The organism is Lentibacillus salinarum, assembly GCF_042679865.1.
Taxonomy (GTDB): Bacteria; Bacillota; Bacilli; order Bacillales; family Amphibacillaceae; genus Lentibacillus; species Lentibacillus salinarum.
The window spans coordinates 1-57,671 of sequence record NZ_JBHTNH010000016.1 but is presented as its reverse complement, the minus strand read 5'-3'; the positions used below and the strand labels follow the sequence as shown (position 1 = coordinate 57,671).

The window sequence follows — 57,671 nt, the reverse complement described above, 5'->3', positions numbered from 1 at the left end:
CCTGACGCTCACCGGACACCAGTTTTTCCCGTTCTTTATCCAGGGCGACCGGCGGCAGAAAGTCGCATTCTTCAAGCATGTTGTTGATCATGCCCTGCAGCCCCATTTCCCGGCCATTGTCCGGCGAAAAAATCTGTGATACGCCATAATCCTCGAGTTCCTTGATTTCCCTCGGGATGATGACGCCACCACCACCGCCGTAAACCTTGATATGCTCAGCTCCCAATTCATTAAGCAGATCGATCATATATTTAAAATACTCGACATGCCCTCCTTGATAAGATGAGATAGCAATGCCCTGGGCGTCTTCCTGAATCGCCGCATAGACGACTTCTTCTACTGAACGATTATGTCCGAGATGAACGACTTCAGCACCGCTCGACTGCAGAATCCGCCGCATAATGTTAATCGATGCATCATGCCCGTCATATAGACTCGAGGCCGTTACAAACCGGACGGGGTTGACCGGTTTATAAACCTGAACGTGTTCCATGAGAACCCTCCTCTTTAAAATAGCTGCCTAATTCAGCTTTTCATCGGCCGCCGTGTCGATCGGTAGAGATTCGAGCAGAAAATGGATCTGCCTGTCAATATACGTTTTCAGGGTGAATTGTTTCTGCAGCATCCACCTTCTAAAGCCCCACATCTGGCCCTGAACGAAAATATTGTTGGCGATAAGGGCAGCATCCCGCTCGGCAATCGGCTCCGGCAGACAGGTGACGATGACTTTTTGTAGCATGGCGACCATGTCCCGTTCCTTCTGCATGACGTATGCTTTCGTCTCTTTTTTCAGCGACTTGACTTCCTGATACATGATGAGCACTTCTTCCTGCATGTCGTCCATCAGATGAAAGTAGGACGCCACGACTTTTTCCAGGGTGGCAACGGAAGGATTCTGCCAGTCGATGGCTGCTTCCAGACGCGCTCCCACCTGCTCATAGATCGCATCGCACACGAGAAACAGGACATCCTCTTTCGTTCGAATATATTCGTAGAGCGTTCCGATGCTGAATCCCGATTCCTTCGCGATCTCGCGTGTCGTCGTCCGGTGGAAACCTTTTTCCTTGAACAGGGTGATCGCTCCCTGGATCATCTGATTGCGCCGTTTCTCCACAAGGTCGGTGTCCTTGATAGAGGAAACGACCTGGTTATGCGTCATTTAATTGCCCCCTTTCCTTTTCCAATCGTCAAATATGTCCTGTGCACGCCGGTACGGATCATCGTCCGCTTCGATTATCACGTCTGTTTGCTCGGCGTATGCTTTGACATCACGCCAGATTTCTTCCCGGATTAATTCATAGACTTCCAGCTCCTGCTGCTGTTTCCGGCGTTTATGCCCTTCGTCTGTCGTGTATAAATAATGCTGATGGTTCCGGATTTGTTCCCAGAACTTGTCGATGCCTTTGTTTTCCGTTGTGATGGTTTTAACGATCGGGTTTCCATACGTTTCCTTGGCTGTCATCATGACCAACTCTTTCAGCAATGCCCGCAGCTTTCCCACGCCCTCGAGATCTGCTTTGTTAATGACAAACAAGTCGGCAATTTCCATGATTCCCGCCTTGAAAATCTGCAGCACATCACCACTGTTCGGTGTCAGCACAAGAGCTGTTGTGTCGACAATTTTCATAATGTCGAGCTCCGACTGGCCGACTCCGACCGTTTCCACGATCACCACATCAAATCCGTACGCATCACAAATTCGGACCGCATCTTTGGTTGCCCGAGCCAGACCTCCCAGACTACCGCGCGTGGCCATACTACGGATATAGACACCAGCATCGGTGAAATGCTCATTCATACGCACACGGTCGCCAAGCAATGCACCACCGCTGAACGGGCTCGTCGGATCGACCGCAATCACCGCAACCGTCATGCCTTCGTTGCGGATATGGGTGATCAGCCGGTTCACCAGCGAACTTTTCCCCGCCCCGGGTGACCCGGTAATGCCGACATAGCGAGCTTGGGTTTTACTGGCAAATACATCACTCAGCATGTCGAGCTTATCCGGATGATCATTTTCCACCATAGTGATCGCCCGGGCCAGCGCGCGTATGTCGTTTTGCTTCATCTGTTCAACAAGTTGGTGCATAGCTGGAACATCCTTTCTAAATTCACGCGCGAATCGTTGCGTGTGTCGCTCGAGTGGCGGCTGCGCTCGCTCGAGTTGGGCGCAATCCCGCTCGAGTGGCGGCTGTGCTCGCTCGAGTTGAGCGCGATCCCGCTCGAGTGGCGGCTGCGCTCGCTCGAGTTGAGTGCGATCCTGCTCGAGTTGATGCGCACGCCGCACGTTACTGGCTGCTGACGAGGCCGTTTACTTCGTCAGCATTCGACCAATCACCAGTCGCTGGATTTCGTTGGTGCCTTCATAAATTTGCGTGATTTTGGCATCGCGCATGTAGCGCTCAACCGGATAGTCTTTCGTGTAGCCATAGCCGCCAAATACCTGCACGGCTTCAGTCGTAATCCGCATAGCGGCATCCCCGGCAAACAGCTTCGACATAGCAGAGGCTTTTCCGTACGATTGCCCTTCTGATTCCAGCCAGGCTGCCTGATAGGTTAATAGACGGGATGCCTCTACTTCAGTTGCCATATCGGCCAACTTGAACGAAATGCCTTGGTTGGCGGCGATCGGTTTGCCGAATTGTTCGCGTTCTTTCGCGTAATCAGCAGCCGCGTCCAATGCCCCCTGTGCGATTCCGAGCGCCTGGGCGGCAATCCCGTTACGACCGCCATCCAGTGTGGACATGGCAATTTTGAAGCCTTGCCCCTCTTCACCAAGCAAATTTTCCTGCGGGATGCGACAATTTTCAAAAATAAGTTCTGTTGTCGGAGAGGACCGGATACCAAGTTTCTTTTCCTTCTTGCCGAATGTGAAGCCGTCCGTTCCTTTTTCAACAATAAATGCGCTGATGCCTTTATGACCTGCTTCGGGATCGGTCATGGCGAACACGATGTAAATATCTGCCACACCGCCGTTCGTGATCCAGACTTTATTGCCGTTTAATATGTAATCATTACCCTCTTTTTTCGCGATAGTTTTCATGCTGGCCGCATCACTACCGGACCCCGGCTCGGAAAGCGCATAGGCCCCGAGTGCTTCTCCGGTCGCGAGGCGGTGCAGAAACGTTTTCTTCTGCGTTTCGTTGCCGTATTGATAAATCGGCCAGCTGGCAAGTGATAGATGGGCTGACAATGTCACACCGGTTGATGCGCACACCCTGGATAATTCTTCGACCGCAATACAATAGCTGACGAAATCCGCCCCGATTCCACCGTATTCTTCCGGCCATGGGATCCCGGTCAGTCCGAGTTCGGCCATTTTGTCAAAAATAGCCCGGTCAAACCGTTCTTCCTCATCACGTTCTGCTGCCGTCGGTTCGACATCGTTTTCGGCAAAATCGCGAATCATTTTCCGCAGCATTTCCTGTTCTTCAGTCAGTTGAAAATTCATTGTCTGTTTCCCCCTTTGAATGTGAAAACGGCATTGATGTTGTCATGTCATTTTTTCGGATCAAGTAAATTTTTCGCAATCACTTTGTGCTGGATTTCATTGGTGCCTTCATAAATTTCGGTTACTTTGGCATCACGGAAAAAGCGTTCAAGCGGATAATCTTCCGTGTAACCGTAGCCGCCGTAAATCTGTACAGCTTCGATAGCGGTTTTCCGTGCCGTTTTCGACGCATACATTTTGGCCATCGATGCTTCCTTGCTACTCGGGGACCCTTGCTCAACCAACGCAGCAGCCTGATAGACCAATAGTTTGGCGGCTTCCACCTCTGTGGCCATATCCGCCAGCTTGAACGCGATCCCCTGATTGGCAGCGATCGGCTTGCCAAATTGTTCACGCTCTTTAGCATAAGCTGTGGCATGCTCCAGGGCCGCTTCAGCGATGCCGAGTGCCTGAGCGGCAATTCCGATGCGTCCGACGTTCAAATTAGCCATCGCAATCTTGAAACCATTGCCCTCCTCACCGAGAAGCTGACTTTTCGGGACGGTACAATTGTCAAAGTTGAGCTGAACGGTGCTTGAGCCGTGCAGCCCCATCTTCCTTTCCGACTTGCCGATGACCAGTCCGGGTGTGTCTTTTTCCACAATAAACGCGCTGACGCCCTTCGCTCCCTGTTCATCACCTGTCCGGGCAAACGTGATATAGGTATCCGCCTGCCCGCCGTTGGTAATGAAAACCTTGGAGCCATTCAATATGTAGTGGTCCTCGTCCTTCACGGCTTTTGTCCGGATGTTGGCAGCATCCGATCCAGCGCCCGGTTCCGTTAAAGCAAATGCCCCAAGATATTCGCCTGTTGCCAGCTTGGGAAGGTAGTTGGTTTTCTGGTCGTCATTGCCGAAATATAAAATCGGGTTGGTGCCGACCGATGTGTGGACCGACAGAATAACGCCCAGTGTTGCACTTACTTTGGAAAGCTCATTGATGGCAATGATATAGGCGGTATAATCCATCCCACTGCCGTTATACGTTTCCGGTATCGGAATTCCCATCAGACCGAGATCACCCATTTTTCGAATGATCTCAGTCGGGAAACGGTCTTCCTGTTCCATTCGCGCGACTTCCGGCTGCACGCCATTCGCGGCAAAATCGCGGACCATCTTGCGCATCATATTTTGTTCGTCGGTCAATTGAAGGTTCATGTTGTGCCCTCCCATCGCTAAATCGTGGTTGTCAGGTCAAACGTTTTTCGATTCGCTATGTTAATGATGAAGTTGACGGAATTGGGATAGTTTGATATTAATCAAATCGCTTAACATCGTTTTTAGATCAGCTGTACTGATAAAAGCCTCTGCCTGATTTTTTACCGAGCCATCCGGCGTTAACATACTTTTTCAGCAGCGGGCACGGGCGATATTTGCTGTCGCCAAAACCGTCATGCAGCACTTCCATAATGTAAAGGCACGTATCCAAACCGATAAAATCAGCCAGTGTCAGCGGTCCCATCGGATGGTTCATGCCCAATTTCATAACGGTGTCAATATCCTCCACTGATGCCACACCTTCGTTAAGGGCGAAAATCGCTTCATTGATCATCGGCATTAAAATCCGGTTGGCGGCAAAACCTGGATAGTCGTTCACTTCCACCGCTGTTTTGGACAGGTTTTTCGCCATATCGGCCACCGCCTGATAGGTTGCATCATTTGTCTGCAGCCCACGGATGACTTCAACGAGCTTCATAACTGGTACCGGATTCATGAAATGCATCCCGATTACCTGCTGGGGCCTGTTAGTCGCTGCAGCGATCTCCGTGATTGGAAGTGATGAAGTATTGGTCGCCAATATCGCATGTTCCGGCGCACTGGCGTCCAGGTCACGAAACACCTTTGTTTTCACGTCCATATTTTCCACAATCGCTTCGATCACTATATCGCGCTGCTTGACGTCCTGAAAATCCGTTGTTGAGCGCAGCCGTGAAAGTGTATCGTTTTTGTCCTGTTCGCTAATGCGCTCTTTTTCAACCGATTTTGCCAAATGGTTTTCGATAGTGATGATTCCCTTTTTTAAAGCTTCCTCACTGACATCGGTCAATAAAACATCGTAACCGGACTGGGCGCAGACTTGGGCGATACCTGAACCCATCTGGCCGGCACCTATGACCATGACCTTTTTGATTGCCATTGTGTACCTCCTTTTGATTGACTTGTGTAAGCTTTAGCGTTTTTGCTGTGACGCTTAGCGAATACGTTGTGATCTTTTGCGTTGGCTGTTTCTAAAAGGGTGTTGTTTTTGACATAAAACCCATAATACGACGTAACTATTACTGGGTTGTTTTCTATAAGTACGTGTCATTCCCGCCGTCCGGGATCGCTTCGGGCGGATGCTTTCCGCGGGCACGGCCTCAGCCTCCTCAGAAGCAAAGAACGCTTCTTCCGGGGTCTTCGGACACGTGCTATTCCCGCAGGAGTCACCGCCCTCCACTCACCCGGACTAGTAAGTTGCGTGATGCGATTTACGATTACAACCATAATTAACAGTTAGTAAATCCAAACACACTGAGACTCCTGTGGAGCAGAGGCCTAGATGAGACCCCGCAGTGTGACGTGCAATCTTTTCTGCGAGGAGCGTATGCCTCGCCGAAATAGCTTGCAACGCGACGAGCAATACTTCCACCGAGTAAACTTCGAATTGCGAGGAGTGCAGCTTCACCGTGTATTTCCTACGCTAGTTTTGTGGTATTCGAATCCTTGCCATTGTCACCACTAATACGCTGGTTGATTGGAGCGGAGGGCAGTCGACTCCTGCGGTCGTCGGCTAAGAGCGGTCACGTCCTGTGACCAACGCCGACACTAGAACGTCCTGTTCGTCGAAGCAACAGCTGAAGATCCCGCAGGAAGCGGTTTTCTTCCGAGGAAGCTGAAGCGTTGCCCGCGGAAAGCGACGAGCGAAACATCCGCCGAGTAGGCTGCGAGTTGCGAGGAGTGCCGCTTCACCGAAAAACTTGCAACACGACGAGCACAAAGCAAAGCTTCACCGAGTACGCTTCAACCTGCGAGGAGTGCCGCTTCACCGAAAAACTTGCAACACGACGAGCAATCTTTTCTGCGAGGAGCGTATGCCTCACCGAAATTGCTACTAACGTAACGAGCACCGAGTATTTTTCCGCAGCGACGGACTAGCAGTCAGCCCCGATAGATTTGGAAGAAAACATCCCAAAAGTTACATCGCAATTTATGTCAACTAGAAGCGTCTAAGACCAACAAAATTTACGAAAAGACCTTCGCGTTTTTTCCCACCTATAGCGGCATCGAAACAACATTACGGCTTCGGCACTTCCACCAGTATTGCGTCGCCCTGGCCACCGCCGCTACAGATTGCGGCAATGCCCAGTCCGCCACCAAGACGTTTCAGTTCATGAACCAGTGTTAAAATGATGCGCGCACCGCTTGCGCCAATTGGATGGCCTAACGCCACTGCACCGCCGTTGACATTGATTTTTTCCGGATCGATATCGGCGATTTTGCCACTGGCGAGCGATACGGCTGCAAAGGCCTCGTTGATTTCAAACAAGTCAATATCGTCTTTTGCGTAACCGGTTTTTTCCAGCAGTTTGTTGATGACCAGTCCCGGTGTTTTCGGAAAATCTTTGGACTCAACGCCTACTTCCGCATGACCATGAATCGTGGCTATTGGTTTTTTACTAAGCTGTTCAGCTGTTTCGTCTGCCATAACGACAAAAGCACCGGCCCCGTCATTAACCCCAGGGGCATTGCCAGCTGTAATCGAACCGTCACGGTCAAAGGCCGGCCGCAATTTTGCCAGGACATCCATGCTGGTATCTTTGCGGGGTGCTTCATCGGTATCGACAACGACCGGGTTGCCTTTCCGCTGCGGCACCTCAAGCGAAACGATTTCTTCGGCAAATTTTCCGTCCTCAATGGCTTTGACGGCCCGCTGATGACTCCGGTATGACCATTCATCCTGCGCTTCTCTGGTCAGCCCGTATTCTTCGGCGGTGCTGTTCCCGTAGGTCCCCATATGGACGCCAGCGAATGAGCACGTCAAGCCGTCGTGCACCATCATATCAACGACCTTTTTGTCACCCATGCGATTTCCCCAGCGAGCATCCGGCAAAATATACGGGGCGTTACTCATGCTCTCCATACCGCCGGCGACAATGATGTCCTCATCGCCAAGCCGGATGAGCTGATCGGCAAGGGTAACGCTGCGCAGTCCGGATGCACAGACTTTGTTGATCGTTTCCGTTTTAACGTCCCATGGGATACCGGCTTCACGTGCTGCTTGTCGGGAAGGAATCTGGCCCTGTCCGCCCTGCAGGACATTTCCAATAATAACCTCATCGACTTTTTCACCGTCCAGCCCTGCACGTTCCAATGCTGCCTTGATTGCTTTACCGCCCAACTGTGACGCTGAAAAAGGCTTCAAGGCACCCCCGAATTTGCCGAATGGTGTTCTGGCTCCCGAAACAATGACCGTTTTGCGCATACGTTTAACATCCTCTCTTTAAATAGGTTGGTAGATTCATATGACACTGCTTATGCATTTTTGATCGAACGCTCGCTCAATTCCATTTTTAAAAGGGAGAGGGGCATTTGTGACACCCCTCTTAGAAATGCTTATTCATCTTGCCGCGCGATGCAGTACTCTCTCGTGCGTTTACATTTGGCTCGCGCGATTAATGCAGTTGTTTGCGCGATTTTGCCGCTGTCTCGCGCGATTCCAGATCTCGCAACAACGGTGTCGCCGTTCGCGCGATTTTCGCTTTGCCACAAGTCAGAACGCCTTCGCTTTAAGCTGTTTTTTGTTCATCTTCCACGAATACGGACAGGGCCAGGATTTCCGCCACATCCATCGTGCTGACATCTTCTTCAACTTCTTTTGCTTTCGTACCGTCACTCAGCATCGTCAGGCAGAACGGGCAGGCACTGGAAATCATCGTTGATTCCGTCGCCATGGCCTGCTCGGTGCGGGCAACATTAATCCGGTTCCCGGTTGTATCTTCTGACCACATCAAACCGCCGCCGGCACCACAGCACATGCCATTCTCCCTGCTCCGGTCCATTTCAACTAAGTCAAGTCCCGGGATGGCTTTCAGAATTTCCCTCGGTGGATCATAAACGCCATTATACCTACCCAAATAACAGGAATCATGATATGTCAGCCGCTGATTGATTTCCCGCTTGGGCTGCAGCTTGCCGTTCATCACCAGATCATACAGCATTTGTGTATGGTGATAGACTTCCGCTTCAAAGCCGAAATCAGGGTATTCATTTTTGAAAATATTGTATGCGTGCGGATCGATGGTTACGATCTTCGTCACACCATTCTTTTCAAATTCTTTGATATTTTTCTCGGCGATTTCCTGGAATAAAAACTCATTCCCGATACGGCGCGCCGTGTCACCGGAGTTTTGTTCCTTATTGCCGAGGATGGCAAAGCTGATACCTGCCTGGTTCATTAATTTAGCAAACGCAAGGGCGATTTTTTGACTGCGGTTGTCAAATGAGCCCATTGAGCTTACCCAAAACAGGTATTCAAAATCTTTATCTTCTTTTTTCAGTTCTTTCACTGTGGGAATGTATGCATCGTCATCTTGATCGCGCCATTTGATGCGGTCTTTTTTGGAAAGACCCCACGGATTGCCTTGGCGTTCGATGTTCATAACCGCGCGCTGGGCATCCGGGTCCATTTTTCCTTCTGTCATAACGAGGTAACGGCGCATATCAATAATTGTGCCGACATGTTCGTTCATGACCGGGCAGGCATCTTCACAAGCACGGCATGTCGTACATCCGGACAATTCCTCTTCCGTGATGACGTCACCGATCATGCTGATGTTTTCCATCGTGGCGGCCGCTTCATTTGAGCCTGCATTCGCGAGCTGATTGCCTGTCGTGTTGGAAAACGCATAGGATGGTACCCATGCTGATTTTCCTGTCACGGCCGCACCTTTTTCTGTCAAATGATCGCGCAATTTGATCATAATATCCATCGGCGACAACATTTTGCCTGTACCTGATGCCGGACAGACATCGGTACAGCGTCCACATTCCACGCAGGCATAGAAATCGATCATCTGATGTTGTTCGAAGTCTTCCACTTTCCCGGCGCCAAAGGAAATCTCATCTTCATTTTCTTCTTCGTCAATATCAAAATCGATCGGTTTCAGTTTGCCAGGCACGCGCTTACTCAGGAACACATTGATGGGCGCGGCAATCAGGTGTGCGTGCTTGGATTGCGGTACGTAGACAAGGAATGCCAGAATCGTAACCGTATGAATCCACCAGAAAACATAGAACATGACAGCCGCTGCTGTTGGTGACAGCCAGCTGAATAAAAAGGCGATGGAACTGGCAACGGGTTCCGTCCATACCAGGGATTCACCGTGCCAGATAATGGCCATGCCATTTCCAAGCAGCACAGATAGCATCAATGTGCCGATGAATAACAAGACCAGACCTGCTTTAAAGCCACGTTTCAAGCGAACAAGTTTTTCAATATAGCGGCGGTAAAACGCCCACACAACCGCCACCAGAATCATAAGTGTCACGAGTTCCTGGAAAAATGTGAACCCGGGATAGAAAATGCCAAATGGTAAATGGCTTTCCGGCGCCAACCCTTTCACAAACATATCAATGGCCCCGAATTGGACCAGTATAAAACCATAGAACATCATCACATGGATGGTGCCTGATTTTTTATCCTTTAGTAGCTTGGACTGACCAAACACAATCTTGCCAATCCGGCGGAATCGTTCTTTAAATTCACGGTCAAACTCGGATTTCTTCCCCAGTTTAATATAGGAAACACGCGTTGCTATTACTCTGGTGAACAAGTATATTCCATAGGCAACAATAGCTATGAACGCCAGCCAGTTGATTAATAAAAGTGTGTCCATCCCTCGCTCCTCCTTATGTCCAGTATAACGAAAAATGTTAGCGATTGCATTCGTTTGAAAATAAAATGTATTCACTTCATGTTTATGCTATACCTATTACTTTATACGATGAATGATCATTCAGTCAACAGATTTATAGACAATTAAGAACGGTTTTACATATATAATCGAACTGACCAAAGAAATGGGGGCATTATTTTTTTCAAAAAAAGTCGCCCCCATTTCAGGAACTTGGTCGATTGTAGTAGCAAAGAAGCAATAAGCAGCCTGCTGTTATCAGCGGCTTCCGGCTATTTATTAGCGCTTTTTATTGCCCGTGATGCCTGAACTTCGGCCCGAGCGTGTGAACTTCAGCTCGAGAAGCACTACTTCAGCCCGAGCGGTGCGACTTCAGCCCGAGGTGCGCAATTTCAGCCCGAGGAGCAAAACCATTAAAAACTTGCAGAAGCACAATACTCCTGCAAGTCCTAAAACATTTACATTTTTACCGGGGCGCTGATGCCGATCAGGCCCAGTCCGTTGGCGAGCGTCACCCGGACGGCTTTCATTAAGGCGATACGTGCTTTAGTCAATGCCGGATTGTCCGCGTCAAGCACTTTTTCCGCATTGTAAAAGCTGTGTAGCAGGGATGCCAGGTCAAAGACGTATTGTGTCACTTTGTGCGGAGCGTGTTTCGCTGCTGCATCAGCAATTGTCTGCGGGAACTCACCCAGTTTTTTCAGCAAGTCGGTTTCTTTTTCCGATGTCAGCAGGTCAGCATCAAATTCGCCGTCACCTATCAAGCCTTTTGCCTCGGCCTGCTCCAGCATCGTACAGATCCGGGCGTGGGCATACTGAACATAATAGATCGGGTTATCATTCGATTGGGAACGGGCCAGGTCGAGATTGAAATCAAACTGGGTATCATTTGAGCGCATGACGAAGAAATAACGGGTCGCATCCACCCCGACTTCTTCCATCAGATCCCTTAATGCCACGGCATTGCCGGTCCGTTTACTCATGCGCACCTTTTCCCCGTTTTCAAACAAGTTAACAGTCTGGATAATTTCCACAGCAAATTTTTCCTTCGCATAGCCGAGTGCCTGGATGGCTGATCGCATCCGGGAAATATAGCCGTGGTGGTCGGACCCCCACACATTGATGATTTGATCGTACCCGCGTTCCAATTTATCTTTGTGGTAGGCGATATCCGGTGTCAAGTACGTATAGCTGCCGTCTTGTTTAATCAGCACCCGGTCCTTGTCATCGCCGAAATCGGTCGAGCGGAACCATGTCGCGCCGTCCTGTTCATAGACAAAGCCGCCGTCCCGCAATGTCTGGACAGCCGCTGCCACTCGATTGTCATCGTACAGCGACTGCTCGGAAAACCAGTTGTCAAAATGCACGTGGAAGTCGGCCAGATCCTGTTTCAGATTACCGAGTTCATATGTCAGCCCGTAGTCTTTGAAAAAGGCCAAACGCTCCGCTTTATCGGTGTTCACCCATTTGTCGCCATAGTCATCAGCCAATGTCTGCCCGATGCGGACAATGTCATCACCCCGGTAACCGTCTTCAGGCATTTCAGCTTCATAGCCTAGGGCCTCGAGATAGCGCGTTTCCACCGATAAGGCCAAGTTATCAATCTGGCTGCCGGCATCGTTAATGTAATACTCACGATCGACGTCATAACCGGCTGCCTCCAGTACGTTGCAAAAGACATCACCGTACGCGGCACCGCGGGCATGTCCCAGGTGCAGGTCGCCGGTCGGGTTCACGGAAACAAATTCCACCTGGACGCTTTGGCCTTTTCCGGTATCGGTCCGGCCGTATGTGTCACCAGCTTTCAGAATCGCCGGGATCAGGTCACCAAGGAAATCATTTGTCATGAAAAAATTGATGAAGCCGGGACCGGCAATTTCTACCTTGTCAACACTTGCCGCTGCTTCATCCAGTTCAGCGACAATCGCCTCAGCAATCTGTCGCGGTGCCTTTTTGGCAATCCGGGCTAGCTGCATGGCAATATTCGTCGCGAAATCACCGTGTGCTTTTTCCTTAGGCTTTTCCAGCGTGACATCCGGCAGCTCGTCCGCTCCGGCCAGGCCTGCCTTCAGGACGGCGGTTGTGATCTGTTGTTTCAGTGTCTCTTCTGTTTGTGACAATGCATTGTTCATTGGGAGCCCTCCTCCTTGTGTCGAATCGTTAAGGTCAGCTGGTGTGCGCGTTCGTCCTGCCCGTTCAATCTGACCGTATAGTCGATCGTCAGCTTGCCGTTTTGCCCGTCGGATAAACGTTGATAGCTGATCGACCGGGTAAACGTCTCCATATGTATATTGCCGTGCGGATGCTGGTAAACATTTTCGGTTGTCCCGTGTTCGCGGAATTGCTGATGCATGACTACCGGACCGTTCCGCTTCACACTCACTTTGTCCTTGTTCAATGTCAGCATATTGTTAACTATCGAGCCATCTTCCACCGTTTCGTCATAGGTCAGCACGTCCATATTGTTGGTCGGATAAAATGAGCCCGTTGCCTTCACTGTATTATATTCCTTCTCACCGTTATCATCAATGACTGTCAGCAGCGCAACAGCCACTGGTCTTTGCTTCTGTGCCATTCAATCGCTCCTGCCTTATATAATTACCTATTATAGCGATAAACCCGCTTCCATTGCAATGGAACAACCCGAAATACATTCGTTATGATACCGTTTCTTTGTCCACTCAAATTGACTATGATTGCCATAAGGATGGTGTTTATATGGGTTTGTTAAATGAAAGGCACAGCACCTATGAAGCGTTCGAAAAGTCAAGGCAAGAAACAGATAAACTATTGGCGTATAGTGATGGCGTCATTGATATGTCACCATCTCCAAGCATAACACATCAAGACATTTTCCTCTTATTTACACGGCGAGCTCTACAACGCACTCGAGGGTAGCACTATCTACGGCTTCTTTAACCATACAACACCCCCACCTTGTCACCAGTTAGTACACCTCCCGGGTTTATATTCGCCTGTTTTTTCCCATAATGAAACTAACGATTTTAATAAAAATGGAGTCAATACTATGAAAACGTTTTTTCGGTTGAACGGGAAAAAATACCGGCTGATTTATCTGCTTCCTATCGGCCTGTTCGCGCTTGGGTTGTTGCTCTTTGTCGGGGTCTATTTTGTCAGTTTCCTGTTGGGTCCGCCGCAGCTGACAAATGACCAGAACACGATTTATTACAGCATGGACGGCGACGTGATCGGTGAAGAGAGCGGTTCGGAAAATCGGTATTGGACGGAATTGGACGATATGTCCCCGCGTCTCGTTAACGCAACATTGGCGATTGAGGATCGGCATTTTTACAATCATAATGGGTTTGATCTGCAGCGGATTGCTGGGGCAGTTGTTTCCGATCTGAAAAATTTTTCACTGGATGAAGGGGCCAGCACACTAACCCAACAATATGCCCGTAATCTGTATTTATCCCATGAAAAAACGTGGATGCGGAAATTGAAGGAAGCCTTTTACACGATTCGTCTGGAAATGTACTACACAAAAGACGAGCTGCTCGAAGGTTATTTGAATACCATTTACTACGGACATGGTGCATATGGGATTGAAGCAGCCAGCAGACATTTTTTTGATAAATCAGCGGGTGAGCTGACGCTGGCAGAATCCTCGATGCTTGCTGCCATTCCAAAAGGCCCTGCTTACTATTCACCCTTTAATCACATGAAACACGCCGAAAACCGGCAGGAGCGCATTCTCGACTTAATGTTGGCAAATGATCACATCACCGAACAGGAGCACTTTCTGGCTGTCAGGGAAAAGCTGGCCTTTACGGAACCGGAAGAACGGGAAAGCGTATCAGTTGCCCCGCATTTTCAAGATGCGGCTTTAAACGAAGCGGCCGCTATACTCGAGCTTGATGCTGAACAAGTGCGCTCCGGCGGTTATCAGATTCATACGACACTGGATACCACGTTGCAACAACAACTCGAAGCCAACACAGAACGTGCCATCCGGACGGAAAGCGCTATTGAGGTTGGGGCCATGACAATGAATCCGGACACCGGAGGCATCCGTGCTTTAATGGGTGGCCGGGACTATACAAGCAGTTCATTTAACCGGGCTGTCAACGCCAAGCGGATGCCGGGCTCTGCCTTTAAACCGTTTCTCTATTATGCGGCCCTGAATAACGGCTATACACCCACAACCATGCTGATGAGCAAGCCGACTGCATTCAAGTTGGAAGATGGTGAGGTTTATCAGCCAAGCAACTATAACGGCTATTACGCCGATAGACCAATCCCACTTGCCCAGGCCCTGGCACTATCCGATAATGTGTATGCAGTTAAAACCAGTTTATATATCGGACCGGAAAAACTGGTGGATACGGCCCGTACGGTCGGCTTTGACAGCGATCTACCGGCGGTCCCTTCACTTGCCCTGGGAACCGCCGCGGTCACCGTGGACGAGATGGTGACCGGGTATGGGATATTGGCGAACGGCGGGAACGCGATTGAAAGTCATACCATAAGCAAAATTGTTGATCGGGACGGCCACACCGTTTTTGAACGGAAAAAAAATGAAGGCGATCCAGTGCTTGATCCGCAGTCAGCTTTTGTGCTGACCCAGCTGATGACCGGCATGTTCGACCGGTCGTTGGATGGCTATATGGCTGTGACCGGTTCATCGATCGCTGATGAGCTCAGCCGGACATATGCCGGGAAATCGGGCACAACCGATAGCGATAGCTGGATGGTTGGTTATAGTCCGTCGTTAGTGACCGGGATTTGGACGGGGTATGATGACAACAAACAAATCACGAAAACGGCAGAGGAAGCTTATGCCAAAGATATATGGGCAGCGTTTATGGAGGCGGCCCACGAAGACCGCGACGAACAATCATTCGATGTGCCGGATGGGGTTGTCGCTGTTGGGATTGACCCGGCAACCGGGAAGCGGGCGACACCTTATTGTGACACAAGCCGGATCATGTATTTTGAAAAAGGTACTGAGCCTGAAGAGCACTGCACCGTGCATATGCCTGATGACCGGGAAAAGGCGAAAGACAACGAAGAACAGCTGGATGAAGAAGAGGAACAGGGATTGTTCAATCGCGTGTTCAACTGGCTGTTTTGATCTGGTCAGCGGGCTGGGCGCACGGTGAGGCGACAATTTGGCGTTTTTTGTACGAAGTCTGGCGTTTCCATCCCAACATTTGGCGTTTTCCAACTATAATCCGGCGTTTTAAAAGAACAGACAAAAAGGGCTGACTCCCATATGTGAAGTCAGCCCTTTTTGTGTCCTAGTAATACATGTGTTAGCCCATGTACACATATTTTACAAATTCACCGGTAAAAGTACAAGCTGTGACGCAATTGTTCATAAATAAGTCACAAAGTGTTCACGTTTACACCTATGTCGATGGGAACTCGGGTTATTCCGGCAACGCCTCTTTCAGTTCGTCAGGTGAATTCTCCCACATTTCGCCGCCTTCAAAATCAGCGAGGAAATCCTTCAATAATTGCTTGGCGTGATCATCCATATGGTCCACGATAATCTGCCCTTTTAGTGATTTTTCCATATGTGTCACATGTTCCGGCATGGACTTGTAAGCACGTTTAATCGACCGGTCGACAATGATTTCACTGCCGGCTACACCGGTGAAATACGGGCCATTTTCGCCTTTTTCTGTTGTGACCCAGACGATCCAGTATTGTTTGCCGTTTTTGACAACGTCCCGGTCATTCTGAAATTTCACGCGACGCTCGACTGCACTGCGCGCATGCATGGCTTCCATATCAACGTAGGCACGGTCCTCATTCGGATCGATAATGACGGATGACATATTTTCAAGACTGATCGATCCGATACCGTAACCACCATGGCCGTCATTCGGATCGTCTTTAATAATGGTAAATTGGTTCTGCTTCTTCTGGTTGGAAGATTGATCTGACATTGCAAGACCCCTCCTGAATAAATGTTGGTTCATATTGTAGCATATCACTCAACCGCATTTCACCCAAAGTTTATTGCACAGGCCTGATCTGGTTGATGAATTGGAATGCCTCATCTAATTCCTCATCGGTGTATTTTTGCTTCGGTTTGACGGTATGGACTTTTTCCACCACCTCGTCTGCCGGCAGTCCCTCAAAATAAAGGATCGTGGAAACGAGTTCGAGAAAGCGCGAACTTTTGCATTTCAATAAGGCAATCTGTTCCGTCATATCCGGCATGTCCATCTGAAACTGCTGTAAAAAGGCGTTCCCGTCCGGGGTAATCGCATAATGATATTGCTCATAATGACGCTTCGTTTCCTTTTCCTCGGCAATGAATCCGAGATTGCATAATTCCTCAATCCGGAGGGAAAGCTCCTCTGAATAAGGCCCGTAAAAATGGAATTGGTATTTTTCCTCAAATGGGACATCACATTTTTGCAAAATATAGATCATCTTTTGCAGCTTTTTCCGGCCAGAAACATCGTTTGCCGCCGCAAAAAACTGCATTAATTTGGCGTGATTAGTCAGCATGGTTTTCCGCTCCTTTCCAATGCTGCTCAAGGTGCAAAAGCTGCATGATGCGCTGTTTGGCTGCGCTGTCGTCAAGTTTCCGCAGCACGTCTTTCGGAAAATACAACTTGTGATCGGTCCGTTTTTTCCCGGATATCGATTCAACGATGTCCGACTGCCGGGACAGTTCCTTCAGATTCCCGTCCGGCATCAGCAGATGGATCGGCAACCGTTCTTCCTCTTCACCCGGACGGTAAAAGTCATACGGCAGATCTGATGAAGAGTCAACGACAAGATAATAGTCCGGATCGATGCCTGTCTCCCGAAACAGTCTGTATAATTCCACCCATTCATTCATCTGCTTGTTTGGGTTAAATTCGATGTATTTAAACAGCCGACGGTTCATGAAACGCTCGCACAAATCGCTCAGGATCACGTCGTCCTCTTCCTGCCACAGCTGGAAATAATAGAAGACAATCGATTCATCGAGCTTCAAATAGTCTGAGAGACCGACATTTTCGTTAAAAAACGAGATGAAGTGAAACGGCTCCAATTTAAAGGTGTAATCATGCTCGTACAGATACTTCGCCCGGTGTAGGATTTTCGACAAAATCACTTCGGCGCTGCGGGTTACCGGGTGAAAATAAACTTGCCAGTACATCTGGTAGCGGCTCATAATGTAATCTTCAACCGCATGCATGCCGCTTGATTTAACGACAACCTGATCCTCAATCGGGCGCATCACTCTGAGAATCCGCTCCATATCGAAGTGGCCGTAGCTCACACCGGTAAAGTAGGCATCCCGCTGCAGATAATCCATCCGGTCCGCATCGATCTGGCTGGAGATGAGACTAACAACAAGCTTATCTTCATACGTCTTGTCAATCACATCAGCGACTTTTTGCGAAAAGCCCGGTCCCACCTGTTCGAGGATGGTATGGATATGCGTATCACCAAGAATAATCTGCTGTGTGAAATGTTCATGATCCAACTTGAAAACTTTTTCAAATGAATGTGAAAACGGCCCATGCCCCAAATCATGCAATAGGGCCGCACACAGACAAAGCAGGCGCTCGTCGTTATTCCAGCGGTCACGGTTTTCAAAATTCCCGATAATGCGTCGGACAATTTCATAAACACCAAGTGAATGATTAAACCGGCTGTGCTCGGCACCGTGAAACGTCAAGTAGGATGTACCAAGCTGCTTGATACGTCGCAGTCGTTGGAATTCCGGGGTGGCGATCAGATCCCAGATGACCCGGTCCTGCACATGGACATAGCGGTGCACCGGGTCTTTAAACACTTTTTCTTCATGTAATTGGTCGTCTTTATATGGCATTTTTTCAACCCGTTCCTATTCGACAATGTTATGATTTATTATATAATAGTTACCCTGAGGATGAAAGGTTTAAGCAAAGGTGACAACAGATGAAAAATTGGAGAGATGTGGTCGCACATAGGCAATTTCGCTATCTTGACCATTCCGAAAAAAATTATTTTCATGGTAAACCCTATACGGCTTTGACATCGTTTGCTGTCGATGATGTCTTGGCCCTGTTTGCCAGGAGCGGAGAAGCTATCCCAGCGCTCCGTCTCTGGGTGCACCCGGACACGGTTGTGCTCGGCATTCCTGATACAAGGCTGCCCTATTTAGCGGAAGGTGTCGAGCTGCTCGCTGATCGCGACTATCAGGCGGTCGTCCGAAATTCTGGCGGGCTAGCCGTTGCGCTTGATGCCGGCGTTTTGAATATTTCGCTTGTCCTGCCTGATGTCAGAGGGGTCTCCATCCATGACTGTTATGAAGCGATGGTCAGCTTTGTTCAGTATATTTTGTGGGATTTAACCGATGCGATTGAGGCGTATGAAATTGTCGGCTCGTATTGTCCCGGCGACTACGACCTGAGCATTGGCGGTCGGAAATTTGCCGGCATCTCACAAAGGCGGGTGCGGGACGGTGCCGCGATTCAAATTTATTTGGATGTGAAAGGAAAAGGCCGTGAGCGTGCGCGGTTAATTCAGGATTTTTATGACGTCGCCCGGAAAGGTGAGGAAACCAAATTTGCTTATCCGGATGTCGACCCTGACGTGATGGCTTCGTTATCGGAGTTACTCGGCATAGAATTGACCGTTGACGGCATGAAGGCACGGGTGCTGCAAGGAATTCAGGATGTGAGCGAGCGGATCGTAACGGACGATTTCTCCGACGATGAGCTGGTGCAGTTTGCGAAACGTTATGAGCAGATGGTGAAGCGGAATAAGGAGGTCGACAGGATGCAGTGAAATAGCCTCACCTGTATGTCGCACGCCTCCGGTTGATGTGCGCCGCTCTCCGGTCGATGTGCGCCGCTCTCCGGTCGATGCTGCGCTCGCTCCGGTTGATGCGCCGCGCGCTCCGGTTGATGTGCGCGCGCCTCCGATTGATGTTGCGCTCGCTCCGGTCGATGTTGCGCTCGCTCCGGTCGATGTTGCGCCCGCTCCGGTTGATGTGCGCGCGCCTCCGATTGATGTTGCGCTCGCTCCGGTTGATGTTGCGCTCGCTCCGGTTGATGTGCGCCGCTCTCCGGTCGATGCTGCGCTCGCTCCGGTTGATGTTGCGCCCGCTCCAGTTGATGTTGCGCTCGCTCCGGTCGATGTTGCGCTCGCTCCGGTTGATGTGCGCCGCTCCGGTCGATGTTGCGCTCGCTCCGGTCGATGTTGCGCTCGCTCCGGTTGATGTTGCGCTCGCTCCGGTCGATGTTGCGCTCGCTCCGGTTGATGTTGCGCTCGTTCCGGTCGATGTGCGCCGCTCTCCGGTCGATGCTGCGCTCGCTCCGGTCGATGTTGCGCTCGCTCCGGTTGATGTTTTCATTTTCACGTCATGTTTCCGCTGCCCGTCCCCACGTTTTGATTTTCCCGCATGTCCAGCCACTCACACCCATGTTCCCGCCGCTTGTGAGCATGTTTTCGCAGTTGGTTTATTATCAGAAGAAAAAAGCAACCCTTTCATAAACGTCAGCTTGAAAGGGTTGCTGCTATCTCTTATGTCAGCGCAAAACGCTGCCGCCTGATATCTTCACTGACTCGCCGATTATGTTTTCGGCCGCATCCGTTAATAAAAAAGCGATCGTATTGGCGACTTCCCGCGGTTTGGTCATACGTCCCGATGGAATCGATTCCTTAACCACTTCTGAATGGGAACGGCCTTGGCGATCTGCTTTTTTCTGTGCAGAGGCTCTTCCCATTTCTGTATCAACAAATCCCGGACTGACAGCATTAACTCGGACACCATGCTCAATCGCTTCTAAAGCAAGCGAGTGGGTAAAACCGGTCATAGCAAACTTGGATCCGGCATAAGCCGTCCCGCCGTATGTACCACGCAAACCGGACAGTGACGTGACATTAACAATGGCGCCCTTTTTCCGTTGTTTCATCGATTGGTAAACCAATTGGGTTAACAAGACGGTTGCTGTGTAATTCAGATGCATCACCCGCTCCATGTCTTCCTGTTCAAGCTGTTCAACAGGGCCACCGCCGGATATCCCCGCATTATTGACAAGCAAGGAAATCGGGCCGCATTCTTTTTCGGCACTGGTCACAAGTTCGTTACGTTCTGTTTCATTCCCGAGATCAGCCTTGTATGTGAATACTTGAGGATCCGGCGTCACTTCATGGATTTCAGCAGCCAGCTGCTCCAGTCTATTCGTGCGTCTCCCTGTTAGTGTAATCGATGCCCCCATTCCAGCGAGTACTTTTGCCGTTTCAGAGCCAATGCCGCCTGTTGCTCCGGTGATCAGGACGTGCTCTTTTTGCAAAGCATCATATGCAAATATAGCCATATACCTCATCTCCCCATTTTTATAACATCATAACATATGGTTCCTGAAAATCACTCAGCCTAAAAACGGTCCATCCACCAGCGCAGTTCGCCGCTCTATCATCGAATTGCGCGTTCTGTCAGCGTGTCTTATCGGTTTATCAGTGAATTCGCAGCAACTATCAGGGCACCACTCTATCTCCCAGAAAGAAAAAAGCGCACAGCACGTGCTGTACGCTCTCATCATCATGCCTGTGCCGCCGTAATCAGGGCAAGGTTGTAGACATCCTCGGTGCTGCAGCCGCGCGACAAGTCATTAACCGGTTTGTTCAGTCCTTGCAAAATCGGGCCGACAGCTTCAAATTCGCCTAAACGCTGGGCGATTTTATAACCAATATTGCCTGCTTCCAGATTCGGGAAAATAAAGACGTTTGCATCGCCTTTGATTTCGGAGTCTGGCGCTTTTTTGGTGGCGACACTCGGGACGAACGCCGCGTCAAACTGGAATTCACCATCGATTACGAGTGATGGATTCTTTTCTTTTGCCAGTTTCAGCGCTTCGACCACTTTCTCTGTCTCCTCTGATTGGGCGGATCCTTTCGTGGAAAAACTGAGCATGGCAATCCGCGGATCAACGCCGAACAATTGGCCGGTATTGGCACTTTCCACAGCTATCTCGGCTAAATCCTGGCTGTCAGGGTTCATATTGATTGCGCAGTCGGCAAATACATATTTTTCCTCGTCACGGACCATGATAAAGGCACCGGATGTTTTCTTGATGCCGTCTTTCGTTTTAATGATCTGGAGTGCCGGCCGTACTGTATCGGCTGTTGAATGAGCTGCCCCGCTGACAAGGCCGTCCGCTTGACCCAAATAGACGAGCATCGTGCCGAAATAGTTTTCATCCTGCAAAATCTGCCGGGCATCATCGGGCGATACCTTCCCTTTCCGGCGCTCGACAAACGCATCGACCATCTGATCAAACGCCGGATAGTGATACGGATCGATCAAGTGACTTACAGACACATCCACCCGTAAGGCTTCCGCTTTTTGTCTGATTTCCTGTTCATCACCGAGCAGGATCGGCGTCACGATGCCGGCCGCACCAAGCTGGCTGGCAGCAGTCAAAATCCGTTCATCCCGTCCTTCGGGAAATACAATTGTTTTATCTGTATGGCTTAACTGGTCTTTGATTTGATCAAAAAGATGACTCATACAAACGCACCTCCTACACTATAATCATAGCCGAATTGGTGACATCTGAAAACTAATGTCACTTGAATGTCAAGCGCCATTTGACAGAACAATGACAAGCGATTGAATGGCATGCTTATCGTACCCCAAATGTGATATAGTTAACATATATGAAGATATTCTCGGTTACGCTAGCCTTTTCGGAATCACGTGCCGAGTGACAAGCATGAGAGAAATCGGTGAATCCCCGATTTCCAGAATATAGACGATGATAGGAATAAAGGAGCGATATTCTTATGGCAGCTGAAGCAGTTAAAACGGTGGATGGGTGGTACTGTCTGCATGACATGCGTACGATCGACTGGACGTCATGGAAAATGGCATCAGCAGACGAACGGAACGAAGCGATTCAAGAATTCAAAAACCTACTGACCAAATGGGAAGACGTCGAAGCAGCGGAAAACGGCAGTCACGTTCTCTACCAAGTTGTCGGCCAGAAAGCGGATTTGATGTTCATGTTTTTGCGTCCGACGATGAACGAATTAACCGGTATTGAAACAGAATTCAATAAATCGAGGTTTGCCGAATTTCTGCGCCCTGCCCACTCCTATGTCTCCGTTGTGGAAATTTCGCAATACGGTGGTAATGTTTCAGCGGATGATCCAAAAATCCGAGAGCGCCTTTACCCAATTTTGCCGAAGTGGGAGCATATGTGCTTTTACCCGATGGATAAGCGGCGTACGGGAGATGAAAACTGGTACGCGCTTGGTTTCAAAGAACGGGCGCGACTGCTGTATGAACACTCGAAAACCGGCCGCCAATATGCCGGTGAGGTAAAGCAAATCATCACCGGCTCATTCGGCTTTGATGACTGGGAATGGGGCGTCACCCTGTTTGCCCACGACGTTCTCCAGCTGAAAAAGATTGTCTATGAAATGCGTTTTGATGAAGTAAGTGCCCTCTACGGCGAGTTCGGTGAGTTTTTCGTCGGCAACCACCTGGCGAAAGACGACATTGATGCTTACTTGCAGGTTTAAAGTGAAACTTCATTCAGCAGAGTGCTTTTTCTCGCTGATATTAAGGAACAAAGGCTAAGTTCGCAACGTCCTCGAAAAAGAAAAGCACTTTTTCTTCGTGCGATGTATCACTGTCGATGTTTTCCTTGTCCTGTTGCAACGCCTTTGTGACCTGCATCCTGCAGGCCCGAGCCGAATCAGACATTTAGGGACAGTAAGCCGCCGTTTTTCGGCGGGTTACTGTCCCTTACATACGGGATGAAAGGATTAGGAAGGGACCGATGACATAGTCGGTTCCTTTTTTTAAAAGATAAGAAAATATAAAATATTGGACGACGTTTTCAATACTGAAATCGGCTAACTCGCCGCTTTTTTTCCAATCCGACTTCTGACCTCTGGCATCAGAAAAGACGCGTCAGCGTTTTTTCATCTTCTATTCGACGGCTCAGCGGACTCCCAAGGCCATTCGGGCGTTTAGAAGCGCTCTATTCGACGGTTTGGCGGTCTCACGAAGCCATTCGGGCGTTTTGAAGTGCTCTATTCGACGGCTCAGCGGACTCCCAAGGCCATTCGGGCATTTAGAAGTGCTCTATTCGACGGTTTGGCGGACTCACGAAGCCATTCGGGCGTTTAGAAGTGCTCTCTATTCGACGGTTCGGCGGACTCCCAAGGCCATTCGGGCGTTTTGAAGTGCTCTATTCGACGGTTTGGCGGACTCACGAGGCCATTCGGGCGTTTAGAAGTGCTCTATTCAACGGTTTGGCGGACTCACGAGGCCATTCGGGCGTTTAGAAGCGCTCTATTCGACGGCTCAGCGGACTCCCAAGACCATTCGGGCGTTTAGAAGTGCTCTATTCGACGGTTTGGCGGTCTCACGAAGCCATTCGGGCGTTTTGAAGTGCTCTATTCGACGGCTCAGCGGACTCCCAAGGCCATTCGGGCATTTAGAAGCGCTCTATTCGACGGTTTGGCGGACTCACGAGGCCATTCGGTCGTTTAGAAGCGCTCTATTCGACGGCTCAGCGGACTCCCAAGGCCATTCGGGCATTTAGAAGCTTTGACGCGACACCTGCCCGGCAGGACGTTGCACGCCGGATCCTCACCCTTTAAAAATCTTTACACTTTTTTCTCCGCACCTGTCATCATTTCCGCGAGCCGTACATACATATATCCAGTAGAACAACGTACCAAGCATTCACACACGTCGTACATGTGTATGACTTCGTCCGAATGTCAAAAACCATAAGGAGGTTTTTTCATGAGTGAACAGGACAACAACGTCTACTATCCGTACGCCAGCCCTTACCAGGCATACCCATACTACTATTATCCACAGTCATCACCGGCCTATTACCCTGTTTATGACCCGCGGCAAACGCCACAAAACCAGCAGCAACAGCAGCAAGCCCAAAACGGTCAGGGAATGCTGCCAATGGAACAGTCGTACATTGAAAATATTTTACGGTTAAATGAAGGGAAGCAGGCAACGGTTTACATGACATTTGAAAACAATGAGGAGTGGAATGCCAAAGTTTTCCGAGGCGTGATTGAGGCAGCCGGTAGAGATCATATTATTTTACGTGACCCGCAAACCGGTAGACGCTATCTGCTCTTAATGATTTACTTGGATTATGTCACATTTGATGAAGAACTGAATTACGAATATCCATACGGTACAGACGCGCAAATGGCACAATATCCGCCAAGGTAAGAAGTAGGTGGTTAGCGGCCGGGTGTGCGACTGTCCGCATGTCGCCTTAAAACGCAAAAGGGATCCGCTTCTTTTCCGGGCCAACAGGCAAGGAGATAGACCTTTCTGAATGGAGCCAGCGCCCGCTGTTTAACGGGCGCTTATGTTTTACCCGTAAAGGGGCTAGAGCGATGCGAAATCCGTATGAACGTTACAAACGCATGGAGCTTATAAGTCTTGCACTCGCTGTCGTCATTGGTCTGATTGCTATTGTACAGGGTTATACCATCTTCATGCTGTTCTCTTTTTATTTGCTTGCATTCAGCATACTGAGTGAAGGTATCTTTTATCTCAATACCAACAAGGCCCCGGATGGCATCAAGCAATGTGTAAAAGCGGGCGTGCTGGTGCTACTGGCGACGATGCTTTTTTTCCGGTTATAAGGAGTTTCAAAACGTCCAGTTTGGCGTCTATTTGAAGCGATAGGAACGTATAACATTTTAGACGGCGTTTCAAACCGAAATCGGCTAACTCGCCGATTTTTTCCAATCCGACTTCCGGCCTCTGACCTCTGAAAAGACGAGGCGGCAGCCGAGTTTTTCTTAACATGGCTTACAAATATTTAACCACAGCATACCCGAGTAGTACCCAGCCGATCAAAAAAGCGACACCACCAAACGGGGTAATCATTGCAAACGTTTTAACGCCGCTGGTTGAATAGATATAAAGACTACCGGAAAACAGGATGATCCCGATCAGAAACATCCAGCCGGCCCACATCATACCGGCGCTTTGTACCTTGGCGAGCAACAGCCCGGTCACGAGCAAAGCCATCGTGTGAAACATTTGATAGTTGACCGCTTTTTCATATGTCGCCAATGCTTTTTCCGACAGGCGCCCTTCCAGCCCGTGGGCACCGAATGCGCCCAAAGCCACGGCCAGAAAGCCGTTAATCGCGCCAATTACGAGGAATAATTTCATTCCGATTCTCCTTTCAGATGTTGTTCAAAAAGTCCGGTAAAAATGACACGTCGAATAGAGGACCTTCGACCAAATCCTACCAGTCCTTTTCGAACACGCACTTTCACGTTCTCCCTATCATTAAAAATCAAAAATGGAGCTGCCATTTGCTCCGTCATGATCATCTGTAAGGCTTGTGGGTTTTGCCGTCCGCTCAGGCGACTTTTCCCCCATCATCGCTTTCACCTCGGCTGCTGTTACATCGCGGCCCGAATCCGATGGCGATGGTGAAGTAGACGGCTCTTCCAGCAATAATTCACAGAGGAGCCGGATATTGGCAACATGGTGCTTCATCGCGGGTTCATCGGCGTCAGTTTGCTGTGCATGCGCCAATTCCCGCTTCATTTTATGCAAAATCGTTCCTGTCTCCACTGCCATCATGACCTCTCCTTTTCATTGATTATGGTTCATTATCAGGCATCTGCATCCCTTTTCCCAAACCAGTATAACACGGGCAGATTTGTGACCATACAAAAAGCCTTGGTTTACGCCAAGACTTTTCCGATTCCCCTATTTATCAATCACTACACTTTTACCCGGGTATGTTTTTCCTCGGTATGACGCTTGTAAACCCATCGCAGAAAAGCTGCTTCCTTTCCATCAAGCTTTCTGCCCAGCTGTTCTTCTGTACTTCTCGTCAACTGCAAAAAGCTCTCCATAACCCTGCAATCCCCCTATAGTGATCTCATCATGACACAATCCCTTTTTTTCATTATACGGTTAATTCTAAATAGAATCAATAAAAATATTAGAATTTACAAAATTTACTGATTTTCGACACCGCTGGTAAACAGTCATGATTAAAGCTGTTCCTGCTCGTTTAGCCGGCTTTCCACATCTGATAAACGGGCACGCAATTCGTTGATATCTTCTTTGGTCGCCAGCCCGAGATCTTTAGCCACTTGTTGTGTCTGTTCATATTGCTTCGTGTTCCATTCATCCGTTTTCATTTCGCCTTTATCAATGAAATTGCGCATGACAGTTCTCGCCTGTTCCTGGGTTAGCTCGTTCTTTTCCACCATCTCCTGCAGTTTCGTATCCAATTTTTCTTTACCGGAGATAGCAGCTCCAAGCCCCAGCAGAAATCCTTTTTTCAAAATATCACTCATCATCAACACTCCTTTTTTCGTATTTTCCAGGCACAAATGATCAAATAGCCATGCAAACGCCGGAAAAAGCCGGCGATCGATCTGTTCAATACGGACCACTGCGCCCAGCATCGTGACGGTCGGTGATAGGATTATTTCTATTATAAAGGGTTTACCCGGTCCCAATCGCTTTTAAACATAAAAACCAGTAACTTTTGTATAGAATCCATTTATATGCATCAGTGTGGGTGACTATGACTGTTCTCACTGACGAACCACCTCATTTTTTATCTGGTCATCGCATATATCTTCCTATATAATGAGGAAAAGACCATTTTAGAGGGGGGATACGATGGAAGAGAAACCATTTGCTGTTAGTGATCACCTAAGGTTTATTATCCCGTCATTGCTTGGTGTATTCCTGTTTATGACACCGGTCAGTACCGGGGACGGCATGACCATCCCAATTGCGGTTCTGGCGGATTGGGTACAGGAGAAAATGGCCGGACAGCTTTCGTTGATTATGATGATCATCATTGTTTTGACTGCTGTTCTGACGGTTACTGCTAGGTTGATCGGACCCAATGCGTTTGCGAAGACACCCTTTTTTCAAAAACTGTTTTACGAAAGCCCATTTTGGACGATCACTCGCGTCTTGGCAGCGATTTTTGCAGTGATGGTGTTTTTCCGGCTGGGGCCTGAGGCCGTACACAGTCCCGACACCGGGCAAATGCTTCTGGGTGACTTGCTGCATGTGCTGTTTGCTGTCTTTTTATTTGCTGGATTGTTTTTGCCTTTATTGATGAATTACGGTTTACTGGACTTGTTCGGTACCTTAATGACAAAAATTATGCGTCCTCTGTTTAGACTGCCCGGTCGTTCGTCGATTGATTCACTCGCTTCATGGATTGGAGACGGAACGATCGGGGTTCTGATGACAAGTAAACAATATGAGGAGAGCTATTATACCAAACGTGAGGCAGCTGTCATCGGGACGACGTTTTCGGTTGTGTCGATTACGTTTACGCTTGTCATCATCAAAGAAGTTGACCTCGGCCATCTATTTGTGCCGTTTTATTTGACGGTGCTTACTGCGGGCGTTGTCGCTGCCCTGATCATGCCGCGGATTCCGCCATTGTCACGAAAAGCAGACACATATGTTACCGAATCGACCGGGGGTATTGACGAGGCAATTCCAAAGGGTTACAACACGTTTACCTTTGGCTATAAAAAGGCGCTGGACAGAGCTCGCCAGGAAACGAGCATCTATCACTTTTTTAAACAGGGCGGGCAAAATATTCTTGATATGTGGATGGGTGTTGCGCCGATTGTCATGGCTTTCGGGTTGATTGCCCTGATCATTGCTGAATATACGCCGGTGTTCAGCTGGCTGGGCCTCCCGTTCATCCCGCTTTTGGAACTCATGCAGGTACCATTTGCTCAGGAAGCATCTGAAACAATGTTGATCGGGTTTGCGGATATGTTCCTGCCAGCTATTATCGGGGCTTCCATCGAAGCGGAAATGACCCGGTTTATTATTGGTGCGTTGTCCGTCACCCAGTTGATTTACATGTCCGAAGTCGGCGGGCTGTTGCTCGGTTCCAAAGTCCCGGTTTCGTTAAAAGATCTATTTGTCATATTTCTGTTGCGGACGATCATTACATTACCGGTTATTACACTGATAGCGCATATCATTTTTTAGCAAATGGCTCTAGAATCGTAAAACACCCCGCTGCGATGGTCGCGCGGGGTGTTTTATTATCAGATGAGTGATTAAATGGGTCAGCCCTTCATGGATGCGTTCATCTTCACGCGGTCCGCTCATGACCGACCAGACGACCACACCGGGATTTGTCTGCATATAGAACTCGGAAAATGATTCGGGTTTATTGACATCCAGTTTATATAAATCGCTTAACATGGCCGGGTTTGACGACGTCCGTATCTGTTTTCTCTTTTAGTATTTGATAAATGGATGCACCAACATAGCCGCTTGCACCGAATACACATACCTTTATGCTTTCACCCTTCCTTGCTGGATTTCGTTCGTCAAGCGCTGGCGTCTCCACTGTGTGGCGGTTTTCTGTGACGGTTGAATCGATCCTTCAAAATGGACATCTTTCCTTCAATTAGCGGCTGCCAGATACCCTGGACCGGTCTGCTCGACAGGACAAGCACGATCAAGGCTGACATGGCGGCAAGCCCAAGCAAATCGATGACACTGTTAACGGCAAATAAGTTTGTTTCCCGGAAGAATTGCACGAAAAAGCCGTGTAATAAATAGACGTAAAGGGTTCGTGTTCCCAGAGCGGTTAATCTGTTGCGCTTTTGCGGCATCCAGGCCAGGAAACTGGCGGCCATCAAAAACGACGTGACATATACAAGTAATCTGGCTATCATCCCGTATTCCGGGAGGCCCAGACTGCTATAGGATTTCGATGCCAAAAGCCAGCCCGTGTTAAATTCTGGCGCATAATAAATCCCGACCGCTACGGCCAACATAACCAGAACGGCAGCGATCCGCAGCTGAATCCGCTTCAGCCACATCACCTGATTTTGCGTTATCTGGTAACCCACCAGGAAGAACGGGAAAAAGACAAAGGTGCGCGACAAGCTGAATGTATGGCCGACTTCACCAAAGTAGCCAACAATCAGCCCAATGCCGATCGAAATGGCCACCCCCATGGCAGCGGGCATTTTTTTGAACCAAATCAAAAGCATGTGCCAACTGAATAAACTGAATAAAAACCAAAGCGACCAGTGTGGGTAAAACATCTCCAGCTGCCAGCCATCTTTACCGATCAGAAAATAATAACCGGTATAAATGATCTGGAAAACCATATAGGGAACTAATAATTTTTTGGCTAATGACGTGATATAAGTGACATTCCCGGCACCTTTCGCAAAAAAACCTGCCAGAAAGATAAAAGCCGGCATATGAAATGTATAAATCCAGAGATAAAGGGTGTTGACGCCTGATGATCCGTCTATGTATGGCTGAATCACGTGGCCAAACACGACAAGGAAAATCAGCATCAGTCTGGCGTTGTCAAAATAAGCATTTCTCTTCATCTTTTCATCCCTTTACATGTAAGGTTCCATTCATTTTAATTCCACTATACCTCTTTTGAAAGCGTCATACGACACCCTTACCGTCATTTTCATCAAGATGTTAGAATTTCGTAAATGAAATGAAAAGATTGCTTTAATTTTGCCACCAGTTACTCCGAACGTGCGAAAGAGAGCTGCCTGACAGACCGGTGAGGCACGGCAGCCGGCTGTGACGGTTATTTCGCCACTTTTTTCTTCTCCTTTGGTGCTGTTTTGGCTGGTTTTTGTTTCGTTTTCGGTTTTTTGTCTTTTTGGGCGCGGTCAAGCGACTTTTCCAGTGCATCCATTAGATTGGTGACGTTGTCCGGCTTCGGCTTTTCCGCTGCTGTGGTGACCTCGTCGCCTTCTTTCTTCTGTTCAATCAGGTCCATTAAAGCTGTCCGATATTCATCATGATATTTTTCTGGATCGAATTCGGCCGATAATTGGTCGATTAACATTTTGGCTGTCTCCAGTTCTTTCTCTTCAGCATTGTTTTCCGCCGGGACGTTCGGAACGTCTTTGACATCGCGTACCTCGTCCGGATAGTGGATCGTTTCCACAACAAGCGTATTCTCATAAATCCGGATGACTGCCAGCTGTTCTTTGGAGCGGATCATCATTTTGGCAATCCCAATCTTTCCGCTCTCTTCCAAGGCCGAACGCAGCAGCCCGTATGATTTAGCGCCGCCTTCGTTTGGTGACAGGTAATAGCTTTTCTCGAAATAAATCGGATCAATCTCCTCTAAATCAACAAAATCCATGATTTCGACAGCTTTATCGCCTTGTTCTTTCTTTAAATTTTCCAGTTCTTCGTCGTCGAGCACGACAAATTTATTTTTAGCATATTCATATGCTTTGACGATTTCGTCATTTTCCACTTCACGGTCACAGTTCGGGCATACTTTCTGATATTTAACCGGTGTCTGACATTCCTTATGGAGATTCCTGAGTTTCACATCTTTGTTTTCCGTTGCCGCATGCATTTTCACCGGAATATTGACAAGCCCGAAACTGATCGTTCCCTTCCACATCGTATGCATGAAAAAAAGCCTCCTTTTTGCGTATAGTTTGGCTTTTGGCAGATGAATTTATCCGGTGATGATGCGGCATTTTATATAGAAAGAGGTGGTTTGATGTGAGATTAATGAAGCCGATTGCCAGTGAGCACGTTCCTACGGGTGATGATTGGGTTTACGAGGTGAAGTATGATGGTTTCCGCTGTGTGCTGGATTGGGAGAAGGATTCGGTCCGGTTATTCAGCCGCAACGGGACTGACTTAAGCGCTAATTTTCCGGAGATTGTGGAGATGTGTAAGGCGAATGTGCAGCGAGTAGAGGCTTATTTACCGCTTAAAATGGACGGTGAACTGGCCGTCTTGAATAACGCTTATCAAGCGAATTTTGGGCTGATTCAGAAACGTGGCCGCTCGAAAAAGCGCGACGTGATTCAGGAGCAGGCGGCGGCTCGTCCCGCCAGCTTTATGGCGTTTGATCTGCTTTCGTGTGAGGGGGCTTCGCTCATTGAACAAACTTTTGACCAGCGGAAAACGAAACTGGCGGCTATCTTCGGTGACAGGCATAACCTGGGTGAACGCATGCATTATGTGGACTTTTCGGAAGATGCGGATGCATTGTGGGCGACCATTTTTGACCATAAGGGAGAAGGGATGGTTGCCAAACGCAAAGACAGCCGGTATCAGTCGGAAAAACAACATCATGACTGGTTTAAAATCAAAAACTGGCGGACGATTCAGGGATTCCTGACATGTTACGATCCGAAAAATGATTATTTTACGGTGTCGATTTACCGGGACAGCGAGGTTTGGGAGCTTGGCAGATGTAAGAACAGGCTTGACGAGGCGTCGTTTACTGCGTTACGAGATTTGTTTTTAGCTAAGGGAACGAAGGAAAAGGATGTGTATCACCTCCCACCGGCCATTTGCGCTGAGATACATACGTTGGATTTGTTGAGCGGTGAGCTGCGTGAACCGGAATTCAGCCAGCTCGTCCCGGAAAAGGCGGCTGATGCGTGTACATGGCGCCAATTGCAGCTGGACTTGGCCATGCTGCCGGAATCCATTGGCGTTACGAATACTGATAAAATGTTCTGGCCGTCGAGGGAACTGACAAAAGGCAATCTGCTCGCTTATATGCGGGAAATGGCGCCCTATATGCTCCCGTTTTTAAACGAGCGGCTGCTTACCATTATCCGCTGTCCGGACGGAGCCCGTGGGGAATCCTTTTTTCAGAAGCATCTGCCGGATTATGCGCCGGATTTCATAAAAGGTGTTGAGCGCGACGGGGAGATGCATTTTGTCTGTCATGATTTGGATTCGCTCATCTGGTTCGCCAATCATGGGACGCTAGAATACCATATTCCGTTCCAGACGATTGACAGCTCAAAACCGTGCGAAATCGTTTTCGATCTGGATCCGCCTGACCGCGAGCGTTTTTCGCTTGCAGTAGAGGCAGCGGGATTGCTGAAACAAATACTGGATGATCTCCAGCTTACATCTTTTGTTAAAACGTCCGGGGGAAAAGGGCTGCAAGTGCATATTCCCCTGCCGGCTAACAGCATGACCTATGAGGAGACAGGTGTGTTCACACAAGCCATTGCCTGGACACTGGAAAAAAGCAATCCGGACTTGTTTACGACAGAGCGGTTTAAAAATAAACGCGGCGATCGGCTTTATGTCGATTATTTGCAGCACGGAGAAGGTAAAACGCTTGTCGCACCCTATTCTCCACGGAAGCGGAAGGACGCCACCGTTGCTGCACCGTTGTTCTGGGATGAAGTTAGGAACGATTTGCGGCCCGATCTGTTCCGGATTGAAAATGTGGTTGAACGAGTGCAAACGGTTGGGTGTCCATTTGCCGGATATTTTGTAGCGGGTGAACAACAGGTGCTGGATAATGTATTGAAGATGATTCGGGGTTGAGATTTTTCGGCTTCGGTGTCCGTTTGAGTTGGGGCGCGCTCGCTCCGGTCGATGTGCGCGCTTCTCCGGTCGATGCGCGCTCGCTCCGGTCGATGCGCGCGCTTCTCCGGTCGATGTTGCGCCCGCTCCGGTCGATGCACCGCCCGCTCCGGTCGATGTTGCGCTCGCTCCGGTCGATGTGCGCGCTTCTCCGGTCGATGTTGCGCTCACTCCGGTCGATCCGCCGCTCGCTCCGGTCGATCCGCCGCCCGCTCCGGTCGATGTTGCGCTCGATCTGGTGCACGCGCCAGTCGATCATCGGCGCAAAACATCCATATAAGTACAGCCGCCCCATACCGGAGCGGCTGCCAACCTTCCATTAAACAGCTGTTTCCTGTTCAATGGCTGTTTTATCATTATAATTTGTCAGGTTCAGCTTCTTCATAATGCGGGCTGTCAAGGTTCCTGTCAGCATCGCATCGTTAACGTTCAATGCGGTGCGCCCCATGTCAATCAGGGCTTCAATTGATATCAACAGACCCGCCAGAGCAACCGGCAGCCCCATCGAAGACAGCACGATCAATGCGGCAAAGGTTGCGCCACCGCCGACACCTGCGACACCGAATGAGCTGATGCCGATGATAAGAACCAGTTGAATAATGAATTCAGGTGTGAGCGGGTTGATGCCAACGGACGGTGCGATCATTACAGCGAGCATTGCCGGATAAATGCCGGCACAGCCATTTTGCCCGATCGTTGCCCCGAATGAGGCGGACATATTGGCAATCCCCTGATCAACACCAAGCGAATTTTTCTGCGCTTGAATATTTAACGGAATTGTTCCGGCACTGGAGCGTGACGTGAACGCGAAAGTCAAGACCGGAAGCACTTTTTTCAAATAGGTCATCGGATTCAGGCCAAACACGCCAACCAGGACAAGATGAATAATAAACATGACGAACAGCGCTGCATAGGAGGCAATCACAAATTTGCCAAGTTCAAGAATACCCACCACATTCGTATTGGCGACGGTGGTTGCCATCAGGGCCAGTATGCCAAATGGTGTCAGACGCAGAATCAACGTCACAATCCGCATCACCACGGCGAACACGGCGTTGACACCTTTTGTAAACAGCGCGGCTTCATCCGGCTTTTTCCGGCGCAGTCCCAAAACAGCAATTCCGACGATCATCGAGAAAATGACGATCGCAATGACCGATGTCGGCCGGTCCTGAGTCATATCCTGAAAAATATTCGATGGAATGAAACTCAGAACCTGCTCAGGCACTGTCATCCCCTCGACATCGCCAAGCTGTGATTCCATCGCTGTTCCCCGTTCCTGTTCTTCCTGCCCGGCTTCAATGTCACTGGCATCCAAATTAAACACCGCCGCACTACCGATGCCGACAAGTGCTGCTATCATCGCAGTCGATACCAAGAGGCCAATAATCCAGCCGGCCATTTTCCCCAGATCGGATGATTTCTCCAAATTAATGATCGACTGGATGATGGACACCATAACGAGTGGTATGACAATCATCATCAATAACTGGATATAACCGCTTCCTATAATGTCATACCATGCAGTTGTCTGAGTCATCACGTCCGACTCCGTCCCATATATTGCCTGCAGAATCGCACCGAGTACGATGCCAAGGCCAAGTCCGGTAAACACCCGCTTGGTAAATGAATAGTGCTTTTGCTGCATGCGGATTAATAGACCGATCAGTACAACAAGAACGGCCACATTCAAAACGATGTAGAATGTATCCAAAATGCTCTCCCCCTCTATTGATTGTTCAGGTTATGCAGCAGGTATTCGTCTGCCACACACCGCATTTTATCTCCGGAAAAACTAAAATGTATAATTCCGATGAAATTAGTTTGCTTTAATACTATACAAGGACAACCGTAAATGTGTCAACGATGTTTTTCCATAATTCTTTGTGACCTTAACCCCAAATGGTACAATAGAGGAAAGCATACGATGAAAGGAAATGGACTGAGATGAAAGACGTCTATTATGTGCAGGACCTGGAGCAATTAAAAGTGCTAAGCGATCCACTGAGAGTCAACATCTTATGGGAACTTGATCACGGGGCCCAAACCGGGAAAATGCTGTCCGTCAAGCTTAACCTGCCCGCATCCAAAATGCGTTACCACTTGACGGCTCTGGAAAAGGCTGGTCTGGTTGAAATCGAGCGGACAGACGTGATCAATGGAATTGTGCAGAAGTTTTACAGGCCAATTGCCAAAGAAATTTCACTTGAGAAAGTGTCACCACTGATTAATAAACATGACCATCCCTTCAATGGCAATACACTGACGGAGAATGCCCTTGAAAGTTTAAAGCGAACGCAAAATATATTGCAAAATCAGGACGCGGACAGCCTCAACACAGAAGAGCTGATTCAGCAATTTATATCGGTCTCGTTAAGTGAAGCTGATTTTAAAGTTGCCAGAGAAAAATTGCTTGATGCCGTCCGGTTCATGAAAGCACACGACCAACAAACGGCTGTGGCTAAAACCTATCACGTGAATATAACCGGGTTCCCGGCTGAAGAATGGTAAAGGGGAAATTTCAGTCAGCGGGCGGGGGTCCCTCCTCCCAGAAGCGGGAACCCCCCGCTGAATGTCTCTAACCATTTGCATGCTGAGGCGTTTCCAGATAATACGTTTTTCTTGAAGGGGCCATGACCATCACCAATAGAACCAGACTCAAGATAAACGTGACGGCTGAAGCACTGACGATTGTGTACCTGAGCGGGATGATTTCACCTGTAAATCCGATCAACAGGACAAAAACAATCTGAAACGCACTTTGTAATGTACCAAAAACACTATATATCCGACCGATCATCTCTCCCGGCACATTATTTTGGAAGAACGTCATAAACCCTGAATTGGAAAATGAATTAAAAAATCCAATGATCATGAGACCGACAGCGACCGACCAGAAGGAGAAGGAAAAAGCATAGATAAGATATCCGACAGTGGTTAACAAAAACCCTATGCCAATCAGAAATCGCAGGGAAAGCTTTTTGGCCAGCATCGATAAAATAAAGGCGCCTGCAATCGAACCGATCCCCGTGATACTTACTAATAGTCCATAATCACTTTCCGACAGCCCCAGTGTCTGCTGAATGAACACAACCTCCTGGGAATCCATCCCAATGGAAATGACCATAAGTAAATAAGTCAATCCAACGATCATAATGATGTAAGGAACGTTTTTGCTGAAGTGAAAAACAGCCTTCCAATCATGTTTAAAGACATCCCAATTAAATGCCGTTGTCCCTTCTGACGTATAATGCGGCAGAAACAGCATGATCCCCGCCGATACAAGAAATGATACGGCCGTCAGCCAGATCGTAGCACCCGCGGAAATAACTACAAGCAGTGCACCGGCTATCGCAGGCCCGACAATAAAGGCACTCGCCATGACGAGACTGGCATATGAATTATAGGCCTTCCGATCCGCCTTAGGAATCAGTTTGGTAATATACGTGACCGAGGCTGGATCAAAAAAAGCTTTTGCCACTGACAAGAGGAATAAACAGCCGTAAATTATCGGAACAGATGAAACAAGCGGGATGATGGCCATGATACAGGCCCTAATCAAAACGGTAGCCATCATGATTTTCTTCTGATCCAGACGGTCAATCAATGTCCCAGCCCAAAACTTGGTCATAAGTGAAGCCAGCGGCCCCATGATCCACAGCCCGGCAACCGCTGCCGGTGACTGTGTCAGCTGCAGTATCAGGACATTAATCGCCACCAGGTAGATAAAGTCCCCCAGATGTGAAATCCCAACCCCTGATAAAAGAAGCATCCCCATTTTCCATTTTGCGATAAATGCTTTCAAAAACGTTGGCAAACCAAGCACCTCTCCCTCACGAAAATATCATACTCATCATTTTTTTATATCGTATTAAAATATTAATATGATTATACCACCTGATGACGGGAGAGGTAACAGTCAGAATACCAGCCATTCATAACAGGGTTCTTCTTCCATCGAAATAACGTAAAAAAAAGCCCAGGGGGACCACTACGCCCCGGACTCACTGAATAACTGCCTGCAATTCGATCGCCACATTGCCTTTCAGCCCGGGAGATCATGCAGCTTGACTCGGCTTTTTCGACAAGTTTGTGCAACATTCGATAGTCCTTGTCGTCCGCCCCATCCTTTAACGCCACGTATGGTTTGTGAATGATTTTTTCATACGTGATGACGCCATTGGTAACATCGACCACACCTTCTGAATCAAGTGCCATTTCCTTCAGTGGAAGTTCGGCGCGTTCAATCATGGCTGCCAGCGTGATCAGATAGCACGTTGCGGCCGCTCCCAATAACATTTCGTCCGGATTTGTCCCCACGCCAGGCCCATCCATTTCCGGCGGGATCGAAACCTTCGTCTTTAGATTGCCGGCGTCGATAGAGCCCGTGCTGTTCCTGCCGCCCGGCCAATCGGCCTGCAAATGAAAATGATGCTGTGCCATTCAATCACTCCTGTCAAAAAATAATACGCATGCCTGTACCAAGGATAACACCAGTGATCACAACGAGCCATGCCGGCATTTTCCAGAAATGCAGCAGCCCGAACAAAACAGCTGCCAACGCAAAGTCAGCACCGTCCGCAACAGAACTTGTAAAGACCGGATCATACAACGCAGCCAATAAAATACCAACCACACTTGCATTTACCCCCGTCAGGATTCCCTGAAAACTGGAACGCTGCCGCAATTCGCTCAGGAAAGGCAATGCCCCGACGATCAGAAGAAACGACGGGAGGAAGATGGCGATGGTTGCGACGATCGCGCCGGTCACACCGCTGATCATCGTCCCAAGATAACTGGAAAACGTGAACAATGGCCCTGGAACCGCCTGTGCCATCCCGTATCCGGCCAGAAATTCGCTGCTGTCTACCATCCCGTTTGGCACGACTTCCTGTTCCAGCAGAGGCAAGACAACATGCCCGCCACCGAAAACAATCGAGCCGACACGGAAAAAGGTATCAAATATAGTGACGTATGTGTTGGAAACCGCCTGTGAAACAATCGGCAGACCAATCAGCAGAACAGCTAAAATCACCAGCGAGATCATCCCCTGCTTTTTGGTGATGGATACCGAAAATGGCTGGACATTTGAGTTCGTCTGATCGGAAAAAGCGAAGTACCCCAGAATCGCAGCACCGACAATCACACCGATTTGCACCATAGCTGACGGAAACAGAAGTATAATCGCAGCCGCCAACAGCGCCACCGCAATCCGCGGCTTATCCGATGTCAGTTTTTTGCCGAGCCCGATGACCGCATGGGCCACAACAGCAACGGCCACAATTTTCAGGCTGGCAATCCAGGCCGCATCACCCAGGGCAAATGACTGATACAACAGGGCAAATAACACAAGAACAACAACAGACGGCACTGTAAAACCGAACCAGGAAATAAGTCCGCCCAATAATCCGCCCCGGAGCATGCCGATGGAAATGCCAACCTGGCTACTCGCTGGCCCTGGCAGGAATTGACAGAGTGCGATAATATCCGCGTAAGTCTTGTCGTCAAGCCATTTCCGCTTATCGATGTATTCATCCTTAAAATAGCCGAGATGGGCTACCGGCCCGCCAAATGAGGTCAGCCCCAGCTTAAGCGATGTTCCGAATATTTCGGTCAGTGAATGTTTTTTGTGCATACTACCTCTCCTATTGCTTTTTTCTGAACATACCATATTTTGAGGCAGGAAACGATAGCATTTACAAAAATTTAACATGCGACATGCTGACGTTCACATTGTTTCGCTGACGTTCACAAGTAGGATGACTACGTTCACCGTACATCCGCTAACGTTCACAATTCATACCTCCACATAGACACAAAAAATCCCCGCCAAATGCGACGGAGATCCTCGCTACTGCCTGTCCACGATTTCTTTCAGCACGCTGGCCTGATTATGTTCCTCATCTTTGGCCGCGAACAACAATGTCAACTGCTTATCATGTTCTTTGGTCAGATCTTTCAGTTTTTGTAGTTCTTCTTGCTGGCGACCATTCTGCAGCTCTTCTTTATACTTCCTCTTGAACGCATCATATTTCTCCGGGTCATGGCCGAACCATTGCCGCAATTCTTTGGACGGACCAATTTCTTTGAGCCAATGATCCAATTGCGCGTTGGCTTTGGATATGCCTCTTGGCCATACCCGGTCAACTAAAACTCGTAAGCCATCTTCCTGTTCGATCTGCTCATAAATCCGTTTCAGCTTGACAGGCATATACCTCACCACCTTGTTTTACGAATTGTGATGCTGCGGCGTTTTTTCCGCCATCTTACCGGATGCAGACCAGCCAATGACGGCAATCGCCACCAACACGGTGTAAAAGATGATTTTCCAGGTTGTGGAATGTGGGAACGCGTGCGGAATCAACCCAATATCATCATGGGCCAGCACAATCATGGACAGTTTGACGCCGACCCAGCCGACGATGGCAAATGCTGCGACTTCAAGGCCAGGCCGCTTATTTAACAGTTCCACAAATATATTCGCCGCAAACCGCATAATAATCAGACCAATCATCCCGCCGGCAAAGACAACGGCAAATTGTGCGCCATCAAGGCTGCCAATGTGCAGCAGACCGGTTTCCGGCAATGCTACGGCAAGGGCCACGGCGGCCAGAATGGAATCAACCGCAAACGCCAGATCCGCAAATTCCACTTTGACCACCGTCATCCAGAAACCGCTGCCGTTTCGGGCTTTTTCCTGCTCCGCCTGGGCTGCTTCGTCTGCTTTGTTGCTTGAAAACCTATCATATAAATTTTTACCTGAGATACCTAACAGATAGATGGCACCCAAGGCTTGTACCTGCCAAACATCCACCAGGAACGAAATGATGAACAAGGAACCGAACCTTAGGATAAACGCCCCTGCCAGCCCATAAAACAGAGCCCTCTTTCGTTGCTTTGGCGGAAGGTGCTTGACCATAATCGCCAGAACCAGTGCGTTATCGGCGGCCAGCAATCCTTCCAGACCGATCAAGACAATCAGTACCCATAAATATTCAACGATTAATTGAGCTTCCACGATGATCTCTCCCTCTTGACGTAACGATATGGGGTGGGGCCCAAACATTGTTGCCAATCAACGAAAAAATGGCCCCCGCCAGCAGGCAAGGACCAATAAAAAAGACCCTTACCACTGTGGTAAAGGTCTCGCTAACAACATGTGTTGCCAATTAAGCCGGGGATAGGCCATCCCGAAATGACGACTTGAATTGTCCAGCTACTCCCCTTCAGGAATGAAACGCTTATTGCTGATTTCTATTAAACCGTTTATGTCGCAAAAAGTCAACAATTATGTCCGGACACGTTTGAAAGGCCATCGCCACATATGCCTAAAACCGGCTGATAAGGGTTTCCATAGCGGTTTTTAAATCCGTCAGCCGGTTTTGGCCAGCTTTCTCACTTGCTTCACAGACACCGACATAACATTTGATTTTTGGCTCGGTACCGGACGGACGCAGGCAAACCCAGCTGCCGTTATCTAATAGATATTTCACGACATTTTCCTGTGGCAGGTCAATCGGTTCTGTTTCATTCGTGCTGATGGCTGTCCGTTCACCGGCGAGATAATCTTCGGCATACGTAACCTCCAGTCCCCCGATTGATGTCAATGGTTCTTTCCGAATACCAGCCATAATGGCAGCAATTTTTTCCGAGCCTTCTTTCCCTTTTAGCGTGATGGACAGCATATCTTCCATAAAATAGCCGTGTTGCTCGTAAAGCAGGTGGAGGGCATCGAACAGCGTTTTACCCTGCTTTTTCCAGTAATGGGCCATTTCAGTGGCGATGACAGCTGCCTGAACAGCATCCTTATCCCGGGCGAAGTCACTGACCAGGTACCCGTAGCTTTCCTCATAGCCGAAGATGAATGTTTCACCTGTCGCGTCAAATTGGCGGATTTTTTCACCGATAAATTTAAATCCGGTTAACGTATCAATCGTCCGGACACCGTAAGCATCCGCAATTTTCCGTCCCAATTCGGAGGTAACGATGGTCTTCAGCATACGCGCGTTCCCCAGTAAAGCCGGGTCACTGTGTCTGAGAATGTAATCCAGCATGAGTGCGCCCAGCTGGTTACCGGTAAGCACCGTGTATGCACCGGCATCATCCCGAGCAGCGATGCCGAGACGGTCCGCATCAGGGTCGGTTCCGATTAAAATATCGGCACCTGTCTGCGTCCCGAGTTCGATGGCCATCGTGAAGGCCTGGTGCTCTTCCGGATTCGGGGATGTCACCGTGGAAAATTCTGGGTCCGCGACAGCCTGTTCTTCCACCACGTCAACGTGTTGAAAATTCAGCTGATCCAAGCCTTTCAGCACCAGGTCATGGGCTGTTCCATGTAATGGTGTAAAGACAATCTGCAACTCTTTCGCCAGCTGCTGTTCATCTGCGCTCAACTTGGAAATCCCGGCCAATTGCTCCAAATAGGCATGATCAATTTCCTGGCCGACCCAGGTCAGCAAACCCTGCGCTTCCAGCTCTTCTTGTTCGAGGTACGGAACGGTTAACTCATCTTCCGTTTTCTTAATCGCTTGTGTGATATCATCGGCTTCATTCGGTGTGATTTGCCCGCCGTCTTCATTATATACTTTGAACCCGTTGTATTCCGGCGGGTTGTGACTGGCGGTGATCATGACACCAGCTACTGTCCCCAAATATCTTACGGCGTATGACAGCAATGGCGTCGGGTGCATCCTGTCAAATATGTAGCTTTTAATCCCGTGTGCGCCAAGCACTTTCGCTGTTTCAACTGCAAACTGCTGCGATTGATACCGGGAATCATATGCGATGACGACACCTCGGTCATTCACATTCACACACTGCACCTTTAAATAGTCGGCAAGGCCATTCACCGCTTTTCGCACCGTATAGATGTTCATCCGATTAATCCCCGGGCCGAGCACCCCGCGCATCCCCCCGGTCCCGAAGGCTAACTCGGTATAAAAGGCATCTTCCAGCACATCTTGCTGACCGTCCATCCTATTTAATTCCTGCTTTAAGGCAGGATCAAGCGCCGTATATGAACGCCATTTTTCATAAACTGTTTCCCACTGACTCATGACGACCTCACCCTTCTGCATAACCATTTTAGTTGGCATTCTACCATACTTTTGACCCATATTCTATATTTCTATGTTTAGACAGCCGGCCTACAGGTAAACATAGCAAAAAATACTTTCTATTAAGCGCTGCAGCCGTTAAAATAGATTCAAAGCGAATTAAACTGGAAAGTTGTGATCACAGTGATGCAAAAACGCTGGTTTCAAACATTAATTGTCCTGATTCTTGTTTTCCTGTTGATATTACTGATGTCAGCAGCTGATTTTATTTTCGATCCGCTCTTCAAATATGTCGGGGCCGTCGCCTTTCCGTTTATCGGCGCCGGCGTCTTGTTTTATTTGACACGGCCATTGATGCACCTGTTGGAAAAACTGAAGCTGAACCGTATCATGGCCATCCTTGTCGTTTTTATCGTGTTAATTTTTGCGCTGTATATCGTCGGCCGGTATATTGTGCCGATTCTGGAAAATCAATTCGCCAACCTGATTAACAATATACCAACCATGGTGTCGACAGCGCAGGACATTATCGCATACTGGCAGGCCAATCAAAATGTAATCCCGGCTGAAGTAAATGAAACCATTGATCGGCTAACGTCCAATCTGCAAACTTATATCGAGTCCGTCATGTCGTTCATTTTCGGCTTTATCGGCGAATTCATCAGTCTCCTGTTCATGCTAGTGCTAATTCCCTTTTTCCTGTTTTTCATGTTAAAGGACGGGGAAAAACTTGTACCGTTTATGACGCAGTTTTTCGAAAATAAGAAAGCGGCCAATATCCGTTCCCTGATGTCCAAAATCGATGATACCTTAACGTCCTATATTCAGGGACAGCTGATTGTCAGCTTTTGTATCGGCATTCTGCTGTACATCGGCTATTTGTTGATCGGCCTCAACTATGCGCTGACGCTTGCCATATTCGGGATGATCATTTGTGTCATTCCGTTCATCGGGCCTTATCTCGCGGTCACGCCGGCCATGGTCGTTGGCTTGTTCCAGGATCCGCTCATGCCAGTTTGGGTGGCTATTGTCATGATTGTCGCCCAGCAGATTGAAGGGAATCTCGTTTCACCGAATGTGATGGGGAAAGCCCTGCACCTCCATCCATTGACAGTGATCACGCTCGTTCTTGCGGCGGGAAGTATTGCAGGGCTTCTTGGCATGCTGTTTGCTATTCCAATTTATGCCGTTATCAAAACGATCATCAGCCATTTGTACGAAACCTATCAGGATGCACAAAAAGATGAGAACGATGCCTTGATCTGATGTCATGGCAGGCCGGTGTCAAAACAACATTGATCGTTGTCCAGCGTTTCGTTTTCCTTGATTGACCATCGAAACAGGTTGGTTAGCCATTTTCCAAAGAAATAATGCTGACGCGTCTTTTCAGATGCCAGAGGTCAGAAGTTGGATTGGAGGAATTCGGTGTGTGTAAGCCGATCTCGGTATTGAAAACGTCATCCAAAGTTTTACTGTTTCTTATTGTCCAAAGAAAAACTGACCGGTTATTTATCTTATCATAACGCATATCCTTGTTTTGTAAAGGTGACTTCAGCTAAACTGGTAGCAGGGAGCGTGATTTTTATGACAAAAGAACAAATCGAAGCGGAACTCGCCGAATTGAAATCAGATTATGTGCGGATACAGGGTGACGTGGAAAAGGCCACCTCATTCGGGGTCAACACGTCAACCGGGGAAAGAAAGATGATTGAGATTGAAGAGCGTGTCGCCGAGCTGAATAAACAACTGGATGCATTGGACTGACTAAACCGGGGAGCCTCGTAACAGGCGCCCTGGTTTTTTGGCGGGGTGGCTTGACGTTCTCAGGGGGATGTTTCCGTTCTCCGGTTGATATTCTTGCTATTCTGTCGATTCTTCCAGCTCTTCTGTTGATTCTTCCAGCTCTTCTGTTGATTCTTCCGGCTCTTCTGTTGATATTCTCGCTCTTCTGTCGATTCTTCCAGCTCTTCTGTTGATTCTTCCAGCTCTTCTGTTGATATTCTCGCTCTTCTGTTGATTCTTCCGGCTCTTCTGTCGATTCTCCCGCTCTTCTGTTGATATTCCCGCTCTTCTGTTGATTCTCCTGCTCTTCTGTTGATATTCTCGCTCTTCTGTTGATTCTCCTGCTCTTCTGTTGATATTCCCGCTCTTCTGTTGATTCTTCCGCTCTTCCGTTGATTCTTCCCACTCTTCTGTCGATATTTCCGCTCTTCTGTTGATATTCTCGCTCTTCTGTTGATTCTTCCGGCTCTTCTGTTGATTCTTCCAGCTCTTCTGTTGATATTCTCGCTCTTCTGTCGATTCTTCCGGCTCTTCTGTTGATTCTTCCGGCTCTTCTGTTGATAGTCCTGAACCGCCCTGACAGGAAAATTCGACATCCAGCCAATTCTATAGTCTCCTAAACCATAAATAAAGACTGCCCGTCGAGGACAGCCCTTCTACCTGGTATTACTAGCTGTTATGGCTGCTGCCATTGGTATTGCCGTTTCCGTTGTTGCTGCGCTGGTTTTCCAGGCGTTTCTTTATTTTCTTAATTTCTTTTACCGGCGGGGTCAGGCTGACAACAATATCACCGGTTTCCGGGGTGATCCGTAATTCCTCTGAGAAATATTTCAGCCTGCCTGACGGTTTCATGACATACAGTAGTACCGTGTCATCATCTTTATCCTGCAGATACTGTTTATAACTGTACTGATTCGTAAGGGTCGTTTGCCGGAAAATATAGTTTTCTTTTGTTTTCTGGTTTAAGTCGTCAAGCGACAATTCCTGTTTGAACAAAATCCGGCCGCCGACTTTGTTGACGATGTCCCCCATGCCATTCAAATCATGACGGTACGGGCTCACCTTGAAAACATTGGTCCGGCCATACTCCGGCATAAACGTGGTACAGATAAGCGCATTGTATGAATTATACTCAGTAGCAGCAATCAAATACTCATAAGGAATCGTATCCAGATTGTATTCGGTCTGCTCCGATAACATTTGGCCATGATAGAACGGAACCCCCGCCTCACGGGCTCTGCGCAGTCTTTCCCACGATGAATCGACAACAATGACCGGGGCTCTTGCCTTTTGTAGCGATTTAGCCAGATTCACCGTAAAATTGTTGCTGCCGACAATCAGTGTGCCGGGTCTGCCTTCCTTGGACAAATGAAGCTTTTTGGCAAGCCAGCCGATCGAAAAACCGTGGGCCACAACGGTTGAAAATACCAGCGCAAATGTGATCGTCGTAATTAGCGTGGCATCCGCATAGCCCGCTTGGCTCAGGATCGACGCAAAATAGCTGGAAACCGTTAATGCGACAATCCCCCGGGGCGCAATCCACCCGAGTAATAATTTTTCATTCAGCGATAAGTCTGTTCCGATCGTTGACAGAAAAATAGACAAAGGCCGCACGATAAACATCATCAACAGGACATAGCCCATAATGGTCGGATCGAATACTTTCAGCAATGTCTCCAGCTGTAGTGAGGCTGTCAGCATGATAAAAATGGCCGAAATAAGCAGTATCGAGATGTTCTCTTTAAAGTGGCGCATGTCTTGAATGGAACTGATCCCCATATTGGCAAGCGTCATGCCCATGGCGGTGACAGCAAGCAGCCCCGTTTCATGGACAATCTCATCGGCAAAGGTGAAACAGGCAATCACCACGATGAACACGGCGGGCGATTTCAAAAACTCTGGCATATAGCCGGTTTCAAACATCCAGCCGATACCACGGCCACATGCCCAACCTAAGATACCGGCAAAAACAGAAGCCGCAAAGAATATAAGGAGTGCCGAGCCATCCGGGTTATTAGCTGTGAAAAACGTAATAATTTCAAACGCGAAAACAGCCAACAGCGCACCGAGCGGGTCAACAATGATCCCTTCCCACTTCAGAACCTTGGCGGGGCGAGGCTTTAATTTGGACTGGCGCAACAGCGGCATGATGACGGTCGGTCCTGTCACAATAAACAAGCCGCCGATGACGAATGCAGCAGCCCAATTCAGCCCTGCCACATAGTGTGCCGCCAGTGATCCGAGAATCCATGCCAGAAAGGCGCCGATCGTGGAAATCCGGAAAACCGGACGGCCGAGGCCGCGAATTTCCTTAAAACTTAAATTCAAACTGCCTTCAAACAGAATGATCGCAACGGCTACAGATATAATCGGATTATATAGATCACCAAAGTCTTCTTCAGGGTTCATAAGTCCCAGGATCGGACCTGCAAGCAATCCTGTTATGGACATAATAACAATGGCCGGCATCCTGTAGCGCCAGGACACCCACTGGGAACCTATCCCCAAGAGACCGATTAACATCACTTCAAATAAAAGAGATGGCACCATACGCGTCCCCCTTTACATCTTATATTTTCCATGAACAGTGATAATATTAATTGTCACTATAGCGAATTCGATTTTTCGTGTTTAATGAGATAAGGTTATTTTAAATGGGTCAAAAAGGAATGTAAACATATTCGTTTGAAAAAAAATCACCAATCAACAAAATATCATCACAAAAACGTCACATACAACCCTCCAAAACAGATTGACAAATTTCGACGTAACTTGTTAAACTATTTCTGCTTTGCGGCATTTCAAAATATTTTTAAACCATTTTTTCAGACTATTTAATTTTTTATTGGGAAATATATTGAAAGGAACACGTCTATGAAAAAAGATACCGTTATCATCGGGTTTATGTTATTTGCATTATTTTTCGGAGCTGGTAACCTGATTTATCCACCGACGTTGGGAATTGAATCCGGGTCATCCTATTGGGCGGCCATTGCCGGCTTTATTCTAACGGGTGTCGGATTACCAATCCTCGCTGTTGCCGCTGTATCCTTTGTTAAAAACGACGCCAGAGAACTGGCAGATCAGGTACATCCGCTATTCGGCCTGATTTTCACCTCATTGGTCTACCTGGCGATCGGCCCGTTTTTCGGGATTCCACGCACGGCCACTGTAGCGTTTGAAATGACAATTGAACCATTCACCAGTGCGACGGCTGTTTTGCTGTTCCTGTTTACGACGATTTTTTTCGTGTTGGTCTATCTCGTCAGCCTGAACCCGTCCAAACTTGTCGATCGGATCGGCCAATTTTTAACACCCGTTTTACTGATGGCCATTGTTGTGCTTTGTATCGGCGGTTTCCTGCTGCTGGGTCATGCCTCAGGAAAACCCGGGGAAAAGTATATGGCGGCTCCCTTTTTCACCGGTTTTGTGGAAGGTTATTTGACGATGGATGCGATTGCCGCACTCGCTTTTGGGATTATTGTCGTCGGCGCGTTTAAAGACCGTGGCATTGCGACCCGGAAAGGGCTTGTGACGGCGACATTGAAAGCCGGCTTGGTCGCAGGTATCGGGCTAACCGCCGTGTACACGTCCATCGGCTGGATCGGTACGAAAATGGCCGGTGAAGGCAATTTTTCCAATGGCGGGGCGATTTTGTCGAGTGCTGCCGATACCATATTCGGCAGTTTCGGTGCGCTTATACTCGGTGTTATTGTGGCACTCGCTTGTTTCAGCACGTCAGTTGGACTGGTCGTGGCATGCGGACAGTTTTTCCATAAAATAACCGGGATGCCGTACCATTTGATCATTGCGCTGGTCACCGCTGCCAGTTATCTGATCGCCAACCAGGGATTGAATACGATTATCGGTGTATCCGTCCCGGTACTAACGTTCATTTATCCGATTGCCATCGTGCTGATTATGCTGACCTTTCTGCACAAATTGTTTGGCGGGTCGCCGGCTGTCTACCAAGGCGCTATTCTGATGACGGCGATTGTGTCCCTGTATGACGGGCTGGCGGAATTCGGGGTCGATATGCCGGCTGTTACCTCCGTTATGGCCCATTTACCGTTTTTCTCCATCGGGCTCGGCTGGCTTGTACCGGCCATCATTGGCGGGCTGGCTGGCTATTTGTTCAAAGGTCGGGGGGCAGCGTCTTATTCGCATTAAAGGGCTGAGATACTCAGCTCTTTTTTACAAGATGAGAAACTATAAAATTTTGGGCGACGTTTTCAATACCGAAATCGGCTACTTCGCCGATTTCTTCCAATCCGACTTCTGACCTCTTGCATCTGAAAAGACGCGTCAGCGTTTTTTCTTAGTGGTTGGAACCGAAATTCATATGTTAAGATAAGGAAGACTTACGCAGTACGCGTTTGAAAATGGGGGTAAACAGGGATTTGGAACAAGGGGAATCGGAATTATGATAAAACAACCTGAACAGATTCTGCAGACCTATTTCGGCTATGACACCTTCCGCGCCGGCCAGAAGCAGACGATCAACAACATTATGAGCCTGAATAACACGCTGGCAGTGATGCCGACGGGTGGGGGAAAATCCCTGTGCTATCAGATTCCCGGCATGGCATTGGACGGCACCGCAATTATCATTTCACCGCTCATTTCCCTGATGAAGGATCAGGTCGATGCATTACAGACACTGGGCATCCCGGCAACTTACATCAATAGCTCACTGACAACTAGCGAACAGCAGACACGCCTTTCGGATATTGAAGCCGGCAAATACAAATTCGTTTATGCCGCACCGGAACGATTTGAGTCCGGTCGATTTATGGACGCCATGAATCGCATCCGGATTGCCCTGGTTGCGTTTGATGAAGCACACTGCATTTCCCAATGGGGGCATGACTTCAGGCCGAGTTACCGGTCCATCATTCCGAATTTACAGCGACTGCCGAACATCCCTGTCACCGTCGCATTAACTGCAACAGCAACGGTAGACGTGATGGCCGATATTCAGACATTATTGCAGATTGCCAGCAAGCACGTTGTCAAAACCGGGTTTGAACGGGAAAACCTCTCCTTTCATATTGCCAAAGGAAAAGATAAACCGACGTACATCCGCTCATTTATGCAGGAACATAAACATGAATCCGGCATTATTTACACAGCCACACGAAAACAAGCGGATACCCTGTACGATCAGTTGAGCCGGCGTGGCTTGCCGGCTGCCAAATACCATGCCGGACTGACAGAAGATGAACGAAAACAGGCCCAGACGGCGTTTATCCACGATGAAAAAACCGTTATGATTGCCACCAACGCATTTGGGATGGGAATCGATAAATCCGATGTACGATTTATTATCCATTACGCCATGCCGATGACAATTGAGGCGTATTATCAAGAAGCAGGTAGAGCCGGACGCGACGGCGAACACAGTGACTGTATCCTACTGTTTTCACCACAGGATGTGCAGCTACAGAAATTTTTGATTGAACAATCCCTCATGGACGACCATGCCAAGCAGCATGAATACCGGAAGCTGCAGGCGATGATCAACTATTGCCATACGCATGGCTGCCTGACAGCCTATATGCTTGATTATTTTAATGACGAGACGGCTGCCGGGGACACATGCGGCCGCTGCAGCAACTGCCACCACCTGCAGGAGCGTGTCGACATAACCGAAGAGGCGCAAATGATCTTGTCGTGTGTCAAACGGATGGGGGAACGGTTTGGCGTAAGCATGACTGCCAAAGTCCTGAAAGGGTCCAAAGACAGTCGGATCCGCCAATTCGGCCTGCATAAGCTGTCCACCTATGGTATCCTGTCTGCTTATACGGAAAAAGCCATTAATGAGCGGGTTCAATTTTTGGTGGCTGAACAATTGCTGGCAACACAAGACGGCAAGTTCCCGACATTGCAGTTAAACCATCATTCAGTCGATGTACTGAAAGGGAAACGGCCGGTCTGGATGTACACAGCACCCATCCCTGAAGCTGAACAGGCTGATTATCAGGAAGACCTGTTTGCGTCATTACGAGAACTGCGAAAGAAAATGGCGGATGAACAAGGCGTTCCACCATATGTCCTGTTCTCCGATGCGACGCTGAAAGAAATGAGCCGCTATTTTCCAGAAACGAAAGAAGATATGCTGGCCATCAAAGGCGTCGGTGAAAAGAAATATGAGCAGTATGGCGAGGCGTTTCTTGCTGTTGTTCAGGCGTGGCGCCGAGAGCACCCCGACTCCACCAGACCCGTCAAAATAGTGGGCGGCAGTACGGGATCTCAACCTAAAAATGACAAACAGGCTGACGACCGCCCAAGCCACGTGATCAGTTATACAATGTTCCAGTCCGGCAAATCAATCAAAGATATTGCGGCGATAAGGGAGCTGACACCCCAGACGATAGAGGGACATTTGTTTAAAGCATTCAAGGATGGGCACCCGATTGCCTGGGAGATATTTCTCAACGCAGATGTCGAAACAGCTGTTTTAGCTGCCCGGGAGAAACTCAGCGAACCGAAGCTGAAACCGCTAAAAGAGGCACTGCCAGAAGATTATAGTTATACGATGATTAAGGCTGTTTTGGTGAAGAATGGGTTGATGTGAAGCGTTCGCATGAATCGGCTGTTTGTTTCATTAATATTGCGTGTTCATAAGAGATCCGGCCACCTAAGTTCACGACGTCCTCGAAAAGGGAAAGCATTTTTTGTTCTGTCGGTGCTTTATCGTGCGACGACCCCTCGAATTCGCGCAGCAGTCCCAGAATTTCGCGCGACTACCCCGCGTTTTCGCGCGACTACCCCGCAATTTCGCGCAACGGTCCCAGGATTTCGCGCAGCAGCCCCACGAATTCGCGCGACGGCCCCAGAATTTCGCGCAGCAGCCCCAGAATTCGCACGACCTTTTCCTGCGCGTCGGAAGCTTGAGGTGGCGCGAGCTCCTGGGCAACGGGATACATAAATAGCGGGCCTCCAGGTGTTGTTTAATAAAATTAGCGGTCCAACAACCTGCGTCTAGTTCAGAAATGTCTTGCCGTTTTTATCTTTGTTATACAGGACCAGCACTTCTTCTTTGTCGCCATCTGCATCATCATCGTTCCAGTTGACAACCACGTAGATTTCATTTACTTCGGACAGTTCTGTCAAAGCTTCCTCTTCGCCCTCGATTGTCCCGATGATCTGTTCGGCGATATCAGTCTGCCCGGATATTGAGCGTCCATGGAATCTATTTTTCTCTCCGTCTACGACTGCATAGGTATCAAAACTGAAAAAGTCAGCCATATGTTCGTCTTCATTCTTCATAGTCAGTGTCCCATTCCCTGCTTTAGAGCCTTCGGGCGTTATCACGATTTCATAGCTATTCAATTTCCAGTGGTCGCTTTCTCCTGACAGGGACAAATAATAATTGGTTTCCATCTCCTTATTATTGCACGCTGATAGCACAACCAGCAAAAAGACCAAGCTGAAAAGAATTTGCTTCATGTCATCACGCCTTTACAATTTATAATATATAGGTGGTCAATAATGGGGACTTTCTTTCGCAATTGTTAGCAATTGGCTGGTATAACGGTACAAACCACAAGGGCAATTATTTAACCCATTGAAGAAATTCAAGGCGATTCCCAAACGGATCGTCAACATAAAACCGCTTTGCGCTTTCTAGTGGTTCATCTTCTTTAACCTTAACTCCCTGATTGATGAGCTGTTCACGCAGTCCTTCTAAATTCTCGACATGAAAAGCTGGATGAGCTTTTTTAGCAGGGATAAAGTCCTCTTGAATTCCTATATGAAGCTGGTGGGTTCCGCATTTAAACCAAACGCCACCACGTTTCGCCATGTTTTCTGGTTTAGGGATTTCTTCCATGCCAAGAATACTGCTAAAGAAATTCCGCGCTTCATCTTCGCTATCTTTTGGTGCAGCTAGTTGAACGTGATCAATTCCAGTGAAAGAATACGACATAATCAAACACACCATCCCAACATCTTTTTAAACTGGCATTAGACGTAATTGTCTTTTAAATGAATATTTAACCATTACGTGTTAGAAGAAGCTTCCTTATTCGATTACGGCGTCCGATTACGGAACAATGATATTTGAAATTATTCCAAAAATTACTGAACATAGAATTATAAATATTGTTTGTATGCAAATAAGTGATTTTACCACGTCATAACCCGTTGTATTTGCCATATTTTTTGCAGCTTTTAAATTGATTGGCACAAAGTATAAAGAAAACAGAAGTCCTCCCGAAAGTGAAATACTTATATAAACCAACAATGGGTTAGTAGTTATATTTTCCACTGCTCCCCCAATGATAAAGAAAGGAACGCCAGCCCATATAAAAAAGGTTGGAACTAACAAAACCAATGCCATTATTACTAACATAAAGTTCTTTTTGAGCGACTTTAAATAACTGTGATAGTAAACATTCATCGTTGAGACCCCCTGATATTTAATTCTTCTAAGGGCACCTTTTTATTCAAGGAAAGCGCCCGTTTGGTTTTAGGTTGGCCCTTTGTTCGGTATAGCGTATTTCAGAGGGCGCATTTTTACTCTACACCACTCACGTCATCGTTGGATGACACATAAGTTTCCTATGTTCAAACTCTAGACCCGTACATTCGGAAGTTTGTCAGTTCCCTTTCGTGAGAACATTCTCACCATATCCAGTTTTTCAGCCGCGCGGCATATCCGTCGGCATACCTTCTCATTGAGAGTGGCTCCAGCCTTCGTTCTGCCGAATCACCTGTGCTTCATACCCCAAAGCCTGTCAGCCTTGACGCATGCAGGATTTGTTGACGGGATGGTTTCAGGAAACATGGTTCCGTCATTCCCATCCTCCGTTGTAACGTTGGAATTCATTAAAATTCCCCGCATGTTCACGCTTCTAAGCGTTTATAGCGGAACTTGTCGCGCGCGCCCGTTAGTTTAAGACTAAACCTAATACAAAGGGTGAGATAATAAGTAATATAGAACTCGAAATTAGGGTATAGGAAACAGACTTTGGAAGCTTAACTTTGCCTTTTCCTTTATACCATCCTGAGAATTGTAACTTATTCCTGTACAACACAAACAGCAGTAATAAAATAGCTATTGCACCTAACCAAGAATAAGCTTCAGTTGCTTCATTGACCGTATAAATATTTTCTATGAGCATCCACCCTAATCCACCAAGCAGTGCAAAAATAATTATAATACGTAACAGTTCTAATAACGTCCTCATTTTTATCCATCACCTCCATATACGATATTAGGGCTTATTCTTACTAAGGACCCGTTAACGGAACAAACTTGTCAAACAATATATCAAACTGCTGCTTCTTTGTGTTTATTTTTTTCATTTCCAAATATCGACTCAAAAAAGGTTAATATCAGTGAAACGACCAACTTTGCTCCAGGTGAAAGATTAATACCGCTCATAAATGCATCCACTATAAAAATAACTACCCAGTTTGTGACAAATCCAAAAAGAAATTGGATAACAAATGCTGTTATCTTTCCTCGTATTTTTTAACAGATAAATCAGCCATAGCACCTAAAACCAAATCAACTGGCAATCCCAAAATAAAGATACTTATTACAAAGATGATTAATGACCAGATTGATTGATACTGAACACCAAGTATTTCAAAAACCCCCGCTATTCCAAGGAAATAAATCCCTATTAAAATTCCCATTATATATATAGCGAAAAGTGTCATTCCGATTATATTCTTTATCTTTTCTTTCATAGATTGATTAATCTCCTTACTCCCGCAATCTGGCTCAATATAAGCATAAACCTTGTGCGACAACTGCACCCTTTTATGGAATAGTCGTTTTCTACAATTAGTGGTATAGTTGAATTTGGCTTTAACTATTTTCAGTTTTCTTCCACATATTGAAATTATAAATTAGCTGAACAAGAATAGCTATAAGTAGTAATAGTCCCAAAAATACGTTTACTAGCATACTCCAGTCTGTATAAGCGTAAATAAAAATGAGTAGCAGAATATTTATAGGAATAAATATGATGGTCCTAATCATTTTTCTTCTATAAGATAGTTTGAAGTAATTTATTTTAAATCCTCTATCCACTTTATCCTTTCCTTTAAAAATGATGGATAAAATAATAACAACAAATAATGTAATAAGCACGGGAAGAACGAAATCTGACATTCTCAACCCCCTTCGCCCAACAAAAGATCCAATTTATAGAAAAGCATAATACTCAATTACACGCCCGATCGCAGTAGACTTTTTAAGTATTATTTTCATTATCCTTAATATCAAACACTTCATAAAGCAAAACATCAGAAACAGCTAAAACCCCCATAACGATATACAGTTTCTTCGGTAGATCAAAAATTAAGATAAAAACAGCAAAAACTGCAAAAAATAGGATAGCCGTGAGGTACTCTCTTTTTCTTCCTCCTTTACTTTTATGAGGGAATACTTCATGAAGAAATATAACAACGGGAATAACTATTGCGAGAGTAATGAGGGGTGTTTTAGGCAAATCAAAAATAACTATTAACAATATAATGATCAGGACCATTATACCGCCATGTAAATATTCTCTTGTTTTATTATTAATCTTCTTTTTCTTAGACATACTATCACTCCATTAATTAAGCAATGTGCCATATTGGCGCCATTCCTTATTAGTGAATNACAGGTGGTGAATGCAGAGCGAAGCAATCGAATCCATTCCCTTGTCCGGTTTTTGGTTTTAACCGGTAAATAATAGATTGGATGTAGCTCTATTATACTGTTTTTTCCATATTAAATAGCGGAGAGCCGAAAAATTCGGGTCTTTGCTTGCATCTCTCGCATCTTTGATGGATGAAAAATATAGTTTTTCACCGGACTTTTAGAATCTCTATAATTACGTCCTCATTCTCTGAACAAAAATCCTTAAATAAAGGAAAAGAGTCTTTTTTATTCTTAGGTGGGTTAGTTATACTTGGATAATAATATTTCAAATCATGATTTAATCCTTGTAATAATAAATGATGAACAGCCCCAAATAACATGTTCGGTCTGGGCTGTCCTTCTCTTACATAAGTAGATAACTCAAGTAGTTGCTCATCAGAAGCTACTTGTAAGGATAGAAATTCATATAATTCACTTGTACCTTTGCATTCTTCCTCAGCAAATTTTTTAAAACTATGAGACAGAGCTTGTTTATCCATACAAAACCTCCTTTACTCTGTTTGCATTGTTCCGGATAGGCGGCCGATTGTTTAATAGATTATTTTAATCTTAGCATTAGCAATTTATCTTTCGAGTAATGTTCTAGCAAAACATTACTTCGAAAACACATCAAAGCAACCTCTAATTCTTTATGCTATGTATTTTATAGCGAACGTCTTAATACTTCTTCAGTTAAATTTGTTAATACTTCTTCTTTAGTCAAATTTTCACTAGGTTTTGTTTTTGGTATGAGTGCATCTTTCGCAATGTATTCGTTTAATACAAACTCGTCTTCATATTGTTTTTTCCCTACTGAGTATTTTATTTTTGCTGTTATTTTTTTATAATCATCTGATTTACCCAAATCTTTTATTGTTGTAAAAGATTGATTTGGCGCTATAAACGTATCTTTTATATTTTTAAATACTTCTTGTTGTAACGGTTTACTATAATATTCTGGAAAAAAAGTTAATGAGTTAATTATAGCCCCCGTCTTTCCGAAATTTTTGATAATGATAAATTTATTTCTAGTACTTAAAAGTTGAAGAATATCCATATAAACTACTACGTATGGTCTATTAGCTCTTTCAACAGACTTTTGATTTTGTATTAGAGATGCAACGGAAATTCCTACTGCTACTATAGCTACAACAACACCAACGATACTGGTTATCTCATTCATTTCCATTTTAGTTTCCTCTCTTTATTTAGAATGTCTAGTTATGCAACAAGCGCCACCGTTTGTGGCATAGTGAAATCAAGGTTTTTAAGCTCAAGCGCCCGTTGATGGAGCCGTATGTTAGCTAATTAAAATCCACTCTCGGATAAGTTTTTAGATGTTCATAATTGATTAACTTACCTTCTGAACTTACTACAATCTTATCTTTGCCATAGGTAATATGAGCCCGATAATAAGGTTTTACTTTTAAAGTAATCTTATATGCCCCGCCTACACCATATAATTGTTTTATTTTTAATATTTCCGTATCATATGAAGCCCAAGTAAGACCTTCTGGTGCTTTATCATCGTCTTTATAAATTTCAGCTATTGCTTTATCAACTGGCTCTCTCAGGCTATTGATTAGTGCATATTTTAATGAATCACATAATTCCGTATCAGCTTCATTTATCGTTTGTGCGTATGCTGGGACGCTATAACTCACTAAAAAAATAATTAAGATAAGACTAACAGCTAGCCTTTTCATACTCATCACCTCAGTTTAGTTTTTGAAACTAAACTGTTTCTATTCAAGAAAATGGTCCTACTGGCAACTTGGATATTACCATTTATCTCGCAAGTGTGTCCTATTGAGGAATTATTATGAATCCAATGGTTTCTTAAACACATAACTCACCTTTCCATAATCCATTCTTTCTTCATAAAAACGATGAGCATCTGTACGTTTTAGTCCAGATGACAAGGCCACGCTTTCATAGCCATTTTCTTTAGCCCATTTATGTACATAAGAAAGAAGTCTCTCTCCATATCCGTTCGACCGTTTACTGCTATCAGTAACTAAATCACACACCCAAACAAAACGCCCATAATATAGAGTTATCATAGGTTTAAACCCAGTAACTGCAACAATTTCTTCTTGATCATACAAAGCAAATAACCTGTACATATCCTTTTCTTTAGCTTCTGTCACCAAATCAAGATAAGTAGCTTCATCAAGATGAGTGCGTAATTGATTCATTACCGGAAACGCTTCAAGAATTTCCTCCTGGGATTGAAGTTCATTAATAGTTAGAGTGTCCATTGCTAGCCTCCTTTTTTTATTTTATACAGCTCATTGTCCTATTCAGATTTACCATATAAAATCCCTGCGTCTGTTCCACATAATAGCCCGATTGTTCAGTATTGCCGCTATTTCTTATTCCAGATAAGCGCCCGTTTGCGGTATACTGAAAAACAGTACATTACTATACTACTTTTATTTTATACATACGCGTGGATTGTAGATCACCTTCATATATCAAATGACCAGAATGAATAAGTGAACGAATGCGATATTCAACCCAAGCATCAGATAATAATTGTTCTGAATGCCCAATCACTTCTCCAATAACTCTTGTTGCATTTATAAATTCAAAATCGCACATTTCATAATGCAGCCTTTTGGCACACTTTATAATAAACGAATCATACCTTGCTTCTAGCTCATGAATTATTTCTCTTTGTTCCCAAGAACGAATAATACTCTTACTTTGAGTTAATCCTTCTCCCTCTTGCTCTAAACTTCGCCTCATTTCCTCTGAAATTGGATAAAGTGAATATTCATAAAAATGAGCGAGCTGCTTTGCGTTACATTCACCCGTATGGCGAATAGCAATTCGAACTTCCTTATGTCTTGTAAAGTCATGCATTGCTTTAAATGTATTTACAAAGTTTAGTTTAACTTTCTTATCTTTTAATAAATAGCAACTGATTCGAAGGCCAATTTGCTCTGTAGCATTTTCGCAAGTCCAAATAGTTACTTCTTCATCATTCTTTATTTCCAACAACTGTTGTAATGCCTGCTGGTAGGCTGTTTGATCATCTTCAGGATTGCTCCACATCGGATGGAAGGAAGACTTCAACCAAGTAAAATGATCTTTGATGCCTCCTTTTTTATGAATATTGGTGATAGGTCCCACAGAAAAGTCAATTGGTAATCCAATAATCTTATGACCTTCCTCACGTAAAGTAAGTTTCAAACTACCTTTCGCAGCTCTTCCAAATACTATATGAACCACGCTACACCTCCAGGATCATATTATAGGCAATATATCATATTTCCAATGGCGAAATACTCACCAATATTGCCTAATACAGAAGGACGCGCTTATTCGATTACTGCGCCCTTTTGCCGAATGGTTTCTTCTAATATTTGCTGATATTAAATCTTAAGTATTACACAGGTCCTCACTTTGTAAATTCAGCTTTAAATAAATATACAACATCGTATTTTTTTAATTCATTGGGATCT

Annotated in this window: 57 protein-coding genes and 1 pseudogene (1 of these 58 running past the window's edge); 13 read left to right on the top strand and 45 right to left on the bottom strand. The window is 47.1% G+C overall.

Annotated elements, in window-relative coordinates:
• The 3 genes in view from icmF to meaB are tightly spaced (at most 27 nt apart) and all read right to left on the bottom strand, a layout consistent with a single transcriptional unit that may run on beyond the window.
• Positions 1-493, bottom strand: the 5' end (the start) of a protein-coding gene (gene icmF / locus ACFQ4A_RS08030; protein ID WP_382399352.1) for a fused isobutyryl-CoA mutase/GTPase IcmF. The gene continues 2,744 nt to the left of window position 1, outside the view; only the first 493 of its 3,237 coding nucleotides appear in the window; it begins with the start codon at positions 491-493; the stop codon falls past the left edge of the window.
• A 27-nt stretch (positions 494-520) separates the two neighbouring features.
• Entirely contained in the window at positions 521-1,159 is a 639-nt protein-coding gene (locus tag ACFQ4A_RS08025; protein WP_382399350.1) for a TetR/AcrR family transcriptional regulator, read from the bottom strand.
• Positions 1,160-2,089, bottom strand: a complete 930-nt coding sequence (gene meaB / locus ACFQ4A_RS08020) for a methylmalonyl Co-A mutase-associated GTPase MeaB (RefSeq protein ID WP_382399348.1) — start codon at positions 2,087-2,089, stop codon at positions 1,160-1,162.
• Between meaB and ACFQ4A_RS08015 the strand changes: the two genes are divergently transcribed.
• Positions 2,081-2,302 carry a hypothetical protein gene (locus ACFQ4A_RS08015; protein ID WP_382399346.1) on the top strand — a complete coding sequence of 74 codons (222 nt, stop codon included), beginning with the start codon at positions 2,081-2,083 and terminating at the stop codon, positions 2,300-2,302. The genes meaB and ACFQ4A_RS08015 overlap by 9 nt on opposite strands.
• 9 nt (positions 2,303-2,311) lie before the next feature.
• Here ACFQ4A_RS08015 and ACFQ4A_RS08010 read toward each other — a convergent pair whose 3' ends face one another.
• From ACFQ4A_RS08010 to ACFQ4A_RS07980, 7 genes are all read right to left on the bottom strand, one after another.
• Positions 2,312-3,451, bottom strand: coding sequence for an acyl-CoA dehydrogenase (locus ACFQ4A_RS08010; RefSeq protein WP_382399344.1), 1,140 nt, complete (start codon positions 3,449-3,451; stop codon positions 2,312-2,314).
• 47 nt (positions 3,452-3,498) lie between these two features.
• Positions 3,499-4,647, bottom strand: coding sequence for an acyl-CoA dehydrogenase (locus tag ACFQ4A_RS08005; protein ID WP_382399342.1), 1,149 nt, complete (start codon positions 4,645-4,647; stop codon positions 3,499-3,501).
• Positions 4,648-4,774: 127 nt separating this feature from the next.
• Positions 4,775-5,626, bottom strand: a complete 852-nt coding sequence (locus ACFQ4A_RS08000) for a 3-hydroxybutyryl-CoA dehydrogenase (protein WP_382399340.1) — start codon at positions 5,624-5,626, stop codon at positions 4,775-4,777.
• 1,137 nt (positions 5,627-6,763) lie between these two features.
• Positions 6,764-7,951, bottom strand: a complete 1,188-nt coding sequence (locus tag ACFQ4A_RS07995; protein ID WP_382399338.1) for an acetyl-CoA C-acetyltransferase — start codon at positions 7,949-7,951, stop codon at positions 6,764-6,766.
• A 304-nt stretch (positions 7,952-8,255) separates the two neighbouring features.
• A complete protein-coding gene (locus tag ACFQ4A_RS07990; protein WP_382399336.1) occupies positions 8,256-10,364 on the bottom strand; it encodes a heterodisulfide reductase-related iron-sulfur binding cluster in 2,109 nt (702 codons plus the stop codon).
• Between the two features lie 476 nt (positions 10,365-10,840).
• Positions 10,841-12,514: an arginine--tRNA ligase gene (argS, locus tag ACFQ4A_RS07985; protein WP_382399334.1), complete on the bottom strand. Its 1,674-nt coding sequence runs from the start codon at positions 12,512-12,514 to the stop codon at positions 10,841-10,843.
• A complete protein-coding gene (locus tag ACFQ4A_RS07980) occupies positions 12,511-12,957 on the bottom strand; it encodes a DUF1934 domain-containing protein (protein WP_382399332.1) in 447 nt (148 codons plus the stop codon). The genes argS and ACFQ4A_RS07980 overlap by 4 nt, the downstream gene beginning before the upstream one ends.
• Before the next feature lie 453 nt (positions 12,958-13,410).
• On the opposite strand from ACFQ4A_RS07980, the gene ACFQ4A_RS07975 reads away from it, so the two are divergent.
• Complete coding sequence (locus ACFQ4A_RS07975) at positions 13,411-15,477, top strand: transglycosylase domain-containing protein (RefSeq protein ID WP_382399330.1); 2,067 nt, start codon at positions 13,411-13,413, stop codon at positions 15,475-15,477.
• A 298-nt stretch (positions 15,478-15,775) separates the two neighbouring features.
• Here ACFQ4A_RS07975 and ACFQ4A_RS07970 read toward each other — a convergent pair whose 3' ends face one another.
• The 3 genes from ACFQ4A_RS07970 to ACFQ4A_RS07960 form a co-directional block, all read right to left on the bottom strand.
• Positions 15,776-16,297: a YwhD family protein gene (locus ACFQ4A_RS07970; protein WP_382399328.1), complete on the bottom strand. Its 522-nt coding sequence runs from the start codon at positions 16,295-16,297 to the stop codon at positions 15,776-15,778.
• 70 nt (positions 16,298-16,367) lie between these two features.
• Complete coding sequence (locus ACFQ4A_RS07965) at positions 16,368-16,868, bottom strand: YwgA family protein (RefSeq protein ID WP_382399326.1); 501 nt, start codon at positions 16,866-16,868, stop codon at positions 16,368-16,370.
• A complete protein-coding gene (locus ACFQ4A_RS07960; protein WP_382399324.1) occupies positions 16,858-18,186 on the bottom strand; it encodes an HD domain-containing protein in 1,329 nt (442 codons plus the stop codon). Before ACFQ4A_RS07960 ends, ACFQ4A_RS07965 begins: the two co-directional genes overlap by 11 nt.
• 89 nt (positions 18,187-18,275) lie before the next feature.
• Between ACFQ4A_RS07960 and ACFQ4A_RS07955 the strand changes: the two genes are divergently transcribed.
• Positions 18,276-19,127 carry a lipoate--protein ligase family protein gene (locus tag ACFQ4A_RS07955; protein ID WP_382399322.1) on the top strand — a complete coding sequence of 284 codons (852 nt, stop codon included), beginning with the start codon at positions 18,276-18,278 and terminating at the stop codon, positions 19,125-19,127.
• A gap of 7 nt (positions 19,128-19,134) precedes the next feature.
• Here ACFQ4A_RS07955 and ACFQ4A_RS07950 read toward each other — a convergent pair whose 3' ends face one another.
• The 3 genes from ACFQ4A_RS07950 to pta form a co-directional block, all read right to left on the bottom strand.
• Complete coding sequence (locus tag ACFQ4A_RS07950) at positions 19,135-19,701, bottom strand: hypothetical protein (RefSeq protein WP_382399320.1); 567 nt, start codon at positions 19,699-19,701, stop codon at positions 19,135-19,137.
• A gap of 169 nt (positions 19,702-19,870) precedes the next feature.
• Positions 19,871-20,662 carry an SDR family NAD(P)-dependent oxidoreductase gene (locus ACFQ4A_RS07945; protein ID WP_382399318.1) on the bottom strand — a complete coding sequence of 264 codons (792 nt, stop codon included), beginning with the start codon at positions 20,660-20,662 and terminating at the stop codon, positions 19,871-19,873.
• 224 nt (positions 20,663-20,886) lie between these two features.
• Positions 20,887-21,855, bottom strand: coding sequence for a phosphate acetyltransferase (gene pta / locus ACFQ4A_RS07940; RefSeq protein WP_382399316.1), 969 nt, complete (start codon positions 21,853-21,855; stop codon positions 20,887-20,889).
• A gap of 275 nt (positions 21,856-22,130) precedes the next feature.
• Between pta and hemQ the strand changes: the two genes are divergently transcribed.
• The 3 genes from hemQ to ACFQ4A_RS07925 all read left to right on the top strand — a co-directional run bounded on the left by hemQ (position 22,131) and on the right by ACFQ4A_RS07925 (position 24,983).
• The gene (gene hemQ, locus ACFQ4A_RS07935) at positions 22,131-22,871 is read left to right on the top strand and encodes a hydrogen peroxide-dependent heme synthase (RefSeq protein WP_382399314.1); all 741 of its coding nucleotides are present in this window, start codon (positions 22,131-22,133) and stop codon (positions 22,869-22,871) included.
• 1,237 nt (positions 22,872-24,108) lie between these two features.
• Positions 24,109-24,561 carry a spore coat protein GerQ gene (gerQ, locus tag ACFQ4A_RS07930; RefSeq protein WP_382399312.1) on the top strand — a complete coding sequence of 151 codons (453 nt, stop codon included), beginning with the start codon at positions 24,109-24,111 and terminating at the stop codon, positions 24,559-24,561.
• A 170-nt stretch (positions 24,562-24,731) separates the two neighbouring features.
• The gene (locus ACFQ4A_RS07925; RefSeq protein WP_382399310.1) at positions 24,732-24,983 is read left to right on the top strand and encodes a hypothetical protein; all 252 of its coding nucleotides are present in this window, start codon (positions 24,732-24,734) and stop codon (positions 24,981-24,983) included.
• A gap of 169 nt (positions 24,984-25,152) precedes the next feature.
• Here the strand turns inward: ACFQ4A_RS07925 and ACFQ4A_RS07920 are convergent, their stop codons facing one another.
• The 4 genes from ACFQ4A_RS07920 to ACFQ4A_RS07905 all read right to left on the bottom strand — a co-directional run bounded on the left by ACFQ4A_RS07920 (position 25,153) and on the right by ACFQ4A_RS07905 (position 26,669).
• The gene (locus tag ACFQ4A_RS07920) at positions 25,153-25,521 is read right to left on the bottom strand and encodes a DUF423 domain-containing protein (RefSeq protein ID WP_382399308.1); all 369 of its coding nucleotides are present in this window, start codon (positions 25,519-25,521) and stop codon (positions 25,153-25,155) included.
• A gap of 120 nt (positions 25,522-25,641) precedes the next feature.
• Entirely contained in the window at positions 25,642-25,938 is a 297-nt protein-coding gene (locus tag ACFQ4A_RS07915; protein WP_382399306.1) for a DUF5327 family protein, read from the bottom strand.
• 146 nt (positions 25,939-26,084) lie between these two features.
• Complete coding sequence (locus ACFQ4A_RS07910) at positions 26,085-26,219, bottom strand: hypothetical protein (RefSeq protein ID WP_382399304.1); 135 nt, start codon at positions 26,217-26,219, stop codon at positions 26,085-26,087.
• Positions 26,220-26,360: 141 nt separating this feature from the next.
• A complete protein-coding gene (locus ACFQ4A_RS07905; RefSeq protein ID WP_382399302.1) occupies positions 26,361-26,669 on the bottom strand; it encodes a phasin family protein in 309 nt (102 codons plus the stop codon).
• A gap of 331 nt (positions 26,670-27,000) precedes the next feature.
• On the opposite strand from ACFQ4A_RS07905, the gene ACFQ4A_RS07900 reads away from it, so the two are divergent.
• A complete protein-coding gene (locus ACFQ4A_RS07900; protein WP_382399300.1) occupies positions 27,001-28,350 on the top strand; it encodes a YjiH family protein in 1,350 nt (449 codons plus the stop codon).
• 347 nt (positions 28,351-28,697) lie between these two features.
• Here the strand turns inward: ACFQ4A_RS07900 and ACFQ4A_RS07895 are convergent, their stop codons facing one another.
• Entirely contained in the window at positions 28,698-29,720 is a 1,023-nt protein-coding gene (locus ACFQ4A_RS07895; RefSeq protein WP_382399298.1) for an acyltransferase family protein, read from the bottom strand.
• Between the two features lie 215 nt (positions 29,721-29,935).
• Entirely contained in the window at positions 29,936-30,781 is an 846-nt protein-coding gene (gene ku, locus ACFQ4A_RS07890) for a non-homologous end joining protein Ku (protein ID WP_382399296.1), read from the bottom strand.
• A gap of 104 nt (positions 30,782-30,885) precedes the next feature.
• Between ku and ACFQ4A_RS07885 the strand changes: the two genes are divergently transcribed.
• Positions 30,886-32,679 carry a DNA ligase D gene (locus ACFQ4A_RS07885; RefSeq protein ID WP_382399379.1) on the top strand — a complete coding sequence of 598 codons (1,794 nt, stop codon included), beginning with the start codon at positions 30,886-30,888 and terminating at the stop codon, positions 32,677-32,679.
• A gap of 358 nt (positions 32,680-33,037) precedes the next feature.
• Here ACFQ4A_RS07885 and ACFQ4A_RS07880 read toward each other — a convergent pair whose 3' ends face one another.
• The gene (locus tag ACFQ4A_RS07880) at positions 33,038-34,432 is read right to left on the bottom strand and encodes an L-cystine transporter (RefSeq protein WP_382399294.1); all 1,395 of its coding nucleotides are present in this window, start codon (positions 34,430-34,432) and stop codon (positions 33,038-33,040) included.
• A 233-nt stretch (positions 34,433-34,665) separates the two neighbouring features.
• Here ACFQ4A_RS07880 and ACFQ4A_RS07875 point away from each other — a divergent pair, with 233 nt between their 5' ends.
• A complete protein-coding gene (locus ACFQ4A_RS07875) occupies positions 34,666-35,229 on the top strand; it encodes a helix-turn-helix domain-containing protein (protein ID WP_382399292.1) in 564 nt (187 codons plus the stop codon).
• Positions 35,230-35,296: 67 nt separating this feature from the next.
• On the opposite strand, the gene ACFQ4A_RS07870 is transcribed toward ACFQ4A_RS07875, so the two are convergent.
• The 6 genes and pseudogenes from ACFQ4A_RS07870 to ACFQ4A_RS07845 all read right to left on the bottom strand — a co-directional run bounded on the left by ACFQ4A_RS07870 (position 35,297) and on the right by ACFQ4A_RS07845 (position 41,774).
• On the bottom strand, positions 35,297-36,535 hold the full coding sequence (locus tag ACFQ4A_RS07870; RefSeq protein ID WP_382399290.1) for an MFS transporter: 1,239 nt from the start codon (positions 36,533-36,535) through the stop codon (positions 35,297-35,299).
• A gap of 187 nt (positions 36,536-36,722) precedes the next feature.
• Positions 36,723-37,161 (bottom strand): annotated as a pseudogene (locus ACFQ4A_RS07865) (OsmC family protein).
• A gap of 13 nt (positions 37,162-37,174) precedes the next feature.
• Positions 37,175-38,353 carry a chromate efflux transporter gene (gene chrA / locus ACFQ4A_RS07860; RefSeq protein WP_382399288.1) on the bottom strand — a complete coding sequence of 393 codons (1,179 nt, stop codon included), beginning with the start codon at positions 38,351-38,353 and terminating at the stop codon, positions 37,175-37,177.
• A gap of 216 nt (positions 38,354-38,569) precedes the next feature.
• Positions 38,570-38,929: a DUF488 domain-containing protein gene (locus ACFQ4A_RS07855; RefSeq protein ID WP_382399286.1), complete on the bottom strand. Its 360-nt coding sequence runs from the start codon at positions 38,927-38,929 to the stop codon at positions 38,570-38,572.
• A gap of 18 nt (positions 38,930-38,947) precedes the next feature.
• Complete coding sequence (locus ACFQ4A_RS07850) at positions 38,948-39,784, bottom strand: TerC family protein (RefSeq protein ID WP_382399377.1); 837 nt, start codon at positions 39,782-39,784, stop codon at positions 38,948-38,950.
• A gap of 262 nt (positions 39,785-40,046) precedes the next feature.
• Positions 40,047-41,774, bottom strand: coding sequence for a phospho-sugar mutase (locus tag ACFQ4A_RS07845; protein WP_382399284.1), 1,728 nt, complete (start codon positions 41,772-41,774; stop codon positions 40,047-40,049).
• A 186-nt stretch (positions 41,775-41,960) separates the two neighbouring features.
• Between ACFQ4A_RS07845 and ACFQ4A_RS07840 the strand changes: the two genes are divergently transcribed.
• Together ACFQ4A_RS07840 and ACFQ4A_RS07835 are read left to right on the top strand one after the other, a co-directional pair.
• The gene (locus ACFQ4A_RS07840) at positions 41,961-43,040 is read left to right on the top strand and encodes an AI-2E family transporter (RefSeq protein WP_382399282.1); all 1,080 of its coding nucleotides are present in this window, start codon (positions 41,961-41,963) and stop codon (positions 43,038-43,040) included.
• Between the two features lie 318 nt (positions 43,041-43,358).
• Positions 43,359-43,538, top strand: a complete 180-nt coding sequence (locus ACFQ4A_RS07835; protein ID WP_382399280.1) for an SE1832 family protein — start codon at positions 43,359-43,361, stop codon at positions 43,536-43,538.
• Positions 43,539-43,597: 59 nt separating this feature from the next.
• Here the strand turns inward: ACFQ4A_RS07835 and ACFQ4A_RS07830 are convergent, their stop codons facing one another.
• Entirely contained in the window at positions 43,598-44,152 is a 555-nt protein-coding gene (locus ACFQ4A_RS07830; RefSeq protein ID WP_382399278.1) for a hypothetical protein, read from the bottom strand.
• 73 nt (positions 44,153-44,225) lie between these two features.
• Positions 44,226-46,106: a cation:proton antiporter gene (locus tag ACFQ4A_RS07825; protein WP_382399276.1), complete on the bottom strand. Its 1,881-nt coding sequence runs from the start codon at positions 46,104-46,106 to the stop codon at positions 44,226-44,228.
• 324 nt (positions 46,107-46,430) lie between these two features.
• Here ACFQ4A_RS07825 and brnQ point away from each other — a divergent pair, with 324 nt between their 5' ends.
• Together brnQ and recQ are read left to right on the top strand one after the other, a co-directional pair.
• Positions 46,431-47,726, top strand: coding sequence for a branched-chain amino acid transport system II carrier protein (gene brnQ / locus ACFQ4A_RS07820; RefSeq protein ID WP_382399274.1), 1,296 nt, complete (start codon positions 46,431-46,433; stop codon positions 47,724-47,726).
• Positions 47,727-47,979: 253 nt separating this feature from the next.
• Entirely contained in the window at positions 47,980-50,133 is a 2,154-nt protein-coding gene (gene recQ / locus ACFQ4A_RS07815; protein WP_382399272.1) for a DNA helicase RecQ, read from the top strand.
• Positions 50,134-50,323: 190 nt separating this feature from the next.
• Here recQ and ACFQ4A_RS07810 read toward each other — a convergent pair whose 3' ends face one another.
• The 14 genes from ACFQ4A_RS07810 to ACFQ4A_RS07745 form a co-directional block, all read right to left on the bottom strand.
• Positions 50,324-50,485: a hypothetical protein gene (locus ACFQ4A_RS07810; protein ID WP_382399270.1), complete on the bottom strand. Its 162-nt coding sequence runs from the start codon at positions 50,483-50,485 to the stop codon at positions 50,324-50,326.
• Between the two features lie 55 nt (positions 50,486-50,540).
• Positions 50,541-51,008: a hypothetical protein gene (locus ACFQ4A_RS07805; RefSeq protein WP_382399268.1), complete on the bottom strand. Its 468-nt coding sequence runs from the start codon at positions 51,006-51,008 to the stop codon at positions 50,541-50,543.
• Positions 51,009-51,114: 106 nt separating this feature from the next.
• Positions 51,115-51,486: a VOC family protein gene (locus ACFQ4A_RS07800; RefSeq protein WP_382399375.1), complete on the bottom strand. Its 372-nt coding sequence runs from the start codon at positions 51,484-51,486 to the stop codon at positions 51,115-51,117.
• A gap of 117 nt (positions 51,487-51,603) precedes the next feature.
• Entirely contained in the window at positions 51,604-51,960 is a 357-nt protein-coding gene (locus ACFQ4A_RS07795) for a hypothetical protein (RefSeq protein ID WP_382399266.1), read from the bottom strand.
• A 490-nt stretch (positions 51,961-52,450) separates the two neighbouring features.
• The gene (locus ACFQ4A_RS07790) at positions 52,451-52,750 is read right to left on the bottom strand and encodes a hypothetical protein (protein WP_382399264.1); all 300 of its coding nucleotides are present in this window, start codon (positions 52,748-52,750) and stop codon (positions 52,451-52,453) included.
• A gap of 83 nt (positions 52,751-52,833) precedes the next feature.
• Entirely contained in the window at positions 52,834-52,962 is a 129-nt protein-coding gene (locus ACFQ4A_RS07785; protein WP_382399373.1) for a hypothetical protein, read from the bottom strand.
• Positions 52,963-53,018: 56 nt separating this feature from the next.
• Positions 53,019-53,258: a YrvL family regulatory protein gene (locus tag ACFQ4A_RS07780; protein WP_382399262.1), complete on the bottom strand. Its 240-nt coding sequence runs from the start codon at positions 53,256-53,258 to the stop codon at positions 53,019-53,021.
• A 121-nt stretch (positions 53,259-53,379) separates the two neighbouring features.
• Entirely contained in the window at positions 53,380-53,685 is a 306-nt protein-coding gene (locus ACFQ4A_RS07775; protein ID WP_382399260.1) for an ATPase, read from the bottom strand.
• A gap of 82 nt (positions 53,686-53,767) precedes the next feature.
• Positions 53,768-54,121 (bottom strand): hypothetical protein, encoded by a 354-nt coding sequence (locus ACFQ4A_RS07770; RefSeq protein ID WP_382399258.1) that lies wholly within the window; start codon positions 54,119-54,121, stop codon positions 53,768-53,770.
• 247 nt (positions 54,122-54,368) lie between these two features.
• Entirely contained in the window at positions 54,369-54,701 is a 333-nt protein-coding gene (locus ACFQ4A_RS07765; protein WP_382399256.1) for a DUF2332 family protein, read from the bottom strand.
• 164 nt (positions 54,702-54,865) lie between these two features.
• Positions 54,866-55,390 carry a hypothetical protein gene (locus ACFQ4A_RS07760; protein WP_382399254.1) on the bottom strand — a complete coding sequence of 175 codons (525 nt, stop codon included), beginning with the start codon at positions 55,388-55,390 and terminating at the stop codon, positions 54,866-54,868.
• A gap of 115 nt (positions 55,391-55,505) precedes the next feature.
• Positions 55,506-55,907 (bottom strand): DUF3888 domain-containing protein, encoded by a 402-nt coding sequence (locus tag ACFQ4A_RS07755; protein WP_382399252.1) that lies wholly within the window; start codon positions 55,905-55,907, stop codon positions 55,506-55,508.
• A gap of 114 nt (positions 55,908-56,021) precedes the next feature.
• On the bottom strand, positions 56,022-56,462 hold the full coding sequence (locus ACFQ4A_RS07750) for a GNAT family N-acetyltransferase (RefSeq protein WP_382399250.1): 441 nt from the start codon (positions 56,460-56,462) through the stop codon (positions 56,022-56,024).
• Between the two features lie 163 nt (positions 56,463-56,625).
• Complete coding sequence (locus ACFQ4A_RS07745; RefSeq protein WP_382399248.1) at positions 56,626-57,438, bottom strand: DUF1835 domain-containing protein; 813 nt, start codon at positions 57,436-57,438, stop codon at positions 56,626-56,628.
• Positions 57,439-57,671 lie beyond the last annotated feature (233 nt).

Bases quoted from the DNA above. Each gene is read 5' to 3' on its own strand.
- ACFQ4A_RS07895 (WP_382399298.1), bottom strand. From the start codon at position 29,720: ATGAAGAGAAATGCTTATTTTGACAACGCCAGACTGATGCTGATTTTC.
- ACFQ4A_RS07775 (WP_382399260.1), bottom strand. From the start codon at position 53,685: ATGTCAGATTTCGTTCTTCCCGTGCTTATTACATTATTTGTTGTTATT.
- ACFQ4A_RS07770 (WP_382399258.1), bottom strand. From the start codon at position 54,121: ATGTCTAAGAAAAAGAAGATTAATAATAAAACAAGAGAATATTTACAT.
- ACFQ4A_RS07995 (WP_382399338.1), bottom strand. From the start codon at position 7,951: ATGCGCAAAACGGTCATTGTTTCGGGAGCCAGAACACCATTCGGCAAA.
- ACFQ4A_RS07920 (WP_382399308.1), bottom strand. From the start codon at position 25,521: ATGAAATTATTCCTCGTAATTGGCGCGATTAACGGCTTTCTGGCCGTG.
- ACFQ4A_RS07795 (WP_382399266.1), bottom strand. From the start codon at position 51,960: ATGAATGTTTACTATCACAGTTATTTAAAGTCGCTCAAAAAGAACTTT.
- ACFQ4A_RS07990 (WP_382399336.1), bottom strand. From the start codon at position 10,364: ATGGACACACTTTTATTAATCAACTGGCTGGCGTTCATAGCTATTGTT.
- ACFQ4A_RS07910 (WP_382399304.1), bottom strand. From the start codon at position 26,219: ATGGAGAGCTTTTTGCAGTTGACGAGAAGTACAGAAGAACAGCTGGGC.
- chrA (WP_382399288.1), bottom strand. From the start codon at position 38,353: ATGCACAAAAAACATTCACTGACCGAAATATTCGGAACATCGCTTAAG.
- ACFQ4A_RS07755 (WP_382399252.1), bottom strand. From the start codon at position 55,907: ATGAAAAGGCTAGCTGTTAGTCTTATCTTAATTATTTTTTTAGTGAGT.
- ACFQ4A_RS07830 (WP_382399278.1), bottom strand. From the start codon at position 44,152: ATGTCGAATTTTCCTGTCAGGGCGGTTCAGGACTATCAACAGAAGAGC.
- hemQ (WP_382399314.1), top strand. From the start codon at position 22,131: ATGGCAGCTGAAGCAGTTAAAACGGTGGATGGGTGGTACTGTCTGCAT.
- recQ (WP_382399272.1), top strand. From the start codon at position 47,980: ATGATAAAACAACCTGAACAGATTCTGCAGACCTATTTCGGCTATGAC.
- ACFQ4A_RS08005 (WP_382399342.1), bottom strand. From the start codon at position 4,647: ATGAACCTTCAATTGACCGACGAACAAAATATGATGCGCAAGATGGTC.
- ACFQ4A_RS07885 (WP_382399379.1), top strand. From the start codon at position 30,886: ATGAAGCCGATTGCCAGTGAGCACGTTCCTACGGGTGATGATTGGGTT.
- ACFQ4A_RS07750 (WP_382399250.1), bottom strand. From the start codon at position 56,462: ATGGACACTCTAACTATTAATGAACTTCAATCCCAGGAGGAAATTCTT.
- ACFQ4A_RS07905 (WP_382399302.1), bottom strand. From the start codon at position 26,669: ATGAGTGATATTTTGAAAAAAGGATTTCTGCTGGGGCTTGGAGCTGCT.
- ACFQ4A_RS07965 (WP_382399326.1), bottom strand. From the start codon at position 16,868: ATGCTGACTAATCACGCCAAATTAATGCAGTTTTTTGCGGCGGCAAAC.
- ACFQ4A_RS07835 (WP_382399280.1), top strand. From the start codon at position 43,359: ATGACAAAAGAACAAATCGAAGCGGAACTCGCCGAATTGAAATCAGAT.
- ACFQ4A_RS08010 (WP_382399344.1), bottom strand. From the start codon at position 3,451: ATGAATTTTCAACTGACTGAAGAACAGGAAATGCTGCGGAAAATGATT.
- ACFQ4A_RS07900 (WP_382399300.1), top strand. From the start codon at position 27,001: ATGGAAGAGAAACCATTTGCTGTTAGTGATCACCTAAGGTTTATTATC.
- meaB (WP_382399348.1), bottom strand. From the start codon at position 2,089: ATGCACCAACTTGTTGAACAGATGAAGCAAAACGACATACGCGCGCTG.
- ACFQ4A_RS08025 (WP_382399350.1), bottom strand. From the start codon at position 1,159: ATGACGCATAACCAGGTCGTTTCCTCTATCAAGGACACCGACCTTGTG.
- ACFQ4A_RS07840 (WP_382399282.1), top strand. From the start codon at position 41,961: ATGCAAAAACGCTGGTTTCAAACATTAATTGTCCTGATTCTTGTTTTC.
- ACFQ4A_RS07915 (WP_382399306.1), bottom strand. From the start codon at position 25,938: ATGGCAGTGGAGACAGGAACGATTTTGCATAAAATGAAGCGGGAATTG.
- ACFQ4A_RS07925 (WP_382399310.1), top strand. From the start codon at position 24,732: ATGCGAAATCCGTATGAACGTTACAAACGCATGGAGCTTATAAGTCTT.
- ACFQ4A_RS07765 (WP_382399256.1), bottom strand. From the start codon at position 54,701: ATGGATAAACAAGCTCTGTCTCATAGTTTTAAAAAATTTGCTGAGGAA.
- ACFQ4A_RS07955 (WP_382399322.1), top strand. From the start codon at position 18,276: ATGAAAAATTGGAGAGATGTGGTCGCACATAGGCAATTTCGCTATCTT.
- ACFQ4A_RS08000 (WP_382399340.1), bottom strand. From the start codon at position 5,626: ATGGCAATCAAAAAGGTCATGGTCATAGGTGCCGGCCAGATGGGTTCA.
- brnQ (WP_382399274.1), top strand. From the start codon at position 46,431: ATGAAAAAAGATACCGTTATCATCGGGTTTATGTTATTTGCATTATTT.
- ACFQ4A_RS07975 (WP_382399330.1), top strand. From the start codon at position 13,411: ATGAAAACGTTTTTTCGGTTGAACGGGAAAAAATACCGGCTGATTTAT.
- ACFQ4A_RS07980 (WP_382399332.1), bottom strand. From the start codon at position 12,957: ATGGCACAGAAGCAAAGACCAGTGGCTGTTGCGCTGCTGACAGTCATT.
- ACFQ4A_RS07845 (WP_382399284.1), bottom strand. From the start codon at position 41,774: ATGAGTCAGTGGGAAACAGTTTATGAAAAATGGCGTTCATATACGGCG.
- ACFQ4A_RS07780 (WP_382399262.1), bottom strand. From the start codon at position 53,258: ATGAAAGAAAAGATAAAGAATATAATCGGAATGACACTTTTCGCTATA.
- ACFQ4A_RS07945 (WP_382399318.1), bottom strand. From the start codon at position 20,662: ATGGCTATATTTGCATATGATGCTTTGCAAAAAGAGCACGTCCTGATC.
- ACFQ4A_RS07970 (WP_382399328.1), bottom strand. From the start codon at position 16,297: ATGTCAGATCAATCTTCCAACCAGAAGAAGCAGAACCAATTTACCATT.
- ACFQ4A_RS07850 (WP_382399377.1), bottom strand. From the start codon at position 39,784: ATGTTTGGGCCCCACCCCATATCGTTACGTCAAGAGGGAGAGATCATC.
- ACFQ4A_RS07875 (WP_382399292.1), top strand. From the start codon at position 34,666: ATGAAAGACGTCTATTATGTGCAGGACCTGGAGCAATTAAAAGTGCTA.
- pta (WP_382399316.1), bottom strand. From the start codon at position 21,855: ATGAGTCATCTTTTTGATCAAATCAAAGACCAGTTAAGCCATACAGAT.
- ACFQ4A_RS07855 (WP_382399286.1), bottom strand. From the start codon at position 38,929: ATGCCTGTCAAGCTGAAACGGATTTATGAGCAGATCGAACAGGAAGAT.
- gerQ (WP_382399312.1), top strand. From the start codon at position 24,109: ATGAGTGAACAGGACAACAACGTCTACTATCCGTACGCCAGCCCTTAC.
- ku (WP_382399296.1), bottom strand. From the start codon at position 30,781: ATGCATACGATGTGGAAGGGAACGATCAGTTTCGGGCTTGTCAATATT.
- ACFQ4A_RS07825 (WP_382399276.1), bottom strand. From the start codon at position 46,106: ATGGTGCCATCTCTTTTATTTGAAGTGATGTTAATCGGTCTCTTGGGG.
- argS (WP_382399334.1), bottom strand. From the start codon at position 12,514: ATGAACAATGCATTGTCACAAACAGAAGAGACACTGAAACAACAGATC.
- ACFQ4A_RS07960 (WP_382399324.1), bottom strand. From the start codon at position 18,186: ATGCCATATAAAGACGACCAATTACATGAAGAAAAAGTGTTTAAAGAC.
- ACFQ4A_RS07790 (WP_382399264.1), bottom strand. From the start codon at position 52,750: ATGAGGACGTTATTAGAACTGTTACGTATTATAATTATTTTTGCACTG.
- ACFQ4A_RS07810 (WP_382399270.1), bottom strand. From the start codon at position 50,485: ATGTATCCCGTTGCCCAGGAGCTCGCGCCACCTCAAGCTTCCGACGCG.
- ACFQ4A_RS07760 (WP_382399254.1), bottom strand. From the start codon at position 55,390: ATGGAAATGAATGAGATAACCAGTATCGTTGGTGTTGTTGTAGCTATA.
- ACFQ4A_RS07800 (WP_382399375.1), bottom strand. From the start codon at position 51,486: ATGTCGTATTCTTTCACTGGAATTGATCACGTTCAACTAGCTGCACCA.
- ACFQ4A_RS07805 (WP_382399268.1), bottom strand. From the start codon at position 51,008: ATGAAGCAAATTCTTTTCAGCTTGGTCTTTTTGCTGGTTGTGCTATCA.